Source organism: Amazonocrinis nigriterrae CENA67, assembly GCF_016056305.1.
Lineage (GTDB): Bacteria > Cyanobacteriota > Cyanobacteriia > Cyanobacteriales > Nostocaceae > Amazonocrinis > Amazonocrinis nigriterrae.
In genome coordinates this window covers 1-57671 of the sequence record NZ_JAECZC010000025.1, presented here as the reverse complement: position 1 = coordinate 57671, position 57671 = coordinate 1, and the positions used below count along the sequence as shown (strand labels likewise).

Below are 57671 nucleotides of genomic sequence, written 5' to 3'. Positions count from 1 at the left end.
TGATTGCAACCAAGCGGGACGAGTTTGATCGTAAGCGATTTGCAATGCCGCTGCCGCGATCGCTTGAGCATCGTATTTTTCAATGAGTTCGCTGACTATGGGTAAGAATGAAGCTAGACGTTCACCTGTCAAGGCTTCTCCCACTTGTTCTTGCAATTTATTGATGTGGCGTGCTTCAATTTGTGCCCTTGTGGGAATCGACAGCAATTGCCAATTTTGGCGGTTATGGCGTTCAAATATTTGCTGTTTACGCCGTTCAAAGGGCTGTACTAAAGAAATTGCGGTTCCTTCTTTACCGGCTCTACCAGTACGACCAATCCGATGGAGGTATGTTTCTACACTATCAGGTAAGTCGTAGTTGATTACATGGGATAGTTGGTCAACATCTAACCCGCGTGCAGCAATATCAGTGGCTACTACCCAGCGTACTTGACGATTGCGGAATCGACTTAATAACCGTTCCCGTGCTTGTTGGGACAAGTCACCGTGGTATTCATCAACACTGTGTCCAGCAGCTTGCAGTTGACTGGTGAGTTCTGCGGCTGTCCGTCTGGTACGCACAAAGATTAAAGCTGTTTCTGGATCTTCCATTTCCAGAATTGGCTGTAAAGCTTTGGCTTTTGTCCAGTGGCGAGGGATGAGATAAGCTACCTGATTGATTTTATTGGGTGCAGCTTTTGGTTGCTCAACTGTGACTGTCGCGGGCGATCGCAAAAATTTGTTCACCAACATGCGAATCGATGGCGGCATTGTGGCTGAAAATAAAGCTGTCTGACGATCTTGAGGGGCTTGGGAAAGGATTTTCACCACGTCGTCGATAAAGCCCATGCTCAACATTTCATCAGCTTCATCCAACACAAACCATTTCACTTGGTCGAGTTTCAAACAACCGCGATCGAGTAAGTCAATTACTCGTCCTGGGGTGCCCACGACCATGTGAACACCGCGTTTGAGTTGTAAAATCTGACGGTCAATCGATTGACCACCATAGATTGCTAACACACGCAATCCGTCATGACCCATAAATTGGGCAACGGCATCGTGAACTTGAATTGCTAACTCACGGGTTGGTGTTAAAACCAGTGCTTGCACTGCTTTGGTGTGAACATCCAGCCGTTCTAAAATTGGTAGGGAAAAAGCCGCTGTTTTACCTGTTCCTGTCTGGGATTGACCCACTACATCCCGTCCTGCTAGCAGTTGGGGAATAGCTTGAGCTTGAATATTTGTCGGTGTGGTAAAGCCAATTTTTTCTAATAGCTCAGCACGTTCTTGTGATATGCCTAATTCTTGAAACGAAAGATTCATCAAATCTCCTAGGTTTAATTTTGCTTTTTGATTTAGTCATGAGTCATTTGATTTGGGACAAATGACAAGTTTAGTTATTGACAACTTGACCATAAAGGTCGTATGTGTCAGCACTATGGATCGCTACTGGTACGATGGTTCCTAGCTTCGCCACACCTTCGACATAGACTTGACCATCGACTTCTGGGGAAAATCTCGCTGAACGACCAATCAATTTCCCACTTTCAGGATTTTCTTGCTCAATCAGGACATCAACAGTCTTGCCTACTTCCTGCTGATTCTTGCGCCAAGAGATTGGCTGCTGTAGTTCCATCAGTTGATGTCGCCGTTCATCCATCACTGCTTGAGGCAACTGATTGGCTAGCTTGTAGGCGGGTGTTCCCTCTTCTGGTGAAAATGTAAACACACCCACATGGTCAAATTCATGCTGCTGGACAAACTCTAATAAATGTTCAAAGTGTGCTTGAGTTTCTCCGGGGAAGCCAACTATAAATGTTGTCCGTAATACTGCCGTTGGTAGCGCTGCTTTGATGCGATGGATAATCTCATTATTCACACGCCCTTGCCAGGGACGGTTCATAGCACGGAGAATATCGGGATGAGAATGTTGTAAGGGCAAATCGAGATAGGGTAAAACGTTAGGTGTTTCTTGAATTGCCGCTATCACATCTGGTGTCAGACCCGTAGGATATGCATAGTGCATCCTGATCCACGGTACATCAACTTTGCCTAGGGCTTGGAGTAATTCGGCTAATTTCGGTTTGCCGTAAATATCCAATCCGTAATTGGTCGTAATTTGGGAAATCAGAATAATTTCCTGTACACCTTCAGTTGCTAATTGCTCGGCTTCAGCAACTATCGATTCAATAGTACGCGATCGCTGGTTTCCTCGCAGGTAGGGAATAATACAAAATGCACAACGGTAATCACAACCTTCTGCAACCCGCAGGTAGGCAACTCCTTCAGTTGTAGTGCGGTAACGCGGTGTAGTTTCGTCAGCTATGTAGGTGGGTTCTAAACTCACCTGTTTAACCCGCTCTCCTTGTTCTACCCGCTCAATTACATTTACAATTTTGTGATAATCGCCTGTCCCAACTAAAGCCACAGCTTCCGGTAATTCCTCCAACAATTGCTCTTGGAAGTGCTGGGCCATACAGCCTGTGATGACGATTTTTTTATTGGTTTCTGCCAGTTCTACCAAAGTTCTGACAGATTCTTCCCTTGCTGCTTCAATAAAACTACAAGTATTGACTATTACGTAATCTGCTAACTCTTCATTTGTATCTACATTGTAACCTGCTTCTACCAGCAGTCCTAACATATGTTCTGTATCAATTCGATTTTTCTCGCAGCCCAAGTGAGAAATTGCAATTGTTGGCTTTTCACCCATATTTTGAAAAATTTTCTTTCTTTTTTCTCTTGTTCAAACACAAAAAGCAAATTCATCGCCCTTTGTGAACAACACCCTTCTAATCACAGCGCTAAGCATGATTTTTCCACTTTTAGCAACTGTAGTGGACTATGACCTTGACGATTTGAGGTCATGTTATGATATTTCTACTATTAGTCTGTTTCCCAGGGTAAAGTTAAGTGTCTATGGGTACATTTGACACTTGTAATCTTTTTTAACAATTCACCTATTGGTATTTTACATTACCAAAAGCGTGTGCGTTGTAAATTTACCCATCGGGAAGCCGCCCAAAGGGCTTGTTGTGAGAAGTCGCTACCCTCAGGGAAATCGCGCTCGCGACTACGCCTAGTAAAGCAGTAATGCTACCCTTAAGTTTGGGTCTGGCCAACGACAATGCGCGGGCAAGATGCCTAAACCACGGGAAGCTGCCTTGCGTCTTGTGAGTGGCAAACTCCTCTTGTAGCCAGGTTTTATCTTAACATATCTTATGAGAGGTTTTGTGCCAAATTCCATCTTACGGCAGAGGCAGGAAACCGAACAGCATCAAACGCATTTCACAAGCTAGTTAAGAGTCAAAGGTCAAGGGTCAATTGTCAAAAACTGTTGAACTATGAACTTTTGACTAGCAATTTTGGATTTTGGTGAGGCAGCCCCCATCTTGATAAATCCAGTTCCCATCTCGGCAACAGCCAAGATATAGGACTGCCTCTCCCGTTGGGATTTTGGATTGGTTTTTTCGACTCATACCCCGCCCCTTGGGTGGAACAAGTCTAAAATTGTCACGAACAGGTTGTAGGGTGTAGCGTGTAGGGAAAGCATTGGTCGAGGCTATTAACCTCGACCAATGCAATCGTCTTGAAAGGGCGGGGCTTGTGACGATCGCGTAGCGCGTCCTACAGCCCAATGCGGCTTTTGCCGCATTGCCCCAAATTGAAGATTTGGGGAGAGGGTTTTCCTTATGGAAAACCCTCTGGCTGTAAACGAACGATCGCAGTTGTTGGGGCTATCTCTTCCCCACACCCCACACCAACGGGGCTTGGTCAATTTAAAATCTACGGAGACCCGCACCATTGTGATCAGGGTCAATCTAAAATGGCAAATCAAAATCTAAAATCGTTTGACTCTGGACTCCGCAAAGCAGATTAAAGACGTGGACTTATATCAGATATTTAAAACTCGATCACCGATTATTGGCGTGGTTCACCTACTGCCACTGCCCACCTCGCCCCGCTGGGGAGGTAGCTTGAAAGCGGTAATTGACCGCGCTGAACAAGAAGCAACAGCCCTAGCAAGTGGCGGCGTTGACGGTATTATTGTAGAAAATTTTTTTGATGCACCGTTTACCAAAAATCAGGTAGATCCAGCAGTTGTGAGTGCCATGACTGTAGTGGTGCAAAGGATACAGAATTTGGTGACATTGCCCATAGGCTTGAACGTTTTGCGGAACGACGCCAAAAGCGCAATGGCGATCGCCAGTTGTGTGCAAGCACAATTTATCCGCGTTAACGTCCTGACAGGTGTAATGGCAACCGACCAAGGATTAATCGAGGGAGAAGCGCATCAATTACTCCGCTATCGGCGAGAATTAGGCTGCAATGTCAAAATACTGGCCGACGTGTTGGTAAAACACGCCCGCCCTTTGAGTTCTCCAAATCTCACAGTTGCCGTGAAAGACACAATTGAAAGAGGTTTGGCAGACGCAGTGATTTTGTCTGGTTGGGCTACAGGTAGCCCCCCCAATCTAGAAGATTTAGAACTAGCTTCTGGTGCGGCAAACGGCACACCAGTATTCATTGGTAGTGGAGCCGATTGGGAGAATATTGCTACACTGATGCAGGCAGCAGATGGTGTGATTGTTTCCAGTTCCCTCAAACGCCAAGGTCGGATTGAGCAACCAATTGATCCAATTCGCGTCAGTCAATTTGTAGAAGCTGCACGTCGGAGTTGGAATTCCAAAAGTGAAAACACATCAGCACCACATGTGAAGCTACATTCTTAGGTACTGGGGACTGGGGACTGGGGACTGGGTACTGGGTACTGGGTACTGGGAAAGATATATAGTTATAGATTCTTCCAATCCCTAATCCCCAATCCCTAATCCCCAATCCCTAATCCCCAATCCCTAATCCCCAATTCCCAACAGCAGTTTTATGATTCGCCGCCGTTCTACCCCTTGGATTCACAAATGGTCGCGTCTATTGATTGCCGCGATCGCTGGACTTGGTATCTTGACGACAGGTTATCTCACCATCGAAAAGCTAACAGGAGGCAGTGCAGCTTGTGTGGCACAGGCTGGTGTCAAAGGCTGTAATGATGTACTGTCCAGTCCTTGGGCAACAGTTTTTGGCCAGCCATTAGCTTTATTTGGATTATTGGCATACACCAGTATGGCAATATTTGCTTTAGCTCCCTTGGTGTTAAAAGCAGGAGAAAATAATAGTCGCAAACAACTGGAAAACTTGACATGGTGGTTATTGTTGGTAGGAGCGATCGCCATGTCAGTGTTCAGTGGCTATTTGATGTACTTGCTGGCATTCCAAATTAAAGCTTTGTGTCCTTACTGTATTAGTTCAGCTTTATTTTCCCTGAGTTTTTTGGTACTAACTATTATTGGTCGTGATTGGCAAGATTTTGGACAAATCTTTTTTACTGCCGTTATTGTAGGGATGGTAACCCTGATTGTCACTTTATATGCTTATGCTGGGGTGAATACTTCAACTGGCTCATCCACTACCGGACAACCAGAAAAGATATCCTTTTTTCCCAAGCAAGATCCTAACCCCGAATTTGGTTGGAAAATCACCACTACATCAGGTCAAGCAGAAATCGAGTTAGCACGCCATCTTGTGAAAATAGGCGCTAAAGAATATGTTGCTTATTGGTGTCCTCACTGCCACGAACAAAAGCTAATTTTCGGTAAAGAAGCTTACCAGATTATCAACGATAATATTAAGATAGAGTGTGCTGCTGATAGTCCAAAAGCTAAACCAGAATTGTGTCAAGCAGCAAAAATACAAGGTTTTCCTACTTGGATCATCAATGGCAAAACCTATAACGGTGTGCAAAATCTAGACGAACTGGCGAAAATTTCTGGCTACACAGGCCCAACTAACTTTAAGTATTTTAAATAATTTCATCAAGTCTGTTTTTGACAACTTAACTCTCGCACCAAAAAAGTCAACTGGTTAGATGCAGCAATTGTATTCCAGTTGACTTTTTGTTTGGTGAAATATTCTTAAGCTGTTCCACATAAAGATTGCATATCTAATTGTGTTAACTTTTGACTGATGATAGTCATCAGTCAATTGCCTTCTTTTTTGCTCGTCGCTACGCGTAGCTTGCTTAAGCGTAGGGGTACACCATTGATTATGCAATTTAGATGTGCCTTAGCTGATCTCAATTTTAATTACAAATTTTCTATTTACCTGCGACTATAATCAACAAATACTGCCTGCTCAAAGCATTTTACTAAGTGAAATCACTTAATAATAGTTTATACTTTTTTAAAATGTCATTGTTAGTATGGTTGGAGTCTGATGATAAACTTGGGCGTCTTGTGAAATTTATCTCTAGTCCATCTCAAATAATATTTGTTTACCCAATTTGGTATTCCATTTTGAAGGTATCCAACAGAGTTGGCGGCAGACGATTATATATATTTACTCAGAAAGAAAATTTGTCAACCGTGAGTTATCGTAAATATACTTTTGTTATTCAGGAATAAAATTGATACTGAAATCGCCATAATATAAACGACAATTGCAGTTACCCTTTGGTCAGATCATGAGTCGTTATGAATCATCGTTTGGAGAAACCTAACATAATTGAAAAGATTCTCAAAAATTTAGTATAGTTCTTGCTTGAGCTATATTTGCCGAGTAGTCCATAGCTATAGGAAATAAAGAATATTTCTCCCCACTAGGTAATGGGAATGAGTCAGCAGCTAGGCAAGCGTCTTGTGAAGTTAAGGTTGGGACTAAAACAACCGCTTGGTAGAGGATATAGAGAATTGATTACTGCCTCTAGTGTTGCAGTCTGCATCTTGCTTATACGCTCTGTAGGATTATTGCAATCCTTAGAGTTGGCAGTCTTAGATCAATTTTTTCGCTTACGTCCAAACGAACAGCCAGATAACCGCATTACGATCATAGCAATTGATGAGGCTTCTTTACGTCAAGTCGGTTCTTGGCCGATTCCTGATAGCGATATTGCTAAGCTATTAAAAAAATTAAACGTTCATAAACCTCGGGCTATTGGCTTAGATATCTACCGAGATTTAGTAGTGCCTAGTAATAACTTGACAGCCAAGTCTGGTAATCAAGAACTGCTTGATGCTTATAAATCAATGCCGAATTTAATTGGTATTGAATTATTAGCAAATAACAAAAACAAAAATGATCCAAACAAAAATATTGGTGTTTTACCTCCATTAGGACTAAATCGGAATCAGGTAGGTTTTAATAATGTAGTATATGACCCTGATGGCAAAATACGTCGTAGCTTATTGTATTGGCATATTAATCAACAAGAACACCAAAGTTTTGCCTTAAAGCTAGCTTTGTTGTATTTAAAGTCAGAAGGAATCACTCCCCAAAAAGCATCCGAAAATCCTCAGTATTTGCAATTGGGTAAGGCGGTATTTACTCGCTTTCAGGCAGATGATGGTGCTTATATTGGAGCTGATGACGGAGGCTACCAAATTTTGTCAAATTTTCCCAAACCAGGTTGTGAGAGTAGTGGTTCTGTAAAACACTGTGGTTATCGGCAGGTAACCATGAGCGATGTGCTAAATAACAAAGTACCAGCAAGTTGGATACGCGATCGCATTGTACTTATTGGTTCCACTGCTCCCAGTCTCCAGGATTTTGTGTTTATCCCTCAATCCAGTAGTCTGATGGGTACAGCAAAGCCTGTTGCCGGTATTGAACTGCAAGCTTATTTCATCAGTGAGTTAATCTCAGCAGCCATCGACAATCGACCTTTATTAAAAACATGGTCTGAACAAGGAGAATACTTGTGGATTTTTATGTGGTCTTATATGGGAGCGTTAATCACATGGCGAATACAACGTCCAAGACATAGCATCCTCAGTATTTTACTTTCTTGCTTCGTGTTAATACCGAGTGCATATCTGGCTTTTTTATACGGTTGGTGGATACCAATAATTCCTTCACTCTTGACCTTTGGCATATCCGTTATTTGGATGGTTTTGCATATTGCTCATATCCAAGAAGAGTTGAAACGTTCCAAAGAGTTTTTACAGCAAGTAATTGATACAATTGCCGATCCAATTTTTGTAAAAAATCAACAACATCAGTGGATTGTTTTAAATGAAGCCTATTGCCGATTCATTGGTTATCCCGATACTTTATTAGTGGAAAAATCAGACTATGACTTTTTCCCTAAACATGAAGCTGATATCTTTAGACAACAAGATGAGCTTGTATTCTTGACTCAGCAATCCCACGAAAACGAAGAAGAATTTACTGATGCTACTGGGAAAATCCATTTAATTGCCACTAAGCGATCGCTCCACAAAGATGCTGCGGGTAATGTATTTTTAGTTGGGATAATTCGAGATATTACTGAGCGCAAACGGCAAGAAGAAAAACTCAGACGTACTGCGGCCGAGTTATCTCGCTCTAACAATGAATTGAAACGTCAAGAAGACCATTTCCGTTTTCTGGCTTATCATGACCCTCTCACAGGTTTACCTAATCGGAAATTTTTTGCAGAACAGCTTGACCAATCCTTAGATTGGGCACAAAACAATAATATGTTTTTGGGACTGCTGTTTATTGACCTCGATGGTTTTAAGCGAATTAATGATACCCTCGGACATGAGATAGGCGATCGCTTGCTAGTAACCGTTGCTCAGCGACTCAGTAATTCTTTACGTGGTAGTGATACTGTTTCTCGTTTGGGTGGCGATGAATTTACTGTGATTTTAAGAGCAATTCCCAACGCACAAGTGGCTGCTAAAGTTGCTGAAAAAATTTTAGGATGCATCACTGAGCCAATTGTTTTGGATGAATATACCATTAGAATTTCCGCAAGTATTGGTATCAGTATTTACCCATTTAACGGTCAAAACGTTGAGACATTGATTAAACAAGCAGATACTGCAATGTATCGTGCTAAACACCTGGGTAAAAACCGTTATGAGTTTGCTTAGGGAACTTCAAGAAATAAATTATTCTGGTTGACAACTGACAACTGACAACTGACAACTGACAACTGACAACTGACAACTGACCAAGGACAACCAAAGCGATCGCCTCACCTCACACCACTCAATTACAATAGAAATAGGATTTGTTGAGATTTGTATAGTTAGGGGTTAAGCTGTCATGGCTCCCGCCGTTTTAATCGAAAATCTGCAAAAGCGCTACGGCACGGTGGTCGCCGTCAAAGATGTATCCTTTCAGGTAGAACCTGGAGAAATCTTTGGTTTACTTGGCCCCAACGGTGCCGGCAAAACTACTACTCTACGTGCCTTGTGTACGCTGACTACACCGGATGCTGGCAAAATCGAAGTATCTGGTATTTCTGTGTTAGATAATCCTAAACTGGCAAGACAACGCCTCGGTTATGTCGCTCAGGAAGTCGCCATAGATAAGGTGCTAACTGGACGGGAATTGCTACAATTACAAGCCGCACTTTATCACATCCCTGGCGCATTAGCTAAACAACGGATTGACACTGTATTAGATTTACTCGGTTTACAAGAATACGCCAATAAAAAAACCGGAACCTACTCTGGCGGTTTACGCAAGCGCCTTGACTTGGCGGCTGGATTACTCCATGCACCGGATGTTTTGGTGTTGGATGAGCCAACAGTAGGACTTGACATAGAAAGTCGTTTTGTGGTATGGGATTTCCTGCGGCAGTTGCGTGCTTCTGGGACAACGGTGCTGATTACCAGCCATTATTTAGAAGAAATTGACGCTTTAGCCGATCGCGTGGCAATTATTGATCGCGGTGTTGTGATTGCATCTGGAACACCTTCCCAATTAAAAGATCAAGTAGGAGGCGATCGCATCACATTGCGAATTCAGGAGTTTTCCCCCGTTGAGGAAGCCGAAAAAGCCAAAAATCTTCTACAAGCACTGCCATTTGTCCAAGAAGTCATCATCAATAGCGCTCAAGGTAATTCCCTCAACTTGGTAGTGACACCCCAAAATGATGCCTTAATTACCATCCAGCAAGCGCTGAATGCTGCTAGCTTACCCATCTTTGGCATTGCCCAATCTCGTCCTAGTCTAGATGACGTTTACCTCGCCGCCACAGGACGCACCTTATTGGATGCAGAACTCGCAGCAGTTGCCAATCGCGATCCCAAAGCGGAAAAGAAACAGAATATGAGATAGGGAATGGGGAATAGGGCATGGGAAAAATTAATTCCCAATTCCCGATTCCCAATTCCCAATTCCCAATTCCCAATTCCCAATTCCCTTGCTAATCCCAAATTGTTATGAGTGTTACTCCTAAATCTGATATAAAATGGCAGCCTGCAACATCACCCCAAGTGAATGCTGATGCTGCTGACAATTTTTTTAGTGAATTGGTACAAGAGACGCTGGCTTTAACCCGTCGCTTATTTATTCAGTTGCAACGCCGCCCCTCAACTTTAGTTGCGGGAATCATTCAACCTGTAATGTGGTTGGTGCTATTTGGGGCTTTGTTTCAAAATGCCCCCAAAGGCTTGTTTGGTAGTACAACAAATTATGGACAGTTTTTGGCTGCTGGTGTAATTGTATTTACAGCCTTTGCTGGGGCACTGAATGCTGGTTTGCCTGTAATGTTTGACCGAGAGTTCGGTTTTTTGAATCGCTTGCTGGTAGCACCTTTAGCATCACGGTTTTCCATTGTCTTTGCATCGGCAATCTTCATCATCAGCCAAAGTTTGTTGCAAGCAGCCGTGATTGTGGGAGCAGCAGCGTTTTTAGGAGCTGGGCTACCAGATGCAGCTGGTTTAGGTGCGATCGCCTTAATTGTCTTTCTCCTCGCTTTGGGTGTGACTGCCATCTCCCTCGGTTTAGCTTTTGCCTTACCCGGACACATTGAACTAATTGCGGTAATTTTCGTCACTAACCTACCGTTATTGTTTGCTAGTACCGCTCTAGCGCCTTTATCCTTCATGCCCAAGTGGTTGCAGGTTGTAGCGACCCTAAATCCTCTCAGCTACGCCATTGAGCCAATTCGTTATCTCTATCTCCACAACAATTGGGGACTAGGTAGTGTAGTGATGCAGGCTCCTTGGGGTAATGTGACATTTGGTGGAGCGTTACTGGTGTTGTTTGGCTTTGCTATTGTGGCTTTGCTGAGCATTCAACCCCAATTGCGGCGGACTCTTGCTTAAAAGCAAAGCATGATTTCGTCAGGGCACTTCAAGACATAAAAACAACCGCTTGAAGTTGTTGACTGCTGACAGATCACAGATGACTGTTAAGCTAAAACATACAGCGGATTGCATGATTACTCGTAGTGGTTGTCCTTTGTCATTAGTCCAAAGTCCTTTGTAAATACTAATGACTAATGACTAATGACAGTCTTCAAAGCGTGATTGTGCAACTTATACACACATTAGCTTAACTGTCAACAGTCAGCAAGGCACAATTAGAATAAGTTATTTTTTATTTGTCAGTCCCTTAGAGCAATTTAAGAGTCAAAACTCAATGAAAAAATCTTTTTTCCCAGTTATCAAACTCTTGGTGGCTACTGTAGCCGGAATTTCCGTTGGTTCATTGCTTATAGCTAAACCTAGCTTGGCTCAAGTCAACCCAACAGATGCTTTTCCTAGTGGTAGTACAACAGACCAAAATACTGACCCGTTCTCCCGCGCGAACTCAGATAATTTCAACATGTTTGACCTGATTCATCGGGCAAAATTCGGTAATCTGAACTGGAATTCTGACGAACAGAACCAACAACTAGACTCAGCAGCAGCGGCCTTTAAAGCAAGACAACAACAACGATTACAAGGTCAACAGCAGCAAGGGCAAGTAATTCCAACTTCACCAGCGATTACATCTCCAGTGACTACACCTGGAACTACTACACCGTAAGTGTTGACACTCACCTTAGAAAAAAACTTAATCAAGAACTAGCTCTTCAACAATATTTTGTTGAGGAGCTAATGGCGTATTCAGGCACTATGAGTATTTTGCTACTCAAAATTCAGCGCGATCGCAAAAAGTCAGAGTGGCGGTACTCTTTCGAGGTTTCCCCAGGGTAGCCGCAACTCTCAACTTCAGTAACTTTTCCTATAGACCAAGTTGCTGTAAAACATCGCTGGCGTGGGTAGCCGTGTTGACACTAGCGTCAACATGGATAATTTTGCCGTTAGGGTCAATTACATAAGTGACACGCTTAGCATAACCACCACCATCAACATCGTAGGCGCTGATTAGGGTTTTATCGGTGTCAGCCAACAAAGGGAAATTGAGATTATATTTCTGGGTGAATGCCTGATGGGAAGCTTCATCATCGGCACTGACTCCCAAGATTACGATATCTTTACCTTGATATTGTTCTTGGGCATCCCGGAAGCTACAAGCTTGTTTGGTACAGCCTGGAGTGTCATCTTTGGGATAAAAATACAGAACAACTGTCTTCCCAGCAAAATCAGATAACGAGACGGTGTTGCCGTTAGTATCTTTGACGGTAAATGCAGGTGCATCCGTACCAACTGTTAGAGGCATAATGAACCTTTCCTGTTTCAGATTGTTGATGACAAAGAAGGCAGAAGCATAAAGGATGTTGACGACCCTTGGGCGGCTTCCCGTTCGGTGTCAAGCGTTCAAAGAACAGTAGAGCAGGATGAAATACAGGTTAATACACCAGTCACTTGGCTCGTGGGTTAACCTTTTTATACCCTACCTCTCAAACTTACGTATGGGTTTTACTTCATCCTTCATACTTCATACTTTAGTTGACTCTGAAATTTTACAATAATTCATAATGTTTAAATGACCTACTCAAAAAACAGTCTAAATACGTAGAACTGAAAAATTTTGCTGAAATAAGCTAGCTCCTAGTTAAATATACTTAAGCCGTGATGCATAAAAGTTGCATATTCATTGTTTAAGAGCGTGCTTTGTGCTTGATGGCAAATGAACCTCTGAACACGTAACTATGCAATTTAGACATGCAGTGGCTTATTTTGAAATTAATCTTGACTAAAACAATGCCCAAAATAGAAAATGCCAACTGCTAACCTCGAAAACTCGAAAACGCTGTCTTATCTCCCTAGCACAGTCGCAAGGGCTGAGCGATCGCTTGTCTGTTCTCCTTTCAATCTGAGATTATTTGCAGCGATGCGTCATCAGAGTGTGCCATTAAATGCGATCGCCACAGTTAATGGTGTCCAGCATGGCTACACTAAACGTCCTTTGTCAGAATTAGCTTGCTATAACGCTTTAGATTGGCTGATCCAAGTGGGTGTGCTGCGACGAGAAGTCGATGGCCAAGGAATTACAGATAGTTTTCGCCTGACTCCTCTTGGTCATCAGTTAGTGGAACAATCTCAGGGAAAAAATTGGCCTGCTGCTTCATGGCGCGATCGCCTATACAATGCAATGATTCGTTGGTTCAGATTACCTTTCTAGAATCAAACACTCAAGAGTTAGGATTAGGCAGTCGAAGGGAACAATACATACGGAAGCACAAATCCCCTTTATCAAATCTTTACCATCTGAATTTATTAGGAGATGAGGGAGATGAGGGAGATGAGGGGATGAGGGGGATAAGGGGAAGGAGGGGGATGAGATAGAACGTTTATTCACTTGCTTCTTCTCTCCCCTGCACCCCTGCACCCCCGCACCCCTGCTTCCTAACACCCTGCCGTTTAACGCAAAAATTGCCATATTATTGTTAATCTCCAAGTTTCACCCCTTATCTGGAAAAACTGATAGTGACTATGAAATCAATTATGGTAGTGGGGACAACATCCCATGCTGGGAAATCACTGATAACTACAGCTATCTGTCGGATTTTGTCCCGGCGTGGTTGGCGAGTGGCTCCCTTTAAAGGTCAAAATATGGCTTTAAATGCCTATGTCACTGCCAGCGGGGGAGAAATTGGCTATGCTCAAGCAGTACAAGCTTGGGCAGCAGGAGTTGTACCTTGGGTAGAAATGAATCCAATTTTACTCAAACCCCAAGGGGATATGACTTCCCAGGTAATTATTAAAGGCAGACCCGTAGGCAAAGTCAACGCTGCGGAATACTACGAGCAATATTTTGAACTGGGTTGGCGAACAATTGAAGAATCGCTACAACATTTAGGTACAGAATTTGATTTAATAGTTTGTGAAGGTGCCGGCAGTCCGGCTGAAATTAACCTCAAGCACCGCGATTTAACTAATATGCGGGTAGCAAAATATTTAAATGCGCCAACCATCCTAGTCGTTGATATTGACCGGGGTGGTGCTTTTGCTCATGTGGTTGGTACTCTGGAGCTACTAGAACCAGAAGAACGCGAACTAATTAAAGGTATCGTCATTAACAAGTTCCGAGGACAGCGATCGCTCTTAGATCCAGGGATAAAATGGTTAGAAGCACGTGTTGGTATCCCTGTTATTGGTGTCATCCCTTATTTTCAGGAAGTATTTCCGGCAGAAGACTCCCTTGACTTGCTAGACCGTAGTTCACACAAAACTCAAGCTGACCTCACCATTGCTGTCATCCGTTTACCGAGAATTGCCAACTTTACCGATTTTGACCCTTTAGAGTCAGAACCTACAGTCACCGTAAAATACCTCAGTCCGAAGCAAGATTTGGGGCATCCCGATGCCGTGATTATCCCAGGTACAAAAACCACAATTCCTGACTTACTATTGCTGCAAAGAAGTGGTATGGCAGAAGCAATACAACACTATGCTGCTTCTGGTGGCACAGTTTTGGGCATCTGCGGTGGCTTTCAAATGCTGGGTCAAATTATCGCTGATCCAGAAGGGATAGAAGGGCAAGCTGGCAGATTTCAAGGCTTGAATCTCTTACCTGTGAGAACTGTAATTACAGGTCAGAAAATTGCCCGCCAACGCCAAGTTAGCTCAAATTACCCACAAATGGGCTTACCGGTAAATGGCTTTGAAATCCACCAAGGGCGATCGCGTGTAGAACAGCAACCAGATAGCCAAGCATATCAACCACTATTCGATGATGTTAATTTAGGATTAGTGGATAGCTGCCAATCAGTGTGGGGTAGTTATCTCCACGGACTTTTTGACAATGGGCCTTGGCGACGTGCTTGGTTAAATCGCCTACGTCAACAGCGAGGTTTAAAATCCTTGCCCACTGGTGTTGCCAACTACCGAGAACAGCGAGAACAGATTTTAGATTCCCTCGCCACTGAAGTCGAAAACCATTTAGACTTAACACCCTTTTTGTCTTAGCTAAGCCAATACCACTGTGCAGCAGTCATAAGCTATCAGTTATCAGTCAAAAAACAAATTTCATGAGTGTTCGCGTCCGTTTTTTACCAGATGATGTCACCGTTGATGCCGAAGTGGGAGAAGCCCTATTAGATGTGGCAGAACGGGCTGGAGTATTTATCCCTACTGGCTGTCTCATGGGTTCATGTCATGCTTGCACAGTGGAACTTGAGGATGGTGAGATTATCCGCGCTTGTATTTCAGCTGTGCCACCACAACGCGAGGAATTTACTGTAAATCTGTTTAGTGATCCTACTTGGTAATACCTATTTCCATAATCTTTGCCACATACAAATTAATTGTAGGGGCATACAGCTGTATATCTACATGACTTACGCAAAATTATGAAAAAACGAACCACAAAGGACACGAAGGACACGAAGGAATAAAAGTTTCAGAGAGTTCTTGCGTAAGTCTTAATCTATATAAGGTATCAGTTGCAGTCTTTTTTACATTGCTATAATTTTTTTAATTTTCACAATTTGGATAGAGTGACATTGGATAACTATGTATTAAAAATTCATGCCTAAGAAAATTCGGGAGCTAAAGCAAATGCTTCGCCAAGTTGGTTTTACAGAACTACCAGGTAAAGGAAGTCATACTAACTGGGTGCATCCCTTATATGATGGAAAGGTTACTATTTCAGGCAAGGATGGAGCAGATGCCAAACACTATCAAGAAAAAGAAGTGAAACAGGCAGTAGAGGCAGTAGAGGGTAAAAAACCAGATGAGTAAACTCAAGTACCAAATGGTGATTCAGTGGTCTGAAGAAGACGATTGTTTCTTGGTGGGATTACCCGATTTTCCAGGACAACGCTGGCGTACTCATGGCGATACTTACGAGTCAGCAGTGGCAAATGGAATTGAAGCCTTAGAGTCTCTAATTATTGCTTATGAAGCTGCTGGCGATCCACTACCAAAACCAACAGTCAGTAGGGTACTTTAATCCAGCGTCAAGAAGCCTACTAGCTGGTAACTAATGCTGCACTATTGGTGTGATCACGAATTATGTGGGTTCAAATAATATTTTTACGTGTTATTACCCTTTTTTTATATTTAGAACATTTTTATGGTTAAACAAAATCTATTACTCTGAGCCGGAACCAAAATGTCATCTCCCAAAATTCAAGAACTTCAAAATATACTGGATACAGATATTGAAAACACTAAAAAATATATAGATAGGAATGCTCAATTTATAAAGGAGCTTGGTAAGAAGATATCTGAATATCTTGGATGTGAAGAAAAAGATATATTAGTTCTTCATCCTGGAGGAGGTAAACCACCACTATCTAGTATTTATCTAAGACATTTTGTAACTTTTGCACCAGATGCAAAGGGTGAGTTTAGAGTTGATTTAGTAATTGTGATCAAGAATCAAAAATACAATGATTTTATTACAAATAATAAATTGGAAGGAGCCTATGAAAAGTTAAAACCTAAAAATGAAATGATAATTCCTATTTTGATTACGCAAAAACCAGACTCATTCGTTGTTAAACTAAAAACTAAGGGAATAGTTAGTCATCAATATACTCCAATTGAAATAGATTATAATAATAATGATGAGTCTTGGTCAAAATTATTGACATTCTTTTTTGAAAATTTAAAGGAAAGTTTAGGAAGTTTAGAAGAAAGGATTAATTCATCCACTGGGCAAAGCTAATTCTTAAGAAACATATATCACAATCCCTAGGTAGCCGTAGGGTGTGTTGTCGCGTAGCGCAACGCACCATGACTAATTATAGGTGCGTTATGGACGTTAGTCCTAACGCACCCTACCATATTAAAGCCAATGTAGGGTGCGATTTTTTACTTTTGGTACACTGTAGTTTAGCAACCACAGTGAACCCAACTCGCAAATTATCAATTAATTAGATTTAACTTTCAAAGCGTATTCTTTAAACCTTTCCAAATCAGCTTGAATTGTCGATTCAACCGCCCGTCCTAAAAACAAGTTATCCATGAGTTTGCCAAGAAAACCAGGGATGGCATAGGAAACCGTCATTTTGACGATGCTATTACCGTGGCGATCGTAAAAGCGAATTGCTCCCTGATTTGGCAAACCATCAACTGATTCCCACTGAATAATTTGGTTGGGGATAACTTGTAGGATGCGGGATTTCCAGGTAAATTCTAATCCCCCAGTACGAAGTTTCCAAAGAGATATTTCGGGATTATCAGGGGAAATTTTCACTGAATCAATCCATTGCATCCACTGGGGCATTTGCTCCAAGTCAGACCAGAGGCTCCATACTAATTCTATAGGAGCTTCTACTTCTACCTGCACACTATGTTCTAGCCAATCTGCCATTCTATTTAGGATTTGAGATTTGGGATTTGGAATTTGGGATTAACACCAGCATTGACTTTTACTGCTTGACACTTTCCAAAATCGCTTTGGCTGCACGCCGTCCTGAAATTGTTGCGCCTTCCATGCTGTCGATGTAGTCTTGTTGAGTATAACTACCTGCTAGGAAGAAATTAGGCACTGGTGTCTTTTGGTTGGGACGGTACACATCCATTCCTGGTGCTTCTCGGTAGAGAGACTGAGCCAGTTTCACCACACTGTACCAAGTCATATTTAGTTCCCGTGATGAAGGAAACAGTTCATGCACTTGCTTGAGGACGTGCTGAGCGATCGCTTCATTACTTTGTTTAATAAATGGATCTCCTGGTGTCAGCACTAGCTGTAATAAAGATCCTTGTCCTGAGCGATAGTAATCGCTAGGGCTAGTCAAAGCTAAATCGGCAAAACAAGAAAAGTCCGCATCGGCAGTATACAGCAAATTATCTATGCCTGCTGCATGATTTAGCTGTTTGCGTTTTTCTTGATCTTGCAGTTCTGTCACCCAACCATCGAATCGCAGTTGCACTGTTGCCACTGGTACTGCTTCGAGATTGTAAATGTTATCAAATTCTGACCACTTACGCCACTCTTGGGGCAAGACGCGCTGAATTCCTGGGACATCGCAGGCAAAAACATAGGCATCAGCAGTGATAATTTCTGCTGTGTCACCTTGAGCCACTACGATACCAGTTACACGGGTTTGTTCGTCTGATGTAAACTGGATTTCCCGCACTTGCCGACGAGTGTGAATTTTTGTGCCTCTAGCTGACAAGTATTCTACTATGGGCTTGTGCAGGTACTCATCAGGAGAACCTTCCAGCATCCGCAGTATGGAAGCTTCAGTTCTAACTGCAAAAAACTGAAAAATTGTCAACATACAACGGGCAGAAATATTTTCGCAATCAATAAATCCAAGGGCATAAGCAATGGGATTCCACATGCGTTTGATGCTACCCTCACTTCCACCGTGACTGCGGAACCAATCAGCAAAGCTGACTTTATCTAAGTTGCGGATGGTTTTCATCGCCCCATCAAAGTCTACCAAGCCGCGGACTATGGGGCTAGTACCCAAGGCGATCGCATTTTGCAATTTATCTTGCAAGGAAAGTTGAGAAGTAGTAAAAAATGCTTTTAATCCATTAAAAGGTGCGCCTGTGAGGAAGCGAAAATCTAGGGCACCAGTTCGTCCTCCCTTGTTGATAAAAGTGTGGGTATGTTCTTTTAGGCGTAAATTTGACAACGCCCCCACTTTACTCATTAAGTCAAATAGTTCATAATAGCACCCAAAAAATACGTGTAACCCCATTTCAATGTGGTTACCATCTCCATCAATCCAACTGCCGACTTTACCACCAACAAACGGACGGGACTCAAAAATCTGGACTTCACAACCAGCATCAGCTAAATCTACAGCGGTTGCTAAGCCAGCCAGTCCCGCACCCACAATTGCAACGCGCATTCCGTCTTTCCTTTTCAGTTTCTTTACAGATTGTAACTGGGTTAGTGTCGGAATTTGCTACTCAATATCTAGCCCACCAGTATGTAGATGCACATTGATGCAGTACCTTTTGGTAAGGAATTTGCTTTTTAATCCTGATGATTGGATGGGCTAATTACTTATGCAATTGTATTTTCATACACCAACTCTAGCCAATGAAGGGAAACTAAACAAACATTATTAATATTTGTTGGTTGGAAAAACAATGATTTGCTACGCGATAAAATACCTCCTTACCTCATGACTTACTTGTGTTCATCGGATACTAGCAACCCTCTAATCAATTCGCGAATCACATCAGTTGCAGGTCTACCTGTTTGCTGACAATATTTTTCTAGTTTCTCTGCTTCCTGTGCTGCTAAATTGACAGTGATACGTTTTACGGCCCATTTTTTATTAGTCATTATCATGCTATCTGCTGTATGTGAACATCATCAAAAACACAACTCACTGAAGATTAAGACGATAAGATTATCAGAGTTTGTGTCAAGAAACAAGCAATGCTCATAATACTAAAAAAGCTTGCTTTGTCAAATTTTTCCTCATTTTTCCAGATAATATAAGAACGAGATTACTATTGTCACAGGAAAGATACCGCACTTTCACACTATCAAGACGGCCATCTTCGTAGTGTGTTGATCTTAGCCTGATATTTCAATTCTATAAATTATTTTGAGATACCTACTGTTCACTCAATAAAAATTTTTCAAATTCGTTTATCAAAATCATTTAAGCTTCTCTCCAGTCCCAGGCTACTTAATACAACTTGAAAAAATATGTTCCATTACAAGACTTGAGGTGTTACGTGAGAGGTGTTCTACTAGGGTATCTCTACAATGGGCAATGGACCTAAAGTACTTACTAACTAGTGACATCGCTAAAGCCGAAAGTAATTTTGCTTTCATCTGACTACTGTCATACAACCGGATACCACTTAAGCCTATAAAATTAGGCTCTTTTGTCAAACCTTAGTAATTTTTTCCTGTTTGCTCTACATTTACACTACTGACTTTGATACATCGGCTAGAAAGTTGCTATTCGATATAGACCACTATAGCTATTTGCTAAAGCAATTTTTTCTCCTTTGCCAGTGTTGTTATCAAATAAAAGTAACGAGATATCGATCATGCAGTATTTTTTGCTATATTTTCAACTCATTTAGCATTATTTGCCATAGATTAATCAATTTGAGGTTAATGCTTTGCTATTGATACGCTACTGATAGACTTAGTTAAGTTTTGTGCCGATTTTTTGTAGTAATTTTAGTCATATAATACATGAAAATTTGAATTAATTATCCAATTTTATTAACACTGTTAATTCTCATGTCTGGGTATGATTTAGTCTGAGCATACTTGATAAATATTTTTTAGCTATTCCCAAATATTCAATTCGACTTCACTTAAATTTTTCTGCTCTCAAACATGGAAATTTATTGTTTTTAACCTACTAATTATTGATAGATATTAACGTTTATTAGTTTTCCTCCTCTAGGACTATTTGCTCGATTTGTCTGGTATATGGCTATTATAACCACGATTCACAGGCTTTAAATAATCTTTATTGAAGGGTTAACTAATATAACTTTTATTCTTTATCAAGAAAATATGAAGTAAAAAATATATAACTAAAGTTTTGGTTAAACTGACGTAAAAATAATCAAATAATCAAGGTAAAAAATTCTTGGTAAAACATAAAATATTAAAGTTAGTTCGCTGACTATGGTAAAACTAACCTTCTAGCGGGTTTTTGTCGGGTATTGTGCAGCTTGCTACTTCTTAAATATGGCTAGCTCGTTACTGGAAAGGCATGAAAATATACATACTTTATGAAATTTTGATAAAGTCACGGTGTGATATAGCCGTAGTCACATAGGTTAACGTGAGTTCGATAAGTGCTGTTTTAACCTCTCCCCCGGCCCCTCTCAAGGTAGGAGAGGGGAGTAAAACCCTTATTTTTTCGTTCCTCCTCCCTCACCTTTTAGGAGAAGGAGGCCGGGAGGGAGAGGTCATCGAACTCACGTAATTGTTAGGACAGTGTTGATTGCTCAAAGCCTTAAAATAACTGGATTTATACTCAGCAACGCCAGTCCGACGCTCCTTCGTCGCTAACGCTCGTTCGCGTAGCGTCTCCCCTTGGGGAGAAGACTCACGCTTTGCTGCGCTAACACCACGCGGCTGGCTCCTCAGCACTCAGCACTCAGCACTTTGCCATAACAGCAATGACTGCGATGAAGGAGAATTTTCAAGAAACATTAAGGAGTGGGGAGTAGGGAGTGGCTCTTCCCTACTCCCCACCCCCTATTTGCAAGGCTGGTCTAAGACTTAGCGCAGGGTAGGTTAATGCTGAAAAACTACAGCTAACAAAAAATAACGTTTATTTTGGTTAAATTTGGCTGATAGTGCAGATTTTTATTCAGATTGAAGTTGGGGCATGAGTTGGAGAGTGCCAATACCTAAATCTTTAGGTGAAAGCGATCGCGCCTCAAACAAAGCCATCATATCTCGCGGTTGGGGATTGCCACGGGCAGAACCTGTGAGTCCTTTAGCGATAATCAAGCCACAGTAACCTTTGGTATTTTTACACCGCTGATTCCATTTTTTTCGGGCTTCTACATGAATTGGGTCGTCATCCAAAAATTCACCGAACAGAAATAATTCACCATTTTGAGTTTGCAACAAACCCAGGTCATAGCGATCGCCATCGAAGGGATCGGCACCAGGATTAAAGCAAATTGCTTTCAGTCCACCAGCAGCCTCTATATTGGCAATTACAGCTTTAGCCTTGGGGCGGGAAGTTTGAATTAAAATCACTGGCAACCCGTCACCTGCTTGCTTGATTTCACAAACTTGATGATGTGTCACGCCTTGACGCAGATACTCCAGCATCTCCCAAGACACGACTCCTAAACTAAGGAAAGAGTCTTCGGGGATCAAATCATCTCGCAAAGAACGGAACATTGGCGAGATTTCCTCCCCAGGTTCTAGTTCCTGCACACCAAAGCCTGCCATTTCTTCTAATTCTGCTGCCAATTGCGGCATGGTAGAGACTGTTACAGTTGCTGACTTAGTAGCTTCGTTGGATGCTGGTAGAGAAATGCGATAGCGATGGCTGATACTGGGGAAACCGCCTTCATAAAGCTGGCGACGGTGATCGCGGATAAAGCGGCTCAGGCTTTCTAAAGCCACGAAAACCACCAACGCCTCTTCGTCATACAAAACAGACCTGAGACCTTCTAAAGGGTGGATATTGCCGAAGGTTGGCTCAATTTCCGACAATGGTAAATCTGCTAAATCAATTTCATCATCTTCATCTTCGTCGCTGTCGTCTGCATGTTCAAAAGTGAGAAACAAGCAATCTTGTTTAAGGAAAGCTTCTTCTAAGCGTACTTGTGGTTCATCATCCCTTAAAACAGCGGCTCGAAACTGCTTGAGTGAGTCTTCTGAGCGATAAAACAAAATTCCGTGTTCCATCCCCAGCATTCCCATCACCGAGGCATATATTGTACCAACATCCCACTTATTGATTTCTATCGACAAGATTTGGTGTTCTTCCAAAAATTCCCAAGGCGCTGCTTGCCAAATTGCAAAAGCTTTATCTTGCAAAGCTTGTGCGTACTGTGGGGGTAAATCGGGGATTTGGCTATCGATTATTTCGGCAAACCCACGAAACAGTTCATCAATCAGAGGTAATTCTGGTGCGTAATCAATAGTAATGTCTAAATCTTGCAGCACCCCTCGCAGATAGAATTGGATTTCGCGGTCTTTGACTACAATTTTTTGGGGTCTGGCTGGTTTAGCCGGACTGTGAGGATGCTCTATTGCTCGCATTAAAGTACGAACAATTGCTTCTGGGCCTGTTTCTTGTGGCACCATATCCATTCCCCGAACGACGCCTTGTGAACCATCCACCCAAAGAATACATTCACCCTTAGCCTCTGAGTCGGAATGCTGGTGCGATGATGACATTGGACGGCGATCGCCCTCCCATACAGAAGGAATTTGAGGTAGTTTCTTCAACCGACGACTGGTAGAGCGATTAAAACTTGTCATAGAGTAAGTTAATCAAAAGAAGCAATTTTGGCAGTAGAGCTTTGGGAATGGCTAGCCTCGGATGAAATTTGCCTGGCTGCACCTGAAGAGTGGTTGCGACTAGGGCTGAAACTCCGAAAATACCGAATCTCTAAACACACCGAGTCTCTCAATTCTAGAATAAAAATCTTTGGCTGCTTTTAACGGAGTGTTTACAATTTGCCAATTAGCAACATCGATATCGCTAAAATAAAGAAAAAACCACTAGGACAAGCCAGGGCAATAATATGCCTAAATTAAGATATTTTTAGACTAATTAAGGAGTTGAAAAAGCAGATGACACAAGCAACTCAACCTCAACAACGCGGAATTCTGTTGAGCGAAGCAGCTTTACGCCAAGTCAAATTTCTCCGAGACAAGCAAGGCACAGACTTCTGCTTAAGAGTAGGAGTCCGGCAAGGTGGCTGCTCTGGTATGTCTTACATGATGGACTTTGAGGATAGCAGCAAGATCACCCCCCAGGATGAAGTTTTTGACTATGATGGCTTCCAAATCGTCTGCGATCGCAAAAGCTTACTCTATCTCTATGGCTTGATGCTCGATTATAGCGATGCCATGATTGGTGGCGGCTTCCAATTCACCAACCCCAACGCCGCCCAAACCTGTGGTTGCGGTAAGTCGTTTGGAGTGTAATATTGTCAGTTGTTAGTTGTCAGTTGTCAGTTGTGAGGCAATCCGAGAGAGTGGGTTTCCACGCCACTTGCAAAGGCTGCCGGGAAACCCTTTCGGCAGTTCCCCATCTTGGCAGAAGCCAAGACGGGGGCTGCCTCACCAACGCAGTGGCTCCCCATGAGGAACTGCCGAATCCGTAAGGGTTGTTTGCTGTTGACCACTGACTACTGACTAATAACCAATGACTAATGACCAATGACTAACACTATTGAATCCCTGTTTGATACAGGTTTGGAACGTTATAAAGCTGGAGAAGCAGTCGAGACTTTAATCCCTGTGTTTAAAGAGGTGTGCGATCGCTCTCCTAAAACTAGTTCAGCTTGGATTTGCTTGGCGTGGCTGTATTTGCTCGACAACAAACCCAACTTGGCTTACAAAGCTGCCGATAAAGCAGTTAAATTAAATCCCCAAGACCCACAGGCTAGAATTAATCTCGCTCTAGCCATGCTGGAAACAGGCAAAAAAGGTTTACGAGAACATATTGATTTTGTCAAACAGTTAATTTTTGTTAACCCAGAATGGCGCGATGAAATAAAAAACAGTATTGAAGATGGTTTAAGCAGAAAACCGGATTGGCAGAGTTTGGCGAAAGTCAAAAACTGGGTGTTTGAAGAGTAAGTAGTTAGGAGTTAGGAGTTAATAGTTAGGAGTTAAGAGTTAGGAGTGAGGAATTAAAATTAATTCATCACTCCTATTTGCTAACTTTCATGAGAGAAAAACTTTTAAGCTGGCTCAACGTGATTTTAGTTGCTGATGTATTTTTAGTTATATTCGGTTTTGGCTGGTTAGCGATCGCAGCAATTGGTGATGCTGTGGGAGTCAACCTAGGTCTAGACTTGTGGCATCAACTCTGGCAACCTGTATTTAACCCGGCTATTGGCATTCTCATGGGAGGTGCGATTCTCAGCGGTCTGATCAGTTGGGTTTCTAAAAAATTTCTCTCTAGTCAATAGTCAATAGTCATCAGTCAACAGTCAACAACCCCTCAATTCTCGACTATGGACTGTTGACTTTTGACTTTTGATTCTAGTTAAATATTTCCCTCAAAGCGGGTTGTAAATTAGGATACTGATACTCAAAGCCTGATGCTAAGGTGCGCTTGGGCAGAACTTTTTGACCTTCTAGAACAACTATTGCTCCATCTCCTAAAAGAGCTTCTATAGCGAAACCAGGAACAGGTAACCAGGAAGGGCGATTCATCACTTGGCCCATAGTTTGGCTTAAATCTGCCATCCGAACAGGGTTTGGGGCAGTAGCATTATATACCCCTTCCATTTCTGGTTTGGTTAAAGCTTGCACAATTAGGTTAACTAAGTCATCTACGTGAATCCAAGAAAACCATTGCCGACCGCTACCAATAGGGCCACCAGCGAAGAGTTTAAAGGGTGTAATCATTTTGCCCAAGGCACCACCTAAGCCTAAGACAATACCAAAGCGCAGAATTACCAACCGCACACCAACATCTTTTACCTTTGTGGCTTCTGCTTCCCAGGCTTTGCAAACTTGAGCGAGAAAATCGTTAGCAGGTAAACTTGTTTCGTCAAAGGTAGCAGTTTCACTGATACCGTAATAGCCTATAGCTGAAGCGTTGACTAAGACAGTTGGTCTGGGGTTGGCTTTAGCTATGGCTTCAACGATTTTCTGTGTACCTAGCTGACGACTATTGAGGATTTCTTGCTTGTGTTCAGGTGTCCAGCGTTTTTCGGCAATGGGTTCTCCTGCTAAGTTAACAACACCATCACAAAGAGCGATCGCGTCTTGCCAAGAACCAGATACAGTCGGTGTATAGGCAACAATTTCTACATTAGGAAAAGCATTGGGTGGAAAAATTTTTTGAGCAAAAGCAGTGTTACGGGTTAACACCACCACTCTATGACCTTCCTTGTGGAGTCGTTCTACCAAATGACTACCGACAAATCCTGTTGCTCCTGTAATTGCTAATTTCATAATGCACCTCCACCAAACCCTTATTTTAAAGTTTTTTATCAAATTTTCAACTTATGTTACCTTACCATTGGGCATTGAGAATTGGGCATGGGGCATTGGGTATTGAGAAAACTCTTAAATAGTCCCCAGTACCCAGTCCCCAGTCCCAATCCCAATCCCAATCCCCAGTACCCAGTACCCAGTCCCCAATCCCCAGTTTGGTTGTTGAATTTAATGAATCTATAATGACTTCCCGTCCTGATGCTTCGGTATTATAGGATGGACGGAGTGTTGCAAGGCGTGGGGCTATTATGGCTCGCTATACCTGTTCATTTATTCTTTCTATCTCTATTGACCATCTCCAGCCATTAGTTGTAGAACTTCTACAGGATTGTGATTTGGAAATTCAGTACTACACACCCGATTACATTATCGCTCGTGAGATTCCTGGTAATGTTTCTTTCTCTAAGCTGGTTAAAGCAGAAGTACTGATTGATAAATCAGCAGCTACTGAAACAGAAAGCCGCATGAGTATTGTAATTAAAAACGAGGAATTGCCACTCCAAGTTGACAACCATTGCCGACAAATGTTTGAATTCATCAAGCAGACGATTGAGCAGAGTCGCCACTGGCATCTAATTGAAAGTCTCGCCGGATAAGAGTGATGGTAAAGTGCGATCGTGTTGTAGATGCTTTTGCGGTCTTGGGGGTTGCAGTCAAAGGACGCCACATCCTCCACTTGGTGAGGGAGTTGCCGTCTTGGTGTTAGCAAAGTGGCTTTGCTTCCCGTGGATTGCTCTTGATATTGCCAGTCGCTCATGGGGAGCCACTGCGTTGCGGTGAGGTAGTCCGGTCTTGGGGTCTCCCCAAGTGGAGGAACTACCGAACCCGAAGGGAGGTTTCCTCCGTTGTAGCAAGTGGCGTGCGAACCCCCATGACCAAGCTGGCTCACCGCTTTGCGTCTACATTGCAGCAATCAACACTGTCTTGACCTTTGGGAACTGAGTTTATATTTCTAGTTATAGTCAAAATACTTAGCTAGAACACATCTAAAATTGCATACTCACTTATTTAGTTATTCTTGTTCACTGGCCATTAATAATTTGTATTTATAAAGGATAAAGGATAAAAAACAAAGAACTAATGACTAAATGCTAGTTTTCGCGGAAAATACTGCAATTTAATCTGTATTAGCTTTATGTTGCCAAAGCCAGCTTTGGCAACACGTGAGAGTTAAAAATTAAGTAAGTTAACATTCAGAAGCCACCTGAATTAGTTTATTTTCAATCTTCAATTTACTCATCCTCAGTCATACCGGGGTTTATGAGTGTAATATCATATTCGGTGGAATCTGTTTGCCCTGAGCGCTGATTATTTTTTAACAGGTAATAAATGGCACGTACCTGAGGGCCAAAAACGATCTCGTCTTCATTTTTCAGATCGTGAGCTGGCATCTTGCGCCCATTAATCATCATACCGTTAGCACTAGGCTTGCCTTTGGCATCACCATCTACAATCCGGTAATAATAGCTGTGACTATTGTGTTCTCGTGGCAATCTCACTAATGTAGCATGACGCCGGGAGACAAACTGAGAGGCTAAACGGATATTGCAATCGCGGTCTCTACCAATAGAGTAAATAGGGTTTTCTAGAGGAAATTCTTTGCGCCCTTGATCATCTTCAATAATCAGTAGATGGCTTTCATTAGTTTCTGGTGCCATTGATCTATCGTTACTAAAATCAGTTGTAATAGGGTTAATTAAGATTTTTTGGTGTTGTTTCCTGACCTTCTCAGGCACTAGAGTTTATACTACTCATTTTTATGAGCATAAAATTGCATATTTATTGGAAGATAGAACATAGCTATTTTACTCTCAGGACTAACTACGAAACTTAATTAGTTGAGATCGGGCATAGGTCACAGAGTATGGGGCATTGGTCAATTTTCCATGCCCTATGCACCATGACCAATGCACAGCGCCAACCGTTGATTTTTCCTTACTCATGCGTAAGTCCTAACTCTTTGAATACTATTGTTTGAGAATGAGTATCATCAGACTTTGTAAGATGAATAACATCTAACTATCGATTTAGTTTAACCTGAGATGGTAAAAACCAGCATTGAGTATGTAATTTTCCAAGAGAATAAGTATTAATGGAGCAGGGGGAGATAGGGGAGATCAGGCAGTAAATTGCAATCTTACTCCTCCTCATCTCCCTTATCTCCCTCATGTTTTTAAGCCAGGCGTCGTAGTAACAGGGAGTTAGTCACAACGCTAACTGAGCTAAAAGCCATTAAAGCAGCGGCACTAGATGGACTAAGGACAAAACCCCAACTTGGTAACAAAACACCTGCGGCTAGAGGAATGCCGATTGTATTATATGCGAAAGCCCAGAATAAGTTCTGGCGGATTTTGTTGAAGGTGGCACGACTGAGGCGAATTGATTCAACAACATCGTTGAGGCGATCGCGCATCAGAATAATTTCAGCAGTTTCCATTGCTACATCAGTGCCTGAGTGTAAGGTAATTCCCACATCTGCTTGGGATAAAGCTGGAGCATCATTGATACCATCGCCAATCATGGCGACTGTACAGCCATTGGCTTGTAATTCTTGGATGACAGCCGCTTTTTTACTTGGGGGAACTCCTGCGATCGCACAATTGCTATCTAGTCCCAGTTGTTTGGCTATGGCACTAGCTGCTTCTAATCTATCGCCACTGAGCAGCATTACCCGTAAACCCATCTCACGTAACTTGTCTACTGTGGTTTGAGCATCAAGTCTGAGGGTATCTTGAACAGCAATGAGTCCGGCTAAAGTCCCCCCAACTGCTGCGTAAACAACTGTTTTCCCATCTGCTGCCAGTTTTAAAGCTACTTGTTGTACATTGTCATCTATGGAAATTCCGTGCCAACTTAACCAGTCTGAGTTACCCAAAATTACATTTGTATTCTCTACTACAGCAGATACTCCTAATCCTGGTTCAGTGTGAAAATCTACAGCATCGGGAATATATAACTCTTGCTGTTGTACTGACTGCTGAATGGCTTTTGCTAAAGGATGGTGAGTGCCGCTTTCTACTGCTGCCGCTAGTTGAATTAAAGATTGGGAATTGAGAATTGGGGATTGGTTATTGTGCTTGTTTTCCTGATCCCCAGTACCTAATCCCCAGTCACTAATCCCCAATTCCTCGACCGTCAGGCAATCTGTCACCGTGGGATTACCTGTGGTTAAAGTGCCAGTTTTATCAAAAACTACTGTGTCGAGTTGGTGGACTCTTTCTAGTACGTCACCACCTTTGATTAATAAACCTCGTTCTGCGCCGATACCAGTGCCTACAAGAATAGCTGTTGGTGTAGCAAGTCCCAAAGCACAAGGACAAGCAACAACCATAACTGCGATCGCTAGTTTTAAGCTGGTTAACAGTGGAGAGTGGGGATTAGGCGGCATCTGGTGGGCGTTATGTGCGGCGTGGCTCATCATTTCCATGCTGCCTGACATGGTGACATCAGACCAGATGTGAGTGCCGAAAAAGTACCAAAACACAAATGTCAACACAGCAGCCGTCAAAACACCATAGGTAAAGTAACCAGCTACCGTATCTGCTAGTTTTTGTACAGGTGCTTTACGAGTTTGGGCGGCTTCTACCAAGGCTACAATTTGGGCTAAAGTGGTATCACTGCCAGTACGGGTTGCCTGAATTGCGATCGCTCCCGACTGGTTGATGGTTCCGGCTGCTACCACATCTCCTGGCTGCTTGATTACTGGCACTGCTTCCCCTGTCAGCATCGACTCATCTACCGTTGTCTGTCCCAAACGAATTTCACCATCAACGGGGATTTTATCTCCTGGCAGTACCTGCAACCATTCACCTACTCGCACTTGTTCAGCAGGAATTTCTATACTATTTGCTCCCACTGCTAATTTTTCTGGGTCTGGGTTGGCTATCAATCGCGCCACCTGTGGCTGGAGTGCCAGCAATTGTCTAAATGCTGCGGCGGCCCTTCCCCTAGCTTGTTGTTCTAATGTTCTTCCCAGCAGAATAAAGCCTAGCATCATCACTGGTTCATCAAAGAAACACTCCCAACCCATTTTGGGAAACAGTAGCGCTACCAAACTAGCAATGTAGGCTGTCAGCGTTCCCAATCCCACTAGAGTGTTCATGTTGGGCGCATTGCGCCGCCAACCAAGCCAGCCATCTACTAAAATCGGGCGACCAGGAATTAGTAATGCTACTGTTGCTAGTCCACAGTGAAACCAAATGTTGTTCAATGCTGGCAATATCGAGCTGCCGATGTTGCCAAAATGTCCCATTCCCGACAAAACCAGCAGTACAAAAGCAACGATTAACTGCTTAATAGCAGACTGCATCTGTTGGCGCTGTTTTTCTCCTGGGTCTTCTAGGGTCACGCCTGTTTCACTAGCTTTCCGGGGTTGGGTGGGAAATCCGGCTGCTGTCAATTGCTTTGCCAAGGCATCTGGATCTACCGCACCAAGTTCTGACTCTACAACTGCTACTTCGGTAGCCAGATTCACACAGGCACTCTTGACTTTTGGATGTTGGGTCAGCTGTCGCTCTACAGCTTTGACACACCCAGCACACTTCATACCCCCAACATCCAGAATAATTTTCTCTGAAGTCGGGGTTAGTTCTGGGGCAAGCTTAGTTTTTGTGACAAGTGGCATGGCAAGTGTTTGATTCGCTACGAAAATTTAACGCCTGACAAAAAGCGCCTCTAATTCGAGCGTAGGCGAAATCTGCAACTATGACCGAACGTCAATAATATTAATTTTATTAAGTTATGGTACATAATTCGTGACTACACAAATTTAAAGCCAGATGAGGTCAGTGACATACTCCCTGTGTCGCCCTCCGGGACGGCGAGGGCTTCTAGGTGACTCCCCCCAACGGGTTGGACATTTCCCTAGCTGTTGAAAGGACGGGATGCCCCGCCGCCCTGTGTTTTATATAGGACTTACGCAAAATACCTCTGATAGGTCTTGTTGAGAAGACCTGACCTATCTTTTTTTACCCATCCGAAGCACTTGTGTACGCTTGCAAGATTGTTAATAACGCCAACTGCGCTGGTGGTACTGGTGGATGCCCAAAAACAGGGAATGTTGATGCAGTGATCAAAAGGGCTAGGATGCAGACATTATAAGCTTCCTAGCCCTATAAAATTGAAAGATGAAAAGGGGAGCAGGTGTGATGATTTGTAGTGTAGATTGAGAAAATTAGTTTAACTTCACACTTTATCCTTCAGGCTTTAGTCAATTACGTTTCCAGCGTAAATAAGTTATGTAGATAATAGATCCAATCTGTATTGGCATTAGGACAATTAGGCTTTTCCAAAAATAGTTAATGTCTAAATTAGACATAAAACTAGAATAGCCTACACCCAGCAGTAGGAATAATGTCCAAGTGAGATATTTACCTTTGATGGTTAGCATATCAGTGGAATAATCTATAAAAGTAGGCACGTAGAATTTATAGGCAAAAATAAGAATGAAATTGTCCGATCGCAATTTCTAGAACCAGCCTTGTTTATTGACAAAGTAGGTATTGACAAATTCTTCAGGGGATTTGTTTAAATAGATCATGCCTTCAATCAATCCCACAAGTTGCATAATCAACAAGGTAATACCATATGTGAAAGTACCCCCTACTACTGATATAACCAGCATAATAAAGCCTTCTGGGGCATATCCCAGAATAAACTTATGAATCCCTAAACCTCCAAAAATGATGCCACAATACCCAGCTAGTAGTTGTTTGGTAGGGTGACTAGGGTTAAGATTTGCCATATCAGTGTTGCTCCTCGATCAGTGAGTTGAAAATTAAGGTCTTTATTGTAATCAAAACAAGTCAATATATTTACTTAGTAAATATATTTTTACTTTTTTGTTAGTAGCAGTATGTCCCAATATAAATGAGTGAAACCAGTGTGCCAACATCTGAGAAACAACGCTAGAAATATTGGTTCAGCGGAGGTTTTATCAAAACGCTAGCAATTATACGGTTTATTGATGAGTGATCATAACTTGATCTATAAAACCCGGACAGCAGTTTTACTCATTCTTAGGTAAGAGATGTTTCTTGAACAGAAACAATCCCAATAATGAACAAAACAGTCACATAACACCACTCTATACAAGTCCATCTGTATTATTTCCGGACTTTTTAATATGGTCGTAATGGTGAGCATAAGCTGTGATGGTCAATGCCTACAAGGCACAGAAGGTATATTTCCATCAACAAAAGGGTAACAATTTTATCACAACTTTAATCGATAGTAATAGCTGAGAAGTTCAGATTAGTTACCTTCACCAATTTGATAGCTAAAACTAGGATTTACGCTCAAATTATACCAATTTGAAAAATGATTGCCACAGAAGGATTCACAAAATCCAGACACAGAAAGCGATTCCAATCCCAAATCTCAAATTCAAAATGGTATTAGGGAACTCCAAAAAATAAATTATTACACTTAAATTTGTTGTCTTAGGACTTACGCACTCATAACGAAAAACTAAGCTTTTGCGATTACTTCGCTAAGAAAGCGGGTTCTTTGAAGGAGTACGGTCGTAATTACGTAAAATCGTAGTCCATGCGTCAGTCCTGCGTTTTACAGTTAACAGTCAACCGTCAACAGCTAGGAACGAAAAACTGTAATAAAATATATTTTGATTTGTGAGTTACTGATGTCTGTTAGAAATAGCTTAATAATGACTAAACTTATCCAGATGATACTAGATGTTTCTCTAGCCATTTTGTAATCTATTTAACAGTCTTGCTACAACTACGTCTGCCAATAGCATATTTACGCTTCAGTTCTAAGGTATTGGGCATTAGTTATTAACCTTGTTACCTTTGTTCTCCTTGTCGCTAGTACACTATTAATTTAAAGAAGATTCCAACGAGTTGCTTATTCCCAAGAACTTCACCTTCAATTAGATGAAGTTTGAGATCATAATTAGTAAATTACCATTATAATCGCCAATCTAAGCAAATATTTTTATTTTTAGCAACAGTAAACTCTTGTTATATTAATTACTACCACCTAGCAAAAATAAGCTCAGTAATGTGCCACTATTCCAGAGGCTGTGAAGAAGTATGGGTGCAAGAAGGTTACGCGATCGCGTGTATACTACACCCAAGACGATGCCTAAAGCTGTGAGTGGCAGAATTTCTGACAAACTCAGGTGAGCGATCGCAAATAATAAAGCACTGGCAATAATTGCTCCCCAAACAGGAAAGTAACGAGTTAGAGAAGGCAACAAAAAGCCACGAAAGAGAATTTCTTCAAAAAATGGAGCTGCGATTGCAGCTGTAGAGAAAAATATGCCAAGTGCTACAACATCTTGGCTTTCTAGAGCCAATTGTAACAGAGGATTACTACCACCCTGTCCTTGCCAGAGTTTTTGATTAATTAAAGACACCACCACAACTATGGGTAAAGCGACACAATAGCCCCCCAACCCCCACAAAAACCAATTATCCTGCAAACGAAAGCGAAACCAGAATTTTGGTAGGGGAAAAAAGCGTTTAATAGAAATATATAATACCGATAAAGCACCTGATGCTACTAGCAGGTAACTAATCAAGACGTAAACAGCCTGAAGTCGCACATTACCTAAAGGACGTGGGATTGGAATCAGTGATAAGAGCAAAGGCACAAAAGCTTGTCCCATAAAGAAAAAGCCCAGGACAAAAACCTGCAACACAGTTTCCCCATTCCAAGGTGTTGACCAAGGAGCATCAGCATTTTGAGCCAATAAGGCTTCTTTCCCCTTCAACAGGCGCTGTGCAATTAAGAAAATCAGCAGTATAGTACCAACCAATGCTGCTAAAGAGGGAATAGTGGCAATAATCACTAATTTCACCACGGCTTGGGCAGCAGCTTCTTGTTCTGTGGCTTGAACTGCTGATAGAGCTTCTTGTCGTTGCTGGAGTTGGTACAGTTGAACTAAAGCAGTAGAGCGAAACCAACCATCTAAATTCTTTTGAATTGGCTGTTGAGCATTGGGGAGTAGACGAGAGGGATTACTCCAAAGTCCGCTTAATACAGCAGCAGTTCTTCCTAATTCAGTACGAAAAGAGGAGTTAGGAGTCAGGAGTGAAGAGTCTGTGGTTGGGTTGTCTGGTGCTAATCGCTTTTGTAATTCGTTCCAAGTGTTGAGGGCTGTATCCGTCTGTCCTTGCTGTGCTTGTAAAATTCCCAGGCGCAAGTCTAATTCAGCCAGCAATTTTTCTGCTTGCTTGAGAGATTGCTGCAATTTTTCCGGTTGTTCGCCACCAGAGGTCTTTCTTTGAGAAGAAAGTTTTGGTAGAGGTTTAGGGGGTGTAGGGATTGTTTGGGGTGGAGAGGGTAGTTGTGCAAGTTGCTTTTTAGCTTTGTCCAAATTAGCTTGAACCGATTCACGCGCCTGTTGATATTGCTTTGTGGCAGTTTCCAGGGGTTCCTCACCAAGTATCGCTTCTCGAATTGCCGAGAAATTCTCGTCGCTACCATCTCCTGGTTGCCAAGCTTGGGCTTGCAAAGCAATATTAGTTTGGTATAGTTCCAAGCGACTTTGGAATTGAGGTTCTTGCCAACTGCCGAATAAAGATAAAGTTGCTAAGCCAATAGCTATCAACGTCGCAATTATTAAACCAAATCGCTTAATTGTCATCTCTTCCCCTTTGACGAACGAACACTAAAGAGCAAATCCCCCTTGGGAATTATCGCAAGAAACAGCCAGAGGTGGATAAATATGATCAATATGATCGCAGTCCTACTCCCTTCTTGCTGAAAGAATCTCTAAATTTTTGTAACAAACTGTCAAGTATGAGGCAGTGCATTGGGGAGCCAGCCTGTGTGTGCAGGTTTCCCGACTTGAGGCGAGCCATTGAAACAGTTTGAGGTCAAGTGCGCCTAACATAACATATCTACTGTCGAATTCCTTTGAAAAAGGTTTGTCCAGTGGTAACGCAATCTGAGAAGATCGAATACAAGTATTTAGCAATCGCCTTTAGGAAAAACAATAGATATAGTTATGACTGAACCCAGAGAACTCACGGCAACAGATGCAATAGCTGCTCAAGAACTGACAGATATCATTGCAGAACTAGAAGAATATCGGGAACGTTTGGTTAACGACACCCTCGCGATCGCGCAACGGGCTAAGATACTAAAATCACAAGCACTCGCTCAACTAGAGCCTTATCTGAACGAAATTGATGCCAAAATCCAGGAATTACGCACTCACCAGGCTGCTCTGATCACAAATAACTAAGCTTTTATCAATGTAACTTGCATACTTACTCGTAAAGGTTGTCATGAGTGAGGCAGTTGCAACACAGGGGGTTTTTACATTGCTATATCTTAACGGCAAGGGCGCAGTAGCCCCCTATCAAAAACTGCCGAATCCTTAAGGATCATTAGTCATTTATATTTACAAAGGACAAAGAACAAATGACTATTGACACTATTTACGAAAAATGATAAGGAATTTGCGATGAGTAACACGCTCAACTTTGAAACTCAATCTGGGGATGATCCAATTTTATTGGCTCAAGCACAGACCGATGCCCTGATTCAGATGGTCACTGAGCAAATCACACTTGACACCTTTGATCGCAATGACCATCAACTTCTGAGGCGGATGGTCTTTGAAGGTTTGGGAGATAAGCGAGGTTTAGTCAGGCTACGTTTCGCAGAGACACTAGGTCAAATTGGTGAATCGGCGACCCCATTCTTGGTAGAAGCGCTGGCAAATCACCCTGATCCAGTTATCCGAAGAGCTGCGGCTAAAACTTTGACCCTAATCGCTGATCCAACAGCCGTACCCCCATTACTCCATGCCTTATTAAATGATGAGGATACAGTAGTCCAAGGCTCAGCAGCTGGAGCATTAGCAAGGACAGGTGAAGCAGCAGTACCAGCATTGCTAGACATTTTAGCTTCGCCAGAACATCCCGAAAGTACCAAAGGTCAGGCAGCTTGGGCGCTGGCGTTCATGGGTTCTGAAGCGGCAGAATACTTATATAAAGCATTAGATTCAGATTGTGTAGATGTCAGGCGTGCAGTAGTGGGTGCCCTTGCTCATGTCGCTCAAGAACAAGCAGATGAAAAAGCAACTAAAATTCTGGTATCGTCTTTGACCGATCCATCTGCTGAAATTCGTACTGAAGCAGCTGCGGCATTAGCTCAGCTAAATTATCCTCCCGCAGTTCCTCATCTGATTCTGGCGTTACGAGATACCGATGGTGAAGTGAGAAAAGCAGCGGTAACTTCCCTCGGTAAACTGGGTGATCGCACCGCCCTAGAACCCTTAAAAGCAGCACTCAATGACCAATTGGAAGTTGTGCGCCTACTTGCCAAATTAGCAATTTCTCAAATAGAGAATCAGTAATTGGGAATTGGGAATTGGGAATTGGGAATTGGATGTTACTATTATTCATCACATCTGGCCCATTACCCATTACCCATTACCCATTACCGATCACAGAGGACGGATGCTGACAATTTTGCCTCCTAAGCGGTTAATGCGACGCATCTGTTCATTCATGCGGTTGTAAGGCACCTGAATCAAAACTGTACTACTATTGCGAATTTGATAGTTATTTTTTTCAGTTTGTTCATTCTGCCGTAATCCTTCGACTTCATAGACAAAGATACGATTATCTGAAGTTGAGCTAGAAGCTCTCGTTAATGCAGATCTTCCAAGCATAACGGTTATATCTCCTAGAAGGATATGATCGCGGTTGAAAATTTGTGTCTATTAAACTTGTTGCTGACTGTCATCAGTCATCAGTCACCAGTCATCAAAATTAACGTGAGTTCGATGAACCTCTCCCCAACCCCTCTCCGACGCGGAGAGGTGGCTCTGAAATTCTTGATAAAGCACGAAAAGTTAAGGTTTTTAAGCCTCTCCCCTAAAAGGAGAGAGGTTTGGAGAGGGATCTTTTAAATCTGTCGAACTCAGGTAAAATTATTGTGCAATTGTTACACTTGCGACTTTGCCTCCCTGCTTACTAATCTGTTGCAGGGTGTTTGATAACTGTTCGTAGGGAACAATGAACTCTCTATTGCTGCGACGAACCCAAGGATATCTGGGTAGAGAGATTCCTGCTACTTCGATGCGGTAGAGGCGATCGGATGAACCTTGTGAAGATCTGCCAAAGGTACGGTTAGGCACCACACCTTGTTTAGAGGGGCGATAAGCAAAACCTTCAGTGCTACCAGAAGGAGCAATCACCGCAGAAGTACTATTTTTAGCCAGTTCAGCCGCTAAGCGGGGACTGGTTCCTTCCAACTGTGAGCGATCGCTACTAGCATAACCCCGATAAAGACGAAACATCCGGGTAAATCCTACGGTTTTTTGACCTGTTTGAGTTGAAAACCCGCGATAGTAAGGGACAATGGCATCACCAAAGTTAGCTTCGTATTCAGCAGAGTCAATATAAGAATCAATATCTGCGTCAAATCCCTCATTTTGATAGAGATCTAGATGGTAAATTACTTCAGACTCATCATAAGGTGCCCGTCCTAACAAATGCTTGAAGTTCAATTCAATTACTCGTGTTTGAAAATGCGGGTAAAAGAACTTGGATTTGTATAACTCAGACTTAGCAACAGCGCGGACAAACTCACGCACCGAGAGTTGACCGTTGTAAAGCAGAGACTCTAGACTGGTAAGACGTTCTGCTGCCATGAGATGATCGTTACCCAATAGCTGACGGTAAACCGCATTAATTACAGCTTTGGCATCTTCTAGCGTCCAGTTTGGTCGCAGTTCAATGGGTTTAATGTCGCTAAAGGCAGTAGTTCCGAGACGGGAAGCCGCAGTTGTAATCGCCATTGGCTCTTTTCCTTGTATGTTTAACGTTGCTAACTAATACAATTTTGGATTTTAGATTTTGGATTGATAGCCGTAGTCACATAGGTTAAGACAGTCTTGATTCAGCACTGTGCTATGTAGCGAATTGCAGTTGAGTAAAATACACCAATACAAGCGAATGCAAGCCCTATCTTTCATAGTTGAAACTATTTGCTTGTAAAACTTTGAGGGATTTTGCATTATTCAATCCCCAATCCCAAATTCCAAATCTAAAAACTCAAATTCGTCAACCTTAATTTTAAGGGTAAACAATATGCCCAGAACTGCAAACTACTGGTTATGTAATGAAACACAACATGAACAGTATTTTGTTGTTCTGGGCTAGAGGAAACCCTTAGCTTAGTGCATTGATGGCATAGTCAATGTAAGAATTAGCTTCCACCGCTGGATCGCCGCTGAGACCGTGGTTAGCTTTGATATGCTTGAGTGCTTCGATATACCAGCTTGGAGACAACTCAAAGGTTTTGTTGATTTCGGTGAGTCCACCGATGAGAAAATCATCTAGGGGGCCTGTGCTACCTGCAATCAAACTGTAAGTGATTATACGCAAATAGTAGCCAATGTCCCGCACGCATTTGTCTTTTCCAGTCTGGGTAGAAGCGTAGTTACTACCTTGCATTTGAGTAGTATAGGGAAACTTTTGATACACTGCATTGGCTGCACTATTAGCCAAACTCTCAGCTTTGCTACTTAATACTTTAGCAGCTTCTAGGCTAGCAGCAGCTTGACGGAAACGTCCAAAAGCCACTTGCATTTCTGTAGCACTCAAAAAGCGTCCTTGAGAATCTGCTGCTGCTACTGCTTCTGTTAAAGGAGTTTTCATGCTAAATGTACCTTGCAAAAATCGAGGAAAATGGTTGTTAGTTTTGGGTATGTGAAGAGATTTTTTTGTGAGAGTTGAAGGCTAGGGCTTTAAGCTACTGCTTGTGCAGCGCGGTCGAAGTAGCTGCCCAACTCCGCCATCAGTGAGCTACAATCACCACGGGTAACTCCATTAGGGTCATTAGCGATCGCGATCGCTGCTTCCTTCATCTTGTTGACTCCTGTCGCTACGGAAGCACCAGGAACACCCAAAGCTAAATAAGTTTCTTTTAGACCATTCAAGCAGCGATCGTCTAATACGCTGGCATCACCTGTAAACACAGCATAGGTTACATAGCGGAGGATGATTTCCATATCCCGCAAACAGGCTGCCATGCGGCGGTTGGTGTAAGCATTACCACCTGGTGCAATCAATTGGGGTTGTTCTGCAAACAAGGCCCGTGCAGCATTAGCCACTATGTTGGAAGAATTAGAAGTGATGCGGTTGACAACATCCATGCGCTTGCTGCCTTCTGCTACCAGATTCTTCAAAGCATCGATCTGAGAATTGCTGACATATTCGCCTCTGGTATCTGCTTGAGCAACTACTTTAGTAAAAGCGTCCAGCATTTGAGAATCTCCTGTTTTAAAATAAAATAGGCGGCTCAAAGGCTTACTTGATGAGTAAATTGAGCTGTGAGTTATGATGAACAAGCAAACGAAGCTTTTTGAGGGAATACAAGGAGAGTTCAGCCTCTAACGCTGTTTGTCGATGAACAACCTACTGCACAGCCCAAAAATTTCAGAGATATCTAGAGCAATCAATTCTCCATATTCATGGAGTGAGAGAAATCTGAATCCCGACCCGACCTAATAGTCAAGGATTCAGTGCCTTATGAACCACCTTTGATTAAAGCAATCTGTTTGTGCAAATCTTGTGCAATTTGAAAAACATGGTTCATAAAATCAATTAAGAAATATTAAGGATAAAGCTAAACTGTTCTACTTAATTGTGTTGAACGCCAGTTGCACTCAACGAGGGAACCTCCCTACCCTTTGACAAAGGGCTGATGACAAAGGACAAATCTCAAATTAGTATCAGGCAACACAGTCAAAAAGCATGGTAGACATATAATGTTCTGTCCATTCTGATCCAAAGGATTTTTCTAGAACCCGGCGAGTTTTATCATTCTGTTGCTGTTTTGTACAGTAATATCGTTGTCCTGCGAGTACCTTGGCTACTTCAAGGCGCGAAATTAAAGGAGTTGTTGTACTGGCAATTTGGCAATGTAAGGTTAAAAATTCTCGAACTCGCGTGAGAAAAGCCTCTTCTTCTGGCGTACCGATTGGGCGGACAAACAGACAAAATTCTGAAAAAATATCAGCCCACTGAGGCAAAGCACGTGGTTGAGCAAACTGGATAACAGGTAAGCTTGATAAAGCTGTCTGGTAGTTTTTTGGCAGTGAGCGATCGCTAGCGATGGGAGATAAATCAGCGATCGCAGCACTGATGCTGTCTCGCCCTCCCACTAAATCTGCTCCAAAAATTGGTAAAGCATATTCCGGATTAGGAAACATCACGCAGTGAAGGATATCCAGGGAATTACCTACCTGAGCTAGTTCCAAATGAAGCTTGCGAAACTGCGGTGTCTGGTAGCAATGATTTTCAATCACTAGCCGCTCTCCTTCTAGGCAACCTTCAACATAACCTAAATCTTCTGGAACTTGATATGGAGATAAATCCAGGTAAGTTTGCCAAGTTTCTTCAATGCAATTTGCTAGTTTGTGAATTAGGGAATGCTGACGCGATCGCAGTGATGTTTGCATAAACTTAGTCATAGGTTTCCATCCAAAATAAACTCTTGATACCCTACATTGGCCTATGGTTTGTGCAAAATCTGTGCAATCTCAGTTGACGATAATCTACTTTGCACCAAACACAGTCAAGCCAAAAGCACATTTTACGAGTCGTCAAGCAGTGTTATGGCTTACGCATTGTACACAAGTACTATGTAAAATTTGATTATTTCAGCCATTTTTAGCACCCAGCGATCGCAAATATGCGAATAAATCAGGGTTATGCAAAGCGCTTGAAACGACTAAATATCGTGATACACATTACGGTTTCTTTGTACAGTGTGTAAGTTCTAGTGTAATGCTCAAGAGGCTACTGGTATTTTCTTTCCGCTGTCCAATGTAGATCGGATGATTGATAAACTTTCACCCCCTCCAGACCAGCCTTTTGCACAAGTTCATTCACTTCATCGAGCCTAAAGGCTGCATGTAGAGAATCTCGTAACAACATATTCTGGCGCTCGTCGTAGCCTGATTCTTGACCAATCTTTTCAACAAAGGCATTCATTGTTGCTTCATTGTCGGGTCGAATTAAATCGCGGATGAAAATTGCTCCGTTTGGCTTCAGCACTCGTTTGACTTCCAGAAAGAAGGGCAATGGATCAGGCAAATGGTGAACGATACTATTCGAGATGACCATATCGAATTGCCCATCCTGATAAGGAAGTTGTTTAGAATCGCCTAATTCCAGAGAGATCTGGTTTTGCAAACCAGCCTGATCTACATTCTTTGAACCAATGAGCAGCATGTTCTTTGACAAGTCGTTGCCGATAATCCGCAACTGTGGACACTGCTGGCAAATTAAGATTGGAATGCGGGCAGTACCTGTACCTGCGTCAAGAATGAGACCAGATTGTGGCCCCAACTCCATAGCACGTTGTGCAAATGCGGTATTGACTTCTGTGAAGTCCATCGCGTCGTACTCAATAGCTTCTTCCGACGTATCCATCACTTCTGGTTCAAGAACTCTTTGCATTGATAAATCTCCTGCAATCTGTTGCTAAAAGATCATTATTTGTCTTAATTTTGGGCATGAAACAGGTAAAAAAGATTTGTCAGAGTTTACCCACCATTGCAATAATTGCGGCTCAGTGACCGATAGAGATGTCGCCCCTCGCTGTCCAAGTCGTTCTGTCCAGAGGGTATGCAGCCTTGAATCCCCTAATTAAAAATTTTGGGAGTGTCAAACCAGACAGATAGCTTGTCTATCAGCTATCATGCGACGTAAAGGATTATCCACGTATTGAAATCATGACTGAACTACTTCAGCATTTGATCCCAGAGTTTGATAAATTGCGAGACGATGAGCAAAACGCGATCGCTACTCGTATTTTTCCCGACATAGAAGATGAGCGGGCATGGAAAATTCGGTTGGAAGCGCCCACAGAAGATCACTGGGATCGTCTAGGTGAGATTTTACGTCCAGAAATTTCTATTGATGATCGAGGAAGCGCACCAGACGGCAGATAAGTAAAAATTACGAAAAACATTTTACCCAAAACTGCCGAATCCCCCTACCTCTACCTAGTAGAGTGGGGCAAATTTCAAAGCGCTGTTGTCGCAGGCTCTTGTGGGTGTGAGACAGTGTGGCTGGCTCCCCCACACCTAGTTTTGGTCAACTTGCCCATGCTCGCACTCGCTGAAGGCGGTTACGGATGCGGTTAGCAAGGTCTACAGCGATCACTGGTTTGCACAAGTAGTCATCAGCACCTAGGTTAAAAGCTTGATTCTGGGTTTTTGCATCGCTCAGCACGCTCAAAAATAAAATGGGTAACTGTCGCCAACGCGGATCGCTGCGTACTACCTGGCATAATTCAAAACCATTGATCTGCGGCATATTTACATCTAAAACCAGCACATCGGGGTTTACAGCTTGTAGCACTGTCCAGAATTGCTGAGGTTCTGCGAGGGTAGTGACTTTAAATCCCCAAGGATTGAGCAACATTGGTAGTGTTCGCAACCAATCTTGATCGTCATCTACAATCATCACTTTCGCTTGCATATCTGACCCACTCAGCAGTTGCATGACAGCAGCGATCGCTTGTTGAGGAGCAATGGAGGGTTCCCAGAAGAGTTTCCCTCCATGACGCACTACTTCCAGTCGGTCTGTCAAGTTGCTGCGATCGCCGACAACAAAAATCGGCAGGTTGAGGTGATGCTGTGACAGCATTTGCAACCATTCTAGAAAGTCTGTGGTCTCACACCCAGATTTAACTGAGGGTAGTTGGAGCAGAATGGCCTGAGGATAGGATGTAGAGTTTAACCAGGTTGTAGCGGCCTCAATCGTCGGTGCGATCGCTGTACGAATCTGATAACTTGCCGCTACATTTGTCAGGGATTCGGTGAAGTTGGGATCTGGAACTACAATCAACAACAGCGGTGAACCAGGGTCTTGGGGTGAGTCGCTTGACAGCAAAGGCTGAGGTGAAGCAAAAGAGAGTGACTGATTGCTCTGGATCGAGGTGTTGTTGTAAATTTCCTGTTGTAGGGCGCTTACTAAAGTCTCCATCAGGGCCGCCTGTTGTATTTGCAAAGGTTTGTAACTATTGAGCAAATCTTCCAGTTTGCGTGCTATCTGCATTCCCTTTGTCAGTCCAAAAGTTCCCAGAGTTCCCGCTAGTTTGTGAGCAATATGTTGAGCTTGTTCTTGAAGTTGACAGTTGAGTGAATCAGCTTGTAAGTCTTTCAGTGCCTGAGATAGCACTGTTAATTGTTCCAGGCTTTTTGGTCTGGTGGTCACCCAGGTCTCATTGAGGAATTTTAGGTATTGTGCTTGCTGTTCTGGGTGGCGATCGCATATAGCATGGGGCATTGGGTCTTGCTTATTCTCCCTGATCTCCCCACTGTCTTGTTTTGCTGTTATCTCCACTTCCCAGTCAGCAGGCAATTGTCTTTGCCACTCAACACAAGGATAGATTTGCCGAGGGCTTTCTGGAGGCTGGAGTCTTGCTTCCTGTCCGGGTGCTTTCAGGTAATACCCGCGTCCATGCACTGTGGCAATGAAATCAAAAGGCGCACCTGCTGCTACAAGTTTATGACGTAATCGGCGGATATGGGAGCGTACCGTTGCCTCAGCGGGAAATTCCTCTGAAGACCATAATCGGTCTAAAATCTCGGTGGTACTAAATACATGCTGACTATCCCAAAGCAGGAGTTCTAGTAACCTATATTCTTGGGTTGTGAGAATTAGGGGTTGGCTGTTGTAAGTGACTTCACAAGTGCTAGGGTTTAAAAATAAATCCCCCCAAGTAAGTAAAGGTAAGGGATTAACGCTGGTGCGTCGCAGTAATGCCCGAATCCGGGCGATTAATTCTAAGCCATCAAACGGCTTGACCACATAGTCATCTGCGCCTGCATCTAATCCCTTGACTTTAGTGGTGCTTGTATCCTGAGCCGTTAATAATAAAATTGGTGTGGTGTATCCTTCTGCCCGGAAGCGCTGGCATAAACTAATGCCATCCAACTTAGGCAACATAATGTCCAACACCATCAGGTCATACTCAAATGTTGAACCATAATTCCAACCCATCTCGCCATCTTTGACGGTATCTACAACATAGTGATGTGCTAATAAGCTCTTCGTCAAAACGGCAATTAGTGACTCATCATCTTCTACAAGTAATATTTTCATAGTCACATCCGGGAAACTTCATCGCCTTGTGGGTGGGTAAGTTGAACTGTCTGGGCGTGTAAGGCAGAAGTTCGTTAGCTAAGCAGGGTGCGTCTAGCGTAACAGTAGTGGCTTGCTATTATATGAAATTTTAGATGTTAATTTTTGTCTGACGCTGTTTGGAGTTCAAGTTTCTGATTAAATTTGAGCGCGGAATACTAACTAAATTGAGATATAAGGCGATTAAAAGTGCGATCGCCTACTCAACCTAGTAAGTTCATTTGTACTTAGAGACATTGGCTATGTTTAATTTTTGCCATTTTTCTTTTAGTTGACTACAGATAATCACGCAAAAACACAGAAAGATGACCTTGGTTATTCCGCAGGCAACTGTGAAGCTGAATAAAGATGTAAAAACTCATACATTGTTGGTGTAGCAAGATTTTAGAAAATTACGGAATCTCTTAAATAGGACATATTGTAAATAAAAATTGCATAGCAGACTTTATTGATTTACTAACTTGACCAAAAATGATATTGAAACATTCAAAAAAATAGTAAGTTGAATTAACTCTTCATTTTTATTAAAAAATTTATTTCATCTGACTAAAATTTACAATTACTTTATTAAAACTTTAATTTCTTTGATGATCTCTAATTTTAGACTAATAGTAATTAATTCATCAATCAAGTAGCACACTAAGTAAATAGTGACATGAGTACTTGTCCAAAACTTTTAGCTGTTCTAGCTGGTACTTTCCTAAGTCTAGTAACAATAAACATCAACTCGGCACAAGCTGGCAACTTTACTTTTACAAAAATCGCTGACAGTAGAGACTTCCGATATGTTGGTGGTGGCCCAATCAATGATAATGGCACAGTGGCTTTTGCTGCCGGAGGAGCAGATGATTTTGGCTTATCAAGTACAGGAATTTTTACTAGCAATGGCGGAGCGGTTACTACTGTTGTTAACTTTAATTTAGGATATAATACTATTAATGGTATTGCAATTAACAACAGCGGTACAGTAGCATTTGCAAATAACACCTTGCCTCAAGAAGGACTGTTCATAAGTAATGGTAAAAGTGTCACCACTGTTGCAAGACCAAGTGATAATTTGTTTACGGTTAACTTATCAAGCAACGCCTTCAATGATAGTGGCACATTGGTTTTCAGGACTTTCGACGCGATTGTTACTGGCAATGGTGGCCCTCTGAAAACTATCGTGGACACTAGTGGCCCATTTCAATTTTTTAGCCAAGAACCTGTGATTAACGACGCTAATGTAGTAGCTTTTGAAGCTGAGTTAAAAGATGGAAGACAAGGTGTATTCACGAGCAAAGATGGGTCAATTACAACTATCGTTGATAATACTAGTTTCTTCTCAGGTGGATTTGCTGAGTTTGATATAAATAATAGCGAAACAGTAATATTTAGTGCTTCTCTAGAGAACGGGGAACAAGGGATATTTACAGGAGATGGTGAAACAATTACCACTGTTGCTGACACCAGTGGCTTGTTTAGCAGATTTTTTAGGCTTGCAATTAATGACAATAATCAAGTAGCTTTCAATGGACAATTACGTGATGGGTCAGAAAATGTTTTTGCCGACGGCATCTTCACAGGTTCAGACCCTGTTGCAGATAAAGTGATTGGCATCGGAGACTCTCTTTTAGGCGGCACAGTGACAAATCTTTTTTTCAGCGGTGGTCTAAATAATTCAGGTCAAATCTCGTTCTATGCTGAGTATTTAGATGACGCTGGTAATACTATCACTGGTGTTTTTCGTGCCGACCCAGTTTTAGAATCAATTCCCGAATCTACTTCCACATTAGGTCTATTAGCTTTAGGTACTCTAGGCACGGGTGTAGTTCTGAAAAGAAAATTAAATGGGGTTTTTCGGTTTTAATATCATGTCCGGTTAGATATTAAAGTGAAAGGGTAGTACTTGTGCTTTTTGCCTTCAACTTTGGAGTTGCCAATGGAGAATCTTGGCAATTTGATCAGGTAGGTCAAGAGAGTTGAAGGGTTTGGTAATCACACCACTCACGCCCAAATCATGAAATTGACGCTTTTCTGATGTCTGTGCTTTAGCCGTTAGAAAAATCACTGGGATGTGTTCAGTTTCAGGATGTGACTGGAGTGCTTTAAAAGTAGCGATACCATCCATATCGGGCATCATCACATCCAAAAGAATAACATCAGGTTGTTCGGTTTGGGCAGTTTGAATGCCTTTGGGCCCTGAACTGGCAGTAAATACTTCCCAACCTGCTGCCATACGGATACCAAATTGCACCACCGTTTGAATGCTTTCTTCGTCATCAATAATCAAAATTCGTTTGCTAACCATAGAAACCTGTCTCTTAGCCATGCAACACTGGCAATGTGAAACAGAAGGTACTGCCTTTCCCTAGTGTACTTTCTGCCCAAATTTTACCTTCGTGTTGTTCGATAATTTTGCGGCAGATGGCAAGCCCTAAACCTGTGCCTCCTTTTTTGCGCGAATCTGATGAATCAACTTGTTGAAAGCGTTCAAAGATGCTTTCGAGTTTGGATTGAGGAATTCCTTGTCCCTCATCATGAACGCAAAACAAAACTTGAGATTGTTGTAAACACTCAACTTTTAACGAAACAGTGCCGCCAGGTGATGAAAATTTGATAGCATTACTGAGTAAATTAGTGAGTGCTTGCACAATATAATCTGAATCTACCCAAATCTGGATATTTATCGGCTTTGTTGCTAGGGTGACTCCATGTTGCTGGGCCATAGGTTGCATTGCCTCGGTCGCCTGAATCATTAAATCTGCGGCATTGCAGGCTTGTTTTTCCATTGTGAACTTGCCCGATTCAATGCGCTGCAAATCTAGAACGTTATTCACCAAGCGCACTAGCCGTTCAGTATTTTCATCAGCAATTGCTAGCATTTGCTGTCCATCTAGTGAGAGAGTGCCCAATCGCCCCGTAGCGAGGATTTTCAAGGCACTGTGTAGGGAGGTAAGGGGAGTCCGTAATTCGTGGCTGACTACGGAGATGAATTCGTCTTTCATCCTTTCAATGGCTTTGCGATCGCTAATATCACTGGCTAGAGAAAAGAAGCCTTTGACGGTTTTTTGCTCATCAACATGGGGAATATAGGTGACATTCACTGAACGGGAGATACCATCCCTCAATACGATTTCATTTTCGTAGGTGACTACGTGACCTGATAAAGCTGCTTCCACATAGTTGTGCATTCTTTGGTAACAGTCCTCTCCCCATACTTCCTTGAGATGACAACCGTGAATTGCTGCTGGGGTCTGTCCTAGCCAATCTTCATAGGCTTGGTTATTAAAGCGATATCGTTGTTCTTTATCCACATAGGCAATGAGTACCGGCAAGGCATTGGTAATCAGGCGTAGTTGTTCTTCACTGCGCCGCAATGCTGCTTCAGCCTGCATCCGGTCATTAATTTCTTGGTGGAGATCGCGGTTTACGTCCTTGAGTTCAGCAGTGCGAATTTCTACAACCTCTTCCAAGTTTTCCAGTAATTGCGCTTGAGCCAAAGCAATGCTAATTTGGTCTGCTAGTTGCTGCATCAGTTCTAGTTCAAAATCCACCCACCTGCGGGGGCGATCGCAGTGATGAGCAATCAATAATCCCCACAACTGATTCTCTGACTTCGATTCACTCTGTTGATGGGAATTCAAATTTTGCACAATCGGCACAATCAACTTGGCTTTGATATCGAATTGGTCGATGAACTCTATCAAACAATCTGCTAACCCGACATCTGGATCGTGGACATCGGCGATCGCCCGCACGCGTCCTTGGGCGTATAGCTGCTGATATTCTTGTGGGAAAACTTCTTCGGGAAACTCCAAATCGAGGATGGCGGGATATTCTGGAAGAACGGCTTCGCTAATGGCTTTACCTGTGCCGTTGGGGAAGACTTGATAAATCAGCACGCGATCGGCTTGCAGAATTCGTTGCACTTCTGTGACTGTAGCCCGGAGAATTTCCTTTAACTGCAATGATTGCCGAATTTTCAGGGTTACTTCCGAAAACAACTCAACCCATTGTCGCTGACACCATAACTCATCTTGTGCAGCTTCCTTACGTTCAGTAATATCTCGCAAAATTACGAGATGACGATGGGGAACCACATCCAAGGTTAAGCTATATTCTACCTCTCGGTGGTTGCCATCGGGACGCAACAAGTAGAGTTCGCCAGTTTGTTGGCTGTTGGTTTGCACACTTAAACGAACTTGTGCAAAGTTAAACTCACCATCCGTAAAATCGGCTAAAATCCGCCCTATAAGTGCTTGATGTGATAGCCCAAATAGTTGGCAAGCAGCAGCATTCGCCTCGATTAAACAACCATGATCATCCGTGACAGCGATCGCATCACAAGCTTTCTCAAAAACAGGTTGCAGCAGCTTTTGCTCTTGTTGCGGCTGATTTATTTTTGTTGAGCCAGATTTTTGGTAACGAGTTCGTAAAGATTGCCGAGGGGTTGAGCGCTTGGACATAAAAGCAAGGGCAACGATTTGAGAGACAATTAATCGTTGCACATAATTTAGTCTGTACTTTATTTTAAATCCATAGAAGACCCAAGTGCTGCTTCCCTTGACTTGGGGTGTATTTCCCTTACCTCTCAAAAAACATAGAAAACATAGGGAGTGGGGGAAGAAAGTGTTTATTGAATTCGTAGCCAGGGGGTTTCTTGAAGAAGAATTCAGCTATCCTGAATTCACTTCTTGGTTTATTTTTTTTTGTACAAAAATATTAAAATATTGTTTTTAAATTCAATTATGTTGCTCTTTAAGGCTAATTAAATTAACAAATATGGATGAGTAGTTTGCACATGAAATCATACTAATTTGAAAAAAATGCAACACATGAATTAGAAACCTACCCAACCTTTGTGCAGTTTCGGAAATGGTGCGCGAAGTGTGCAGGTGGTTTATATGTCGCCAATATTTTTGGAATTGGTATTAGTTAATGGCTACTCACTCCATCCAATTTGTCTTGGTCTGAGGGCTGATGCCAAATTATGAGAAAACGCAAAAGGACAAAAAATCAAGAGGGTTTCACCTCATTATTGCGTAAGTCCTCAGTCTGTTGAATCATTTGCAAACTTTATTGCAGCTTGGAGAATTTATATGTTACAAGAAAACGAAATTAACACACAAAGTGTTTGCCCTTTTCATGGTGTAGAGCGTCACGCTGAAGATTTATCAACATCTCAAGGCGATCGTCTCAGCTACATGATTTGGCAATATGTACAGCGAGGGTTAGTTTATCCCTCTCCTTATGCAAGGTTTGTTACCTTTTGGCGTTATTCTCAAGGTTCAGGACAATCGTTAACAAAAGCAGTGTTAACGCGCTTGATGGCAGATTTACGGGTAGAGATCCATGACCTCTATGGTAGTAGCAATACAACAGCGATTGTGGGTGTAGGGTTCAGTTTGTGGAATCAATGGTGTTCTGAGAGTTCTACCTCAGTTCCTCTAGGAATAAAGCAATTTTTAGAAAAGTATCCAGATGGAGTATTCCCTGCATTTGCACGTTCTGCTGGTACTTTAGAAGATAGCCAAGGAGATTTATGGTTCCACATCAAGTCAGATAATGATGATTATTGCGAAGGCGTTCTCAAGTTTATTCGAGAACGTTTGGAAAACGTGGAACAGTGTGTTGACCCTGCTCGCACCGTATATCAAGCAGCCTCTACCAAATCAATCACTCCTGATAAATTAGGCGGCAAAGTATTAGGATGTCGTTTTTCAGAAAACCTGAATAACCCATCTGACCCGATCACAATTCAAGAGCAAACAATTGTTGGTTTTGAAGACCCCGTTCATATTGGTGCTTCTTTTTCTTTATCTCAGCGATTCTCCATCAATTGGAACAATATTTTAAATATGAGTCCTGACGAAATCGAAGATTTAGTGGGACGCACAACAGACGACATTTTGATTCCAACACGGGACACTCGTAGCCATATCAAGTGTTCCAGAGTCCAAGATGAACAAGGCAATACAACCCGGATTTTACGCTTGGGTTTGCCATTTGGACAATCCCCTGCCATTCATAATCAAGACTTGCAGCGAAAAGGTGCAAGCCTGCGGGATGAAGCAGGGATTTACTTTGCAGGTTATGCCAAAGATGTAAAAGTCCTAGAGTCAATCTTGGATAGTCAAATCGGCTTTGAGGCAGGATGTATCCGCGATCGCTTGCTGACCAACGTCAATTCCGATTTAGGAGGGTTGTTCTATATTCCCAGCCAGATTGATTTAGACTTGAGTCCAATTGAGTTGAAAACTTATGAAGAAATAGACTGGAAGTACTTTCCAGGTGTGGATTGGAGCCGATTAGACCGCCACTTTACCCTACGTTCAACAAACGGTTATATGTACTATAACCACAAAGATTATCTGTATCGGATGGGGACTATGACAGCAGAAGAAAGGCTGCAATTTCTACCCCCCTCTAGTCGAGTCTTGCGGTTATTAGCAAACACCTTTTCTCGCTGGGAAGATAATTGGTACTTTAATCGCTCTCAACAAGAAATGGAACACCTTAAGGTGTATGTAGAGCGCCAGTACGGAATTGAAAAAGCGGCTGAAGTGATGTCACTATCTGTGGCAGAGCGTATGGGTTGGGCGATTAAAATGAGCGTGGGATATGTATTAGTCAGTCATGAATATGGTTTTCGAGGACGCAAAGAGCAGCCCAATGGCAATTGGCTCAATGGTGCAGATACTTATCGGCTTCAACCACAAGAATTAATTGTTGGTGCCCTACCTAACCTGGGATTAGGACAAGGGCGCTATGTGATGGATTACACCACAGAAGAAGAGCAAATTCCCAATTTCTTCCGAGGGTTAAGCTACGCTTCAGGGGTAGGTCATGTTGTCCCTGGTTTTCAAAAAGTGCTTGACTTAGGGATTGAGGGATTGATACTTGATATTCAAAAACGCCTGGACGCCACAACCGACCAGAAAAAACAAGAATTTTACAAAGCTTCAATCTTAGCGCTAGAAGGAGTTCGTGACCATTGTCTTGCTTATGCCAAACTAGCAGAGGAAATGGCCAATGGGTTGCCTGAAGGGAAAGAGGCTGAACGCGAAAACTTGCAAGCGATCGCTACTCGCATGACAAAACTAGCAACGCAACCGCCAGAAACTTTGCTGGAAGCCGCACAGCTAATTTTTACTTATCACGCTTGCTTGCAACTAGTTGGTGAGGCAACCGCTATTGGTAGATTAGACCAAATGCTCTATTCCTTCTATGAACGTGATATTGCTGAAGGTCGGTTAAATGATGAACTAGCGCAGGAAATTATTGACTGTTTTTGGATCAAAATAGGGGAAAAAGTGCAACTCAACCGCACTATGGTTGAGGATCATCAACCTTACGGCAACCTAGCAATGGGAGGGATGAGTGGCAACTATCCCCAAGGAGCAGCCAACAATCAATGGATTCAACAAGTCACCGTTGGCGGGACGATCGCAGACAACAGCCCTGGTGAAGGACTACCTGCTTACAACAAAATTACGCTATTGTGTTTACGAGCAGCCCGCCGTCTACCGTTAAATGCGCCTTGTTTGTCCTTGCGGGTACGAAAAGATATTCCAGCCGAATACTTGCAAGAAGCAGCTCTGGCAATTTTGAGTGGTGGTGCCCATCCCATCTTATTAAGCGATGAGAAAATCATTCCTGGCTTACAACAAAGTGGCGATCGCATTGGAGAAGGACAAACCCCGACTGAGTATACTCCAGTACAAGAAAAAGTTGGGGCACTGTGGCGTAGCCAAGTTGAACTACAAGATGCTCGTAACTATGCTTGTGATGGCTGTTATGAACCTCAAATTGTTGGTAAAAATTGGTTCACTTTAGGTGGTGTCCTCACACTACAGGCACTGGAAGCTGCTCTCAATCAAGGGAAATCTTGGTTAACTGCTGGCCCCATGTTCTTCCGAGGACAGCGGATCTCTTTTACTTCTGTTCCGCCTAAAGAGATTAAGTCATTTGAGCAATTAGTTGAGCTATTTCTCACCCACATCCGCTGGATGTATGCCAAGCAAGCCGATGGGCTATTGGGAGTTTTTGGGCAAATGAGTCAAGTTTGCCCCTCACCTCTTTTGTCTGTTGTCATTGATGATTGCCTCGACAAGGGACTAGATTTGTATGCTGGGGGAGCGCGTTATAACATGGTTGCACCTTGTTTTACGGCCCTGGCTAATACCATCAACTCCTTGTATGCCATCAAATCTATGGTATTTGAACCTAGCACTGCCGTTACTTCATTACCAGAACTTGTCGATGCTTTAATGTGTGATTGGGGCTATGCCATGCAAGAGCCGTTCATTAGTACATTAGCAGGCCCGGCTCGCATTGCTGCAATGGCTGAGCGCTTTCAAAAATTGCGAGAAGTTGCTCTCCAACTTCCCCGCTACGGTCGAGGTAATCCAGAAATTGACAAATTTGGGGATGATTTGATTCGTCGGGTAGGGGAGACTGGTGTACAAGTCTTCACTGATCCTGCTTTACCCACGGCACAAAAAATGGTGGACTTAGCTCAACAATTAGGCACCCCTGAGCAACCATTCGGTGGTTTCCAAATTATGCCAGGAGTGGGTACGTTTGAAAACTATATTGAATTTGGTGCTACCACTGGCGCTTCTGCCGATGGACGACGCTCAGGTGAAACTTTAGCATCCGACCTTAGCCCAGCGCCAAGTATGACAGATTTGGCGATCGATCATCAAGAAGCAAAATTTCTCAATGTTTTACAAGGATTTACAGGTGAGGGCAGCAGTATCTACTCTAGTGGAGCGCCCACTGACTTGAACATCCGTGAAGATTTTCCAGCAGAACAGTTGGAACAAGTTCTCCGTGCTTTTGCTCAAGGGGATGGTTCCAACATTTTGACTATTACTTGTGCTAATCCCGAAACCTTTGCAGGTGCTACCCGTAACCCGGAAAAGTATGATTTACTCCGAGTTCGCATGGGTGGTTGGTCTGAGTTTTTTGTTGCCATGTTCCCGGCGCACCAAGAGCAACATCAACGTCGTCCACTTCATCTGCCAGCGCCCTCGCCTTTGTAATCATCAGGACTGATATCAACGTGAGTTCGATGAACCTCTCCCTCCCGGCCTCCCTCGCCTTAATGGAGAGGGAGGAGGAACGAACAAAAAAGGGTTTTACTCCCCTCTCCTACAAGGCTATCCATTAGTCACATCTTTCTTTACAATCTTGAAACCCTTGTTTTATAACCATCCTATCAACTGAGGGATTAGACATACTTGACAAATTCGCGCTTATTATCCTCGCTAAAACTGCGTTTTTATTAAGAATTAACGACGAACTAATAAGGGTTAGAAAAAACGTGAGTGAATACTCTCACAAATGTTGAGAAAGATCCGGGTAATGGATAGCCTACAAGGAGAGGGGTTGGGGGAGAGGTCAAAACAGCACTTGTCGAACTCACGTCACGTTAAATGACTTCTAAGGGCGATCGCTTCTCTACGGTGTTCATCTGCTATTCTTTCTCACTAACTCCAAACGAGATAATGCACTGATGGCTGACTCCCGCACATAGGAGTCGGCAGACTCATCATTAATAATTGCTGTGAGTACGTCCAACCCCCGGCTATCACCAACGGTAGCGAGGGCATTGACGATCGCTACTGCTAGGGCCACATTATCTGTTGTCTCTAGCGACTCAATTAAAATGTCTAACCCAGGAACACCAATCTCACCCAAAGCCATCACGGATGTCAGACCGACAACGGGATTGGGGTCATTGAGTGCAGTCTTTAATGCTTGCAAAGCTTCGTCAGGAAAAGGAGTGTCTGGATAGTTGACAGCAATTTGCGTCAAAGCTTTCGCACAGCTGCTTTGAATAGTTACATTGTCACTATTCAGCAATTGCTCGATTAGCAGAGGGATAGCATCTGAACCAATAGCGCCCAGTGCTTTCACAGCTGCCCGTCTATAGATAACATCTTCCTCTTTTAAAATATCCATCAGTCGAGGAAGAGTAGTTTCATCACGGGTTTCTGCCAGTTCCGATATCGCCCGTTCTCGCAAGTGAGGGTTGGGATGTTTTAGTTGTTGAAACAGATCTTCTTGAGTCATAAAGTTGGGAATTGGGAATTGGGAATTGGGAATTGGGAATTGGGAATTGGGAATTGGGAATTGGGAATTGGGAATTGTTATTAGTTATTTCTCCCCTGCTCCCCTGCTCCGAAAGCTCCCCTGCTCCGAAAGCTCCCCTGCTTTCTTCAGTGCTTTCCTACTTTTGCACGAATTAACCAGTCTTGATCATGGGCGGCGATTTCGTGAGCGCTGGTATCGCCGAGTTTCTCTAATGCCATTAAGGTGGCATATTTCAAGTCCCAGATTTTTGTTTCCAGGCTTTTTTTCAGTTCGGGAATGGCTTTTGGATCGCCAAGTTCGCTCAAAGCGATCGCTGCTGCTGTGCGAGATTTCTGATACTGCGGTTGAGGGTTGTGTAATGCTTCAATTAATAGGTCGTAGGCAGGAGCATGTTTGAGCCAGCCGAACAATTTCATCACATGGAAATGGGCACCATAGTCGTTGCTAGCTTCTTCTGCATAGGCGGCCAAGAGTGCAGCGGGTGCAGTGTCTGAGTGCTGTTCGAGTATCGTCTTGGTTGCTAGATAGCAGCGTCCAAAGTCTGTTTCATACAATTGCTGTATTAAAAATGATAAGGTGGGTAGTTGATCGTACCTATGCACCAAATCTAAATCGTTGGGATGGTCGCGCAATGTTTGCTCTAAATAAGGTTGAATCTCTGCAAAGCTAATGGCACCTTCTGGAACTCCAGCATCTGCTAGCATCCGTATTCCCCGTAGTCGAAACACCAGGGATACCGGACACCTGGCAATGTTGGGAATAGCATCATAATACTTAGCATCGATCAAATCTTGGATGGACAACCGCCGGGCAAACACATTTGGGTGTTGTAACATTGCAACTACCCGCGTCATCTGAGTGTAGTCTCTGGTGAAACGACAAACTGCGGCGATCGCAGCACTTGCTATGGGTGCATCCTCGTCATCTACAAAGTTGCGAATTCTTTCTAGGGCAGGTTTGTAATCTAACTTCGTGAGAGTATGAATAATTACCCGATATGTTTGCCCTGGTTTTTCCAGCAGTTGGGCAACTTCTTCTAGGATATCTGAGTCTTGAGTGCCAATTTCTGCGATCGCCCAAACTGCATTTTCTACGGTATAGCTATCTTCATCTGCCAGACAGGTGCGAATTACGGGCAAAGCTTGTGTCGCTTGTAGCCGCCCTAAAGTCTCCACGGACTTGCGTCGCACGATGCGGTTATCCAGTGAGGAATCGGTTTGCTGTACCGCTCGCATCAGAGCATTTATGGAACGTTCAGTGGGGAAATTTACAAGATGGGAAGCCGCAATATAGCGAGAATCATCCTCATCCAACTGGTTTTGAGGTGTATCTAAAATGTTTATAGCTTGGTCTTCTGTGAGATTAAAGATATTAAAAAAGCGTTTATCCATAAAATTAGCAGTCATCAAGCAGCCTGTATACAAAATTATCTTATAGATTTGGGGAGGTTCTTGAGGAGAGGGATGAGGGAGATGAGGAAGATGAGGGAGATGAGGGAGATAGGGAGCAGGGGAGATGGGGAGCAGGGGAGGAGGGGAGTAGGGGAGAAATAACTAATAACAATTCCCCATTCCCAATTTCCAATTCCCAATTCCCAATTCCCAATTCCCAATTCCCAATTCCCCACTTTGCTATACATAAAAACAAGCCTGGGGATTCTTTGCTAGTACTCTACCTTCTAAGGGTAAAGCAACACGCCAAGAGTCCTCAGGCTTGTAGGGCAGGAATCCTACCCTGTCATGAGCTTACAAATATAGCAATTCGACTATGACAAGGAGTTGATTACAATGTCGAGGAGAGCGTTGTATTCAACTAGTGCTTGAGCAGACAAGTCACGAGGAGCGCAACCACGATTGCGAGCAAATGTCAATGCTTCAACGTAGGGAGCAGTTGGTAACGCCAAAGAGCGATATACTTCACGCTGACCAGCAATACCCCACTCATCCAAAGGCTTGGTGCTGCCACTAGCCAAGCTGTACTGGATCAAGCGCAAGTAGTGCTTGATGTCACGCAGACACTTGTCTTTGAAAACTTGAGTAGAGTTCGCTTCACCAGCGTTGTTCAGGTAAGGATACTTTTTGATAGCAGCGTCGTAAGCTTCTTTAGCAACTGCATCAAGATTACCACCTAGCTTTTCAGCAGCTTCTAAACGAGCAGTTGCTCTTGCAAGAGCGCCTTGAACGTCGTCTAAATCGGTAGTGCTGGGGAAACGACCTGCTGCATCAGCAGCTTTAATTACGCTGGTTATAGTCATGTCCTAGTATCTCCAGAATTATTTTTAACAGTGGTTTCAATTTCAATCAGCAAATCACGATTACTGCTAACTTAGCTGATAGCAGAAATAACGCGATCAAAGTAGCTAGCTGCTTCAGAGGTCAGTGCAGAGCAATCTCCTTGGATTGAACCCATGCGACGGAATCTTCTACCACCATTTGCTTCAGTGTTGGTGTCATTGATGTGAGCTAGAGAACTAGCCTTCATGATTTGAATAGCACGAACGCTGGAGGTAGCGGGTACACCCAGAGCTGCATAGGTTTCTTTCAAACCGTTCAAGCAGCGATCGTCTAGAACGGAAGCATCACCAGCCAATAAAGCATAGGTAACGTAGCGCAGGATGATTTCACCATCACGCAAGCAAGCAGCCATGCGACGGTTGGGGTAGCAGTTACCACCAGCTTGGATCAAACCTTGGTTTTCGCAAACGATACCAGCTACGGCGTCAGAAACGATACAGCTTGCGTTGCTAGCGATCGCGTTAACAGCATCCAAGCGCTTGTTACCTTCAGCAACAAATTTCTTCAGGTCTGCAATTGCAGCAGAGCTAATAGGGGAAGTGCTGGCATCTGCTGTTACTGCCGCTCTATCGAATGCATCAAGAACCATTGAACTCTCCTTGATTCGGTAAAAGTAAGAATCATTTGCTTGTCGTTTGACAAGACATATAGAACATAAAAGATGAAGGTTACCTCAGTCTCAGTTATGAAAAACAAAGTAACAATCCTTAACATTCACAAAATAACCCCCAGTCAGAAGACACTGACTGAGGGCAATAAATATAAGGATTTTCAGATATTCAGGTCAATGACACACCTAATTTCAGGGAAGTTAGCAGTGTCGCTCAGCTTCCATTTAAATTGCACAATTCTCAGAAACGAATTGTTCTCCTAGGATTTTTAATATTGAATTCCCCTAGGGGAGCATATTGCAGACAATTAAGAACCACTATATATACTTCAAAACAATGGAGTGACAAAGCAAGGGTAGATTGCGCCTGTTGATCAGCAGACAGCTAAACTTGCTTGAGCAGATGCTTAATTACGTTTTCCTTGATCATCAATTGTCGCAATAGCTCTAGGAGAAACTCTTGAGATTGCTCTTGGCTTAACCCCTTAACCTGCTCTTCGTAGACTTTCAGGTTGAATTTTTGCTCTAAGCTCAGTCCTGTTGGAATATCCATAGTTTCTACTCTCCGGTTTTTCGCAACGCAATGCCTTGTTTAACCTTGTCTATTTAGGTTAACAAAAGTAACACATACTTGACAAGTAGACCCTTTTAGACGTTTCCGAATAAAAGGAGGTAACTAAAATAATTTATACAAATTGCATTCAGAGATAGCATCTGAAAGTTGGCAGATTTGCCTGAATCTGGAGGAATAGGGGGGATGGGGAGCTTCGGGGCCCCCTCTGGGGT

At 42.8% G+C, this 57671-nt stretch carries 47 protein-coding genes and 1 pseudogene (1 of these 48 running past the window's edge); 21 read left to right on the top strand and 27 right to left on the bottom strand.

The genetic code is table 11. From position 1 onward, the window contains the following. The 3 genes from I8748_RS14860 to I8748_RS34595 all read right to left on the bottom strand — a co-directional run. Positions 1-1305, bottom strand: partial view of a DEAD/DEAH box helicase gene (locus I8748_RS14860; RefSeq protein ID WP_198125348.1) — the 5' portion only. 231 nt of this gene lie to the left of the window's left edge; 1305 of the gene's 1536 nt are visible here — the first part of the coding sequence; its start codon is at positions 1303-1305; the stop codon falls past the left edge of the window. A gap of 70 nt (positions 1306-1375) precedes the next feature. Next, complete coding sequence (rimO, locus tag I8748_RS14855; protein WP_198125347.1) at positions 1376-2695, bottom strand: 30S ribosomal protein S12 methylthiotransferase RimO; 1320 nt, start codon at positions 2693-2695, stop codon at positions 1376-1378. 852 nt (positions 2696-3547) lie between these two features. Next, positions 3548-3787 carry a hypothetical protein gene (locus tag I8748_RS34595; protein WP_214662570.1) on the bottom strand — a complete coding sequence of 80 codons (240 nt, stop codon included), beginning with the start codon at positions 3785-3787 and terminating at the stop codon, positions 3548-3550. 79 nt (positions 3788-3866) lie between these two features. Between I8748_RS34595 and btpA the strand changes: the two genes are divergently transcribed. From btpA to I8748_RS14825, 6 genes are all read left to right on the top strand, one after another. Then, positions 3867-4715, top strand: a complete 849-nt coding sequence (gene btpA, locus I8748_RS14850; protein WP_198125346.1) for a photosystem I biogenesis protein BtpA — start codon at positions 3867-3869, stop codon at positions 4713-4715. A gap of 151 nt (positions 4716-4866) precedes the next feature. Next, entirely contained in the window at positions 4867-5847 is a 981-nt protein-coding gene (locus I8748_RS14845; RefSeq protein ID WP_198125345.1) for a vitamin K epoxide reductase family protein, read from the top strand. An 800-nt stretch (positions 5848-6647) separates the two neighbouring features. Next, positions 6648-8891: a CHASE2 domain-containing protein gene (locus I8748_RS14840; protein ID WP_198125344.1), complete on the top strand. Its 2244-nt coding sequence runs from the start codon at positions 6648-6650 to the stop codon at positions 8889-8891. Positions 8892-9066: 175 nt separating this feature from the next. After that, a complete protein-coding gene (locus I8748_RS14835) occupies positions 9067-10086 on the top strand; it encodes an ABC transporter ATP-binding protein (RefSeq protein WP_198125343.1) in 1020 nt (339 codons plus the stop codon). A gap of 104 nt (positions 10087-10190) precedes the next feature. Beyond that, entirely contained in the window at positions 10191-11078 is an 888-nt protein-coding gene (locus I8748_RS14830) for an ABC transporter permease (RefSeq protein ID WP_198125342.1), read from the top strand. Positions 11079-11394: 316 nt separating this feature from the next. Continuing rightward, positions 11395-11784, top strand: coding sequence for a hypothetical protein (locus I8748_RS14825; protein ID WP_198125341.1), 390 nt, complete (start codon positions 11395-11397; stop codon positions 11782-11784). A 198-nt stretch (positions 11785-11982) separates the two neighbouring features. On the opposite strand, the gene I8748_RS14820 is transcribed toward I8748_RS14825, so the two are convergent. Further along, on the bottom strand, positions 11983-12420 hold the full coding sequence (locus I8748_RS14820) for a peroxiredoxin (RefSeq protein WP_198125340.1): 438 nt from the start codon (positions 12418-12420) through the stop codon (positions 11983-11985). 501 nt (positions 12421-12921) lie between these two features. Here I8748_RS14820 and I8748_RS14815 point away from each other — a divergent pair. The 6 genes from I8748_RS14815 to I8748_RS14790 all read left to right on the top strand — a co-directional run bounded on the left by I8748_RS14815 (position 12922) and on the right by I8748_RS14790 (position 16818). Then, positions 12922-13326 carry an Npun_F0494 family protein gene (locus tag I8748_RS14815; RefSeq protein WP_198125339.1) on the top strand — a complete coding sequence of 135 codons (405 nt, stop codon included), beginning with the start codon at positions 12922-12924 and terminating at the stop codon, positions 13324-13326. Positions 13327-13637: 311 nt separating this feature from the next. Continuing rightward, positions 13638-15113: a cobyric acid synthase CobQ gene (gene cobQ / locus I8748_RS14810; protein WP_198125338.1), complete on the top strand. Its 1476-nt coding sequence runs from the start codon at positions 13638-13640 to the stop codon at positions 15111-15113. A 62-nt stretch (positions 15114-15175) separates the two neighbouring features. Beyond that, on the top strand, positions 15176-15415 hold the full coding sequence (locus I8748_RS14805) for a 2Fe-2S iron-sulfur cluster-binding protein (RefSeq protein ID WP_198125337.1): 240 nt from the start codon (positions 15176-15178) through the stop codon (positions 15413-15415). A 259-nt stretch (positions 15416-15674) separates the two neighbouring features. Further along, positions 15675-15887 carry a type II toxin-antitoxin system HicA family toxin gene (locus tag I8748_RS14800; RefSeq protein ID WP_198125336.1) on the top strand — a complete coding sequence of 71 codons (213 nt, stop codon included), beginning with the start codon at positions 15675-15677 and terminating at the stop codon, positions 15885-15887. Continuing rightward, the gene (locus I8748_RS14795; RefSeq protein ID WP_198125335.1) at positions 15880-16098 is read left to right on the top strand and encodes a type II toxin-antitoxin system HicB family antitoxin; all 219 of its coding nucleotides are present in this window, start codon (positions 15880-15882) and stop codon (positions 16096-16098) included. The genes I8748_RS14800 and I8748_RS14795 overlap by 8 nt, the downstream gene beginning before the upstream one ends. Before the next feature lie 162 nt (positions 16099-16260). After that, a complete protein-coding gene (locus tag I8748_RS14790; RefSeq protein WP_198125334.1) occupies positions 16261-16818 on the top strand; it encodes a hypothetical protein in 558 nt (185 codons plus the stop codon). A 204-nt stretch (positions 16819-17022) separates the two neighbouring features. Here the strand turns inward: I8748_RS14790 and I8748_RS14785 are convergent, their stop codons facing one another. The 4 genes from I8748_RS14785 to I8748_RS14770 all read right to left on the bottom strand — a co-directional run bounded on the left by I8748_RS14785 (position 17023) and on the right by I8748_RS14770 (position 23052). Beyond that, the gene (locus tag I8748_RS14785) at positions 17023-17466 is read right to left on the bottom strand and encodes an SRPBCC family protein (RefSeq protein WP_198125333.1); all 444 of its coding nucleotides are present in this window, start codon (positions 17464-17466) and stop codon (positions 17023-17025) included. Between the two features lie 58 nt (positions 17467-17524). Next, positions 17525-18961 carry a 9,9'-di-cis-zeta-carotene desaturase gene (gene zds, locus I8748_RS14780; RefSeq protein WP_198125332.1) on the bottom strand — a complete coding sequence of 479 codons (1437 nt, stop codon included), beginning with the start codon at positions 18959-18961 and terminating at the stop codon, positions 17525-17527. A 284-nt stretch (positions 18962-19245) separates the two neighbouring features. Beyond that, positions 19246-19410, bottom strand: coding sequence for a ribbon-helix-helix protein, CopG family (locus tag I8748_RS14775; RefSeq protein WP_096556194.1), 165 nt, complete (start codon positions 19408-19410; stop codon positions 19246-19248). A 2001-nt stretch (positions 19411-21411) separates the two neighbouring features. Next, positions 21412-23052 carry a DUF6930 domain-containing protein gene (locus tag I8748_RS14770; RefSeq protein WP_198125331.1) on the bottom strand — a complete coding sequence of 547 codons (1641 nt, stop codon included), beginning with the start codon at positions 23050-23052 and terminating at the stop codon, positions 21412-21414. 315 nt (positions 23053-23367) lie between these two features. Here I8748_RS14770 and I8748_RS14765 point away from each other — a divergent pair, with 315 nt between their 5' ends. The 3 genes from I8748_RS14765 (at position 23368) to I8748_RS14755 (ending at position 24716) form a co-directional block, all read left to right on the top strand. Further along, positions 23368-23724 carry an iron-sulfur cluster assembly accessory protein gene (locus tag I8748_RS14765; RefSeq protein WP_198125330.1) on the top strand — a complete coding sequence of 119 codons (357 nt, stop codon included), beginning with the start codon at positions 23368-23370 and terminating at the stop codon, positions 23722-23724. 234 nt (positions 23725-23958) lie between these two features. After that, positions 23959-24381 (top strand): tetratricopeptide repeat protein, encoded by a 423-nt coding sequence (locus I8748_RS14760; protein ID WP_198125329.1) that lies wholly within the window; start codon positions 23959-23961, stop codon positions 24379-24381. An 89-nt stretch (positions 24382-24470) separates the two neighbouring features. Continuing rightward, positions 24471-24716, top strand: a complete 246-nt coding sequence (locus tag I8748_RS14755; RefSeq protein WP_096556186.1) for a hypothetical protein — start codon at positions 24471-24473, stop codon at positions 24714-24716. Positions 24717-24789: 73 nt separating this feature from the next. Here I8748_RS14755 and thyD read toward each other — a convergent pair whose 3' ends face one another. Beyond that, positions 24790-25710, bottom strand: coding sequence for a thylakoid membrane protein ThyD (gene thyD / locus I8748_RS14750; protein WP_198125328.1), 921 nt, complete (start codon positions 25708-25710; stop codon positions 24790-24792). A gap of 290 nt (positions 25711-26000) precedes the next feature. Between thyD and I8748_RS14745 the strand changes: the two genes are divergently transcribed. Next, the gene (locus I8748_RS14745; protein WP_198125327.1) at positions 26001-26348 is read left to right on the top strand and encodes a hypothetical protein; all 348 of its coding nucleotides are present in this window, start codon (positions 26001-26003) and stop codon (positions 26346-26348) included. A gap of 636 nt (positions 26349-26984) precedes the next feature. Here the strand turns inward: I8748_RS14745 and I8748_RS14740 are convergent. The 4 genes from I8748_RS14740 to I8748_RS14725 all read right to left on the bottom strand — a co-directional run bounded on the left by I8748_RS14740 (position 26985) and on the right by I8748_RS14725 (position 34363). Next, on the bottom strand, positions 26985-27488 hold the full coding sequence (locus I8748_RS14740) for an FHA domain-containing protein (protein WP_318781228.1): 504 nt from the start codon (positions 27486-27488) through the stop codon (positions 26985-26987). Positions 27489-27925: 437 nt separating this feature from the next. Then, on the bottom strand, positions 27926-30376 hold the full coding sequence (locus I8748_RS14735) for a heavy metal translocating P-type ATPase (protein WP_198125326.1): 2451 nt from the start codon (positions 30374-30376) through the stop codon (positions 27926-27928). 843 nt (positions 30377-31219) lie between these two features. Continuing rightward, the gene (locus I8748_RS14730; RefSeq protein ID WP_096557132.1) at positions 31220-31495 is read right to left on the bottom strand and encodes a TM2 domain-containing protein; all 276 of its coding nucleotides are present in this window, start codon (positions 31493-31495) and stop codon (positions 31220-31222) included. 1242 nt (positions 31496-32737) lie between these two features. Beyond that, the gene (locus I8748_RS14725; protein ID WP_198125325.1) at positions 32738-34363 is read right to left on the bottom strand and encodes a CPBP family intramembrane glutamic endopeptidase; all 1626 of its coding nucleotides are present in this window, start codon (positions 34361-34363) and stop codon (positions 32738-32740) included. 363 nt (positions 34364-34726) lie between these two features. Between I8748_RS14725 and I8748_RS14720 the strand changes: the two genes are divergently transcribed. After that, entirely contained in the window at positions 34727-34966 is a 240-nt protein-coding gene (locus I8748_RS14720; RefSeq protein WP_198125324.1) for a hypothetical protein, read from the top strand. Positions 34967-35188: 222 nt separating this feature from the next. After that, on the top strand, positions 35189-36085 hold the full coding sequence (locus tag I8748_RS14715) for a HEAT repeat domain-containing protein (RefSeq protein ID WP_198125323.1): 897 nt from the start codon (positions 35189-35191) through the stop codon (positions 36083-36085). Between the two features lie 93 nt (positions 36086-36178). Here the strand turns inward: I8748_RS14715 and I8748_RS14710 are convergent. The 6 genes and pseudogenes from I8748_RS14710 to I8748_RS14685 form a co-directional block, all read right to left on the bottom strand. Further along, a pseudogene (locus tag I8748_RS14710) lies at positions 36179-36403 on the bottom strand (phycobilisome linker polypeptide); the annotation flags it as partial. A gap of 261 nt (positions 36404-36664) precedes the next feature. Beyond that, the gene (locus I8748_RS14705; protein ID WP_198125322.1) at positions 36665-37534 is read right to left on the bottom strand and encodes a phycobilisome linker polypeptide; all 870 of its coding nucleotides are present in this window, start codon (positions 37532-37534) and stop codon (positions 36665-36667) included. Positions 37535-37907: 373 nt separating this feature from the next. After that, on the bottom strand, positions 37908-38396 hold the full coding sequence (gene cpcA, locus I8748_RS14700) for a phycocyanin subunit alpha (RefSeq protein WP_198125321.1): 489 nt from the start codon (positions 38394-38396) through the stop codon (positions 37908-37910). 89 nt (positions 38397-38485) lie between these two features. Beyond that, positions 38486-39004 (bottom strand): phycocyanin subunit beta, encoded by a 519-nt coding sequence (locus I8748_RS14695; RefSeq protein WP_198125320.1) that lies wholly within the window; start codon positions 39002-39004, stop codon positions 38486-38488. Between the two features lie 468 nt (positions 39005-39472). Then, positions 39473-40213, bottom strand: coding sequence for a phycocyanobilin:ferredoxin oxidoreductase (locus tag I8748_RS14690; protein WP_225896418.1), 741 nt, complete (start codon positions 40211-40213; stop codon positions 39473-39475). Positions 40214-40541: 328 nt separating this feature from the next. Then, positions 40542-41204, bottom strand: a complete 663-nt coding sequence (locus I8748_RS14685) for a class I SAM-dependent methyltransferase (RefSeq protein ID WP_198125319.1) — start codon at positions 41202-41204, stop codon at positions 40542-40544. A 275-nt stretch (positions 41205-41479) separates the two neighbouring features. Between I8748_RS14685 and I8748_RS14680 the strand changes: the two genes are divergently transcribed. Next, the gene (locus I8748_RS14680; protein WP_198125318.1) at positions 41480-41698 is read left to right on the top strand and encodes a hypothetical protein; all 219 of its coding nucleotides are present in this window, start codon (positions 41480-41482) and stop codon (positions 41696-41698) included. A 145-nt stretch (positions 41699-41843) separates the two neighbouring features. Here I8748_RS14680 and I8748_RS14675 read toward each other — a convergent pair whose 3' ends face one another. Next, positions 41844-43859: a response regulator gene (locus I8748_RS14675; RefSeq protein ID WP_198125317.1), complete on the bottom strand. Its 2016-nt coding sequence runs from the start codon at positions 43857-43859 to the stop codon at positions 41844-41846. A gap of 694 nt (positions 43860-44553) precedes the next feature. On the opposite strand from I8748_RS14675, the gene I8748_RS14670 reads away from it, so the two are divergent. Further along, positions 44554-45747, top strand: coding sequence for a DUF7453 family protein (locus I8748_RS14670; protein ID WP_198125316.1), 1194 nt, complete (start codon positions 44554-44556; stop codon positions 45745-45747). Positions 45748-45801: 54 nt separating this feature from the next. On the opposite strand, the gene I8748_RS14665 is transcribed toward I8748_RS14670, so the two are convergent. Then, complete coding sequence (locus I8748_RS14665; protein ID WP_198125315.1) at positions 45802-46188, bottom strand: response regulator; 387 nt, start codon at positions 46186-46188, stop codon at positions 45802-45804. 13 nt (positions 46189-46201) lie between these two features. Beyond that, positions 46202-48388: an ATP-binding protein gene (locus I8748_RS14660; protein WP_318781227.1), complete on the bottom strand. Its 2187-nt coding sequence runs from the start codon at positions 48386-48388 to the stop codon at positions 46202-46204. A gap of 591 nt (positions 48389-48979) precedes the next feature. Here I8748_RS14660 and I8748_RS14655 point away from each other — a divergent pair. Further along, positions 48980-52927, top strand: a complete 3948-nt coding sequence (locus I8748_RS14655) for a Dyp-type peroxidase (RefSeq protein ID WP_198125314.1) — start codon at positions 48980-48982, stop codon at positions 52925-52927. Positions 52928-53354: 427 nt separating this feature from the next. Here I8748_RS14655 and I8748_RS14650 read toward each other — a convergent pair whose 3' ends face one another. From I8748_RS14650 to I8748_RS14630, 5 genes are all read right to left on the bottom strand, one after another. Continuing rightward, on the bottom strand, positions 53355-53960 hold the full coding sequence (locus I8748_RS14650; protein ID WP_198125313.1) for a HEAT repeat domain-containing protein: 606 nt from the start codon (positions 53958-53960) through the stop codon (positions 53355-53357). A gap of 146 nt (positions 53961-54106) precedes the next feature. Next, entirely contained in the window at positions 54107-55372 is a 1266-nt protein-coding gene (locus I8748_RS14645) for a HEAT repeat domain-containing protein (protein WP_198125312.1), read from the bottom strand. A 374-nt stretch (positions 55373-55746) separates the two neighbouring features. After that, positions 55747-56235 (bottom strand): globin family protein, encoded by a 489-nt coding sequence (locus I8748_RS14640; RefSeq protein ID WP_198125311.1) that lies wholly within the window; start codon positions 56233-56235, stop codon positions 55747-55749. Positions 56236-56306: 71 nt separating this feature from the next. Then, entirely contained in the window at positions 56307-56864 is a 558-nt protein-coding gene (locus I8748_RS14635; protein ID WP_198125310.1) for a globin family protein, read from the bottom strand. Between the two features lie 406 nt (positions 56865-57270). Then, a complete protein-coding gene (locus I8748_RS14630; protein WP_096557148.1) occupies positions 57271-57438 on the bottom strand; it encodes an NblA/ycf18 family protein in 168 nt (55 codons plus the stop codon). Positions 57439-57671: the final 233 nt, after the last annotated feature.

Bases quoted from the DNA above. Each gene is read 5' to 3' on its own strand.
- I8748_RS14760 (WP_198125329.1), top strand. From the start codon at position 23,959: ATGACTAACACTATTGAATCCCTGTTTGATACAGGTTTGGAACGTTAT.
- I8748_RS14715 (WP_198125323.1), top strand. From the start codon at position 35,189: ATGAGTAACACGCTCAACTTTGAAACTCAATCTGGGGATGATCCAATT.
- I8748_RS14695 (WP_198125320.1), bottom strand. From the start codon at position 39,004: ATGCTGGACGCTTTTACTAAAGTAGTTGCTCAAGCAGATACCAGAGGC.
- I8748_RS14745 (WP_198125327.1), top strand. From the start codon at position 26,001: ATGGCTCGCTATACCTGTTCATTTATTCTTTCTATCTCTATTGACCAT.
- I8748_RS14835 (WP_198125343.1), top strand. From the start codon at position 9,067: ATGGCTCCCGCCGTTTTAATCGAAAATCTGCAAAAGCGCTACGGCACG.
- rimO (WP_198125347.1), bottom strand. From the start codon at position 2,695: ATGGGTGAAAAGCCAACAATTGCAATTTCTCACTTGGGCTGCGAGAAA.
- cpcA (WP_198125321.1), bottom strand. From the start codon at position 38,396: ATGAAAACTCCTTTAACAGAAGCAGTAGCAGCAGCAGATTCTCAAGGA.
- I8748_RS14815 (WP_198125339.1), top strand. From the start codon at position 12,922: ATGCCAACTGCTAACCTCGAAAACTCGAAAACGCTGTCTTATCTCCCT.
- I8748_RS14755 (WP_096556186.1), top strand. From the start codon at position 24,471: ATGAGAGAAAAACTTTTAAGCTGGCTCAACGTGATTTTAGTTGCTGAT.
- I8748_RS14775 (WP_096556194.1), bottom strand. From the start codon at position 19,410: ATGATAATGACTAATAAAAAATGGGCCGTAAAACGTATCACTGTCAAT.
- I8748_RS14830 (WP_198125342.1), top strand. From the start codon at position 10,191: ATGAGTGTTACTCCTAAATCTGATATAAAATGGCAGCCTGCAACATCA.
- I8748_RS14770 (WP_198125331.1), bottom strand. From the start codon at position 23,052: ATGACAAGTTTTAATCGCTCTACCAGTCGTCGGTTGAAGAAACTACCT.
- I8748_RS14680 (WP_198125318.1), top strand. From the start codon at position 41,480: ATGACTGAACTACTTCAGCATTTGATCCCAGAGTTTGATAAATTGCGA.
- I8748_RS14795 (WP_198125335.1), top strand. From the start codon at position 15,880: ATGAGTAAACTCAAGTACCAAATGGTGATTCAGTGGTCTGAAGAAGAC.
- I8748_RS14685 (WP_198125319.1), bottom strand. From the start codon at position 41,204: ATGCAAAGAGTTCTTGAACCAGAAGTGATGGATACGTCGGAAGAAGCT.
- I8748_RS14630 (WP_096557148.1), bottom strand. From the start codon at position 57,438: ATGGATATTCCAACAGGACTGAGCTTAGAGCAAAAATTCAACCTGAAA.
- zds (WP_198125332.1), bottom strand. From the start codon at position 18,961: ATGCGCGTTGCAATTGTGGGTGCGGGACTGGCTGGCTTAGCAACCGCT.
- I8748_RS34595 (WP_214662570.1), bottom strand. From the start codon at position 3,787: ATGGTGCGGGTCTCCGTAGATTTTAAATTGACCAAGCCCCGTTGGTGT.
- I8748_RS14635 (WP_198125310.1), bottom strand. From the start codon at position 56,864: ATGGTTCTTGATGCATTCGATAGAGCGGCAGTAACAGCAGATGCCAGC.
- thyD (WP_198125328.1), bottom strand. From the start codon at position 25,710: ATGAAATTAGCAATTACAGGAGCAACAGGATTTGTCGGTAGTCATTTG.
- I8748_RS14825 (WP_198125341.1), top strand. From the start codon at position 11,395: ATGAAAAAATCTTTTTTCCCAGTTATCAAACTCTTGGTGGCTACTGTA.
- I8748_RS14765 (WP_198125330.1), top strand. From the start codon at position 23,368: ATGACACAAGCAACTCAACCTCAACAACGCGGAATTCTGTTGAGCGAA.
- I8748_RS14655 (WP_198125314.1), top strand. From the start codon at position 48,980: ATGTTACAAGAAAACGAAATTAACACACAAAGTGTTTGCCCTTTTCAT.
- I8748_RS14720 (WP_198125324.1), top strand. From the start codon at position 34,727: ATGACTGAACCCAGAGAACTCACGGCAACAGATGCAATAGCTGCTCAA.
- I8748_RS14665 (WP_198125315.1), bottom strand. From the start codon at position 46,188: ATGGTTAGCAAACGAATTTTGATTATTGATGACGAAGAAAGCATTCAA.
- I8748_RS14845 (WP_198125345.1), top strand. From the start codon at position 4,867: ATGATTCGCCGCCGTTCTACCCCTTGGATTCACAAATGGTCGCGTCTA.
- I8748_RS14670 (WP_198125316.1), top strand. From the start codon at position 44,554: ATGAGTACTTGTCCAAAACTTTTAGCTGTTCTAGCTGGTACTTTCCTA.
- I8748_RS14820 (WP_198125340.1), bottom strand. From the start codon at position 12,420: ATGCCTCTAACAGTTGGTACGGATGCACCTGCATTTACCGTCAAAGAT.
- I8748_RS14730 (WP_096557132.1), bottom strand. From the start codon at position 31,495: ATGGCAAATCTTAACCCTAGTCACCCTACCAAACAACTACTAGCTGGG.
- I8748_RS14800 (WP_198125336.1), top strand. From the start codon at position 15,675: ATGCCTAAGAAAATTCGGGAGCTAAAGCAAATGCTTCGCCAAGTTGGT.
- I8748_RS14805 (WP_198125337.1), top strand. From the start codon at position 15,176: ATGAGTGTTCGCGTCCGTTTTTTACCAGATGATGTCACCGTTGATGCC.
- I8748_RS14735 (WP_198125326.1), bottom strand. From the start codon at position 30,376: ATGCCACTTGTCACAAAAACTAAGCTTGCCCCAGAACTAACCCCGACT.
- I8748_RS14690 (WP_225896418.1), bottom strand. From the start codon at position 40,213: ATGACTAAGTTTATGCAAACATCACTGCGATCGCGTCAGCATTCCCTA.
- I8748_RS14790 (WP_198125334.1), top strand. From the start codon at position 16,261: ATGTCATCTCCCAAAATTCAAGAACTTCAAAATATACTGGATACAGAT.
- I8748_RS14645 (WP_198125312.1), bottom strand. From the start codon at position 55,372: ATGGATAAACGCTTTTTTAATATCTTTAATCTCACAGAAGACCAAGCT.
- I8748_RS14640 (WP_198125311.1), bottom strand. From the start codon at position 56,235: ATGACTATAACCAGCGTAATTAAAGCTGCTGATGCAGCAGGTCGTTTC.
- cobQ (WP_198125338.1), top strand. From the start codon at position 13,638: ATGAAATCAATTATGGTAGTGGGGACAACATCCCATGCTGGGAAATCA.
- I8748_RS14785 (WP_198125333.1), bottom strand. From the start codon at position 17,466: ATGGCAGATTGGCTAGAACATAGTGTGCAGGTAGAAGTAGAAGCTCCT.
- I8748_RS14840 (WP_198125344.1), top strand. From the start codon at position 6,648: ATGAGTCAGCAGCTAGGCAAGCGTCTTGTGAAGTTAAGGTTGGGACTA.
- I8748_RS14725 (WP_198125325.1), bottom strand. From the start codon at position 34,363: ATGACAATTAAGCGATTTGGTTTAATAATTGCGACGTTGATAGCTATT.
- I8748_RS14675 (WP_198125317.1), bottom strand. From the start codon at position 43,859: ATGAAAATATTACTTGTAGAAGATGATGAGTCACTAATTGCCGTTTTG.
- I8748_RS14650 (WP_198125313.1), bottom strand. From the start codon at position 53,960: ATGACTCAAGAAGATCTGTTTCAACAACTAAAACATCCCAACCCTCAC.
- I8748_RS14705 (WP_198125322.1), bottom strand. From the start codon at position 37,534: ATGGCGATTACAACTGCGGCTTCCCGTCTCGGAACTACTGCCTTTAGC.